General features: G+C 73.1%; 52 protein-coding genes, 1 pseudogene and 1 riboswitch (1 of these 54 cut by a window edge). Of the genes and pseudogenes, 31 read left to right on the plus strand and 22 right to left on the minus strand.

Annotated features, from left to right (window positions below):
- Positions 1-415 precede the first annotated feature (415 nt).
- Together ACZ67Q_RS22140 and ACZ67Q_RS22145 are read left to right on the plus strand one after the other, a co-directional pair.
- Positions 416-1,204: a carbon-nitrogen hydrolase family protein gene (locus ACZ67Q_RS22140; RefSeq protein ID WP_471184680.1), complete on the plus strand. Its 789-nt coding sequence runs from the start codon at positions 416-418 to the stop codon at positions 1,202-1,204.
- A 107-nt stretch (positions 1,205-1,311) separates the two neighbouring features.
- Positions 1,312-3,009 (plus strand): flavin monoamine oxidase family protein, encoded by a 1,698-nt coding sequence (locus ACZ67Q_RS22145; RefSeq protein ID WP_471184682.1) that lies wholly within the window; start codon positions 1,312-1,314, stop codon positions 3,007-3,009.
- 19 nt (positions 3,010-3,028) lie between these two features.
- On the opposite strand, the gene ACZ67Q_RS22150 is transcribed toward ACZ67Q_RS22145, so the two are convergent.
- On the minus strand, positions 3,029-3,958 hold the full coding sequence (locus ACZ67Q_RS22150; protein ID WP_471184685.1) for an LLM class F420-dependent oxidoreductase: 930 nt from the start codon (positions 3,956-3,958) through the stop codon (positions 3,029-3,031).
- Between the two features lie 153 nt (positions 3,959-4,111).
- The gene (locus ACZ67Q_RS22155; RefSeq protein ID WP_471184688.1) at positions 4,112-4,798 is read right to left on the minus strand and encodes a DUF5995 family protein; all 687 of its coding nucleotides are present in this window, start codon (positions 4,796-4,798) and stop codon (positions 4,112-4,114) included.
- Between the two features lie 205 nt (positions 4,799-5,003).
- On the opposite strand from ACZ67Q_RS22155, the gene ACZ67Q_RS22160 reads away from it, so the two are divergent.
- Positions 5,004-6,134 carry a glycoside hydrolase family 6 protein gene (locus ACZ67Q_RS22160; protein WP_471184860.1) on the plus strand — a complete coding sequence of 377 codons (1,131 nt, stop codon included), beginning with the start codon at positions 5,004-5,006 and terminating at the stop codon, positions 6,132-6,134.
- Positions 6,135-6,140: 6 nt separating this feature from the next.
- On the opposite strand, the gene ACZ67Q_RS22165 is transcribed toward ACZ67Q_RS22160, so the two are convergent.
- Positions 6,141-7,544: a uracil-xanthine permease family protein gene (locus ACZ67Q_RS22165; RefSeq protein WP_471184691.1), complete on the minus strand. Its 1,404-nt coding sequence runs from the start codon at positions 7,542-7,544 to the stop codon at positions 6,141-6,143.
- Positions 7,545-7,696: 152 nt separating this feature from the next.
- Here ACZ67Q_RS22165 and ACZ67Q_RS22170 point away from each other — a divergent pair, with 152 nt between their 5' ends.
- On the plus strand, positions 7,697-8,158 hold the full coding sequence (locus ACZ67Q_RS22170) for an acyl-CoA thioesterase (RefSeq protein WP_471184693.1): 462 nt from the start codon (positions 7,697-7,699) through the stop codon (positions 8,156-8,158).
- Here the strand turns inward: ACZ67Q_RS22170 and ACZ67Q_RS22175 are convergent.
- Positions 8,115-9,329, minus strand: coding sequence for an MFS transporter (locus ACZ67Q_RS22175; protein ID WP_471184696.1), 1,215 nt, complete (start codon positions 9,327-9,329; stop codon positions 8,115-8,117). The two genes, ACZ67Q_RS22170 and ACZ67Q_RS22175, sit on opposite strands and share 44 nt — an antisense overlap.
- A gap of 111 nt (positions 9,330-9,440) precedes the next feature.
- Between ACZ67Q_RS22175 and ACZ67Q_RS22180 the strand changes: the two genes are divergently transcribed.
- Positions 9,441-10,643 carry an ROK family transcriptional regulator gene (locus tag ACZ67Q_RS22180; RefSeq protein WP_471184698.1) on the plus strand — a complete coding sequence of 401 codons (1,203 nt, stop codon included), beginning with the start codon at positions 9,441-9,443 and terminating at the stop codon, positions 10,641-10,643.
- Between the two features lie 136 nt (positions 10,644-10,779).
- Here ACZ67Q_RS22180 and ACZ67Q_RS22185 read toward each other — a convergent pair whose 3' ends face one another.
- The gene (locus tag ACZ67Q_RS22185) at positions 10,780-11,532 is read right to left on the minus strand and encodes an SDR family oxidoreductase (RefSeq protein ID WP_471184701.1); all 753 of its coding nucleotides are present in this window, start codon (positions 11,530-11,532) and stop codon (positions 10,780-10,782) included.
- A gap of 91 nt (positions 11,533-11,623) precedes the next feature.
- Complete coding sequence (locus ACZ67Q_RS22190; protein ID WP_471184704.1) at positions 11,624-12,511, minus strand: RNA polymerase sigma-70 factor; 888 nt, start codon at positions 12,509-12,511, stop codon at positions 11,624-11,626.
- A 331-nt stretch (positions 12,512-12,842) separates the two neighbouring features.
- A riboswitch (FMN riboswitch) is annotated at positions 12,843-12,973 on the plus strand.
- A 146-nt stretch (positions 12,974-13,119) separates the two neighbouring features.
- On the opposite strand from ACZ67Q_RS22190, the gene ACZ67Q_RS22195 reads away from it, so the two are divergent.
- The 9 genes from ACZ67Q_RS22195 (at position 13,120) to ACZ67Q_RS22235 (ending at position 20,524) form a co-directional block, all read left to right on the plus strand.
- The gene (locus tag ACZ67Q_RS22195; protein ID WP_471184707.1) at positions 13,120-13,728 is read left to right on the plus strand and encodes a riboflavin synthase; all 609 of its coding nucleotides are present in this window, start codon (positions 13,120-13,122) and stop codon (positions 13,726-13,728) included.
- Positions 13,725-14,366, plus strand: coding sequence for a nicotinamide mononucleotide transporter family protein (locus tag ACZ67Q_RS22200; RefSeq protein WP_471184710.1), 642 nt, complete (start codon positions 13,725-13,727; stop codon positions 14,364-14,366). The genes ACZ67Q_RS22195 and ACZ67Q_RS22200 overlap by 4 nt, the downstream gene beginning before the upstream one ends.
- Positions 14,363-15,652 (plus strand): bifunctional 3,4-dihydroxy-2-butanone-4-phosphate synthase/GTP cyclohydrolase II, encoded by a 1,290-nt coding sequence (locus ACZ67Q_RS22205; protein ID WP_471184713.1) that lies wholly within the window; start codon positions 14,363-14,365, stop codon positions 15,650-15,652. The genes ACZ67Q_RS22200 and ACZ67Q_RS22205 overlap by 4 nt, the downstream gene beginning before the upstream one ends.
- A 20-nt stretch (positions 15,653-15,672) precedes the next feature.
- A complete protein-coding gene (ribH, locus tag ACZ67Q_RS22210) occupies positions 15,673-16,158 on the plus strand; it encodes a 6,7-dimethyl-8-ribityllumazine synthase (RefSeq protein WP_469815978.1) in 486 nt (161 codons plus the stop codon).
- 34 nt (positions 16,159-16,192) lie between these two features.
- Positions 16,193-16,465, plus strand: coding sequence for a phosphoribosyl-ATP diphosphatase (locus ACZ67Q_RS22215; protein ID WP_361634963.1), 273 nt, complete (start codon positions 16,193-16,195; stop codon positions 16,463-16,465).
- A gap of 55 nt (positions 16,466-16,520) precedes the next feature.
- Entirely contained in the window at positions 16,521-17,369 is an 849-nt protein-coding gene (gene hisG, locus ACZ67Q_RS22220; RefSeq protein WP_471184717.1) for an ATP phosphoribosyltransferase, read from the plus strand.
- Positions 17,370-17,407: 38 nt separating this feature from the next.
- Positions 17,408-17,878, plus strand: a complete 471-nt coding sequence (locus ACZ67Q_RS22225; RefSeq protein WP_471184720.1) for a PH domain-containing protein — start codon at positions 17,408-17,410, stop codon at positions 17,876-17,878.
- Between the two features lie 262 nt (positions 17,879-18,140).
- Positions 18,141-19,475 (plus strand): hemolysin family protein, encoded by a 1,335-nt coding sequence (locus ACZ67Q_RS22230; protein WP_471184723.1) that lies wholly within the window; start codon positions 18,141-18,143, stop codon positions 19,473-19,475.
- The gene (locus tag ACZ67Q_RS22235; protein ID WP_471184725.1) at positions 19,472-20,524 is read left to right on the plus strand and encodes a hemolysin family protein; all 1,053 of its coding nucleotides are present in this window, start codon (positions 19,472-19,474) and stop codon (positions 20,522-20,524) included. Before ACZ67Q_RS22230 ends, ACZ67Q_RS22235 begins: the two co-directional genes overlap by 4 nt.
- Before the next feature lie 472 nt (positions 20,525-20,996).
- Here the strand turns inward: ACZ67Q_RS22235 and ACZ67Q_RS22240 are convergent, their stop codons facing one another.
- Both ACZ67Q_RS22240 and ACZ67Q_RS22245 read right to left on the minus strand, forming a co-directional pair.
- Positions 20,997-22,859, minus strand: a complete 1,863-nt coding sequence (locus ACZ67Q_RS22240; RefSeq protein ID WP_471184728.1) for an AAA family ATPase — start codon at positions 22,857-22,859, stop codon at positions 20,997-20,999.
- Between the two features lie 403 nt (positions 22,860-23,262).
- Positions 23,263-23,895: a uridine kinase family protein gene (locus ACZ67Q_RS22245; protein WP_471184731.1), complete on the minus strand. Its 633-nt coding sequence runs from the start codon at positions 23,893-23,895 to the stop codon at positions 23,263-23,265.
- A gap of 205 nt (positions 23,896-24,100) precedes the next feature.
- Here ACZ67Q_RS22245 and ACZ67Q_RS22250 point away from each other — a divergent pair, with 205 nt between their 5' ends.
- From ACZ67Q_RS22250 to ACZ67Q_RS22265, 4 genes are all read left to right on the plus strand, one after another.
- Positions 24,101-25,459, plus strand: coding sequence for a peptidase C39 family protein (locus tag ACZ67Q_RS22250; RefSeq protein ID WP_471184734.1), 1,359 nt, complete (start codon positions 24,101-24,103; stop codon positions 25,457-25,459).
- 150 nt (positions 25,460-25,609) lie between these two features.
- Positions 25,610-25,750, plus strand: a complete 141-nt coding sequence (locus tag ACZ67Q_RS22255) for an SCO1431 family membrane protein (RefSeq protein ID WP_363265095.1) — start codon at positions 25,610-25,612, stop codon at positions 25,748-25,750.
- 109 nt (positions 25,751-25,859) lie between these two features.
- Positions 25,860-26,522: a TetR/AcrR family transcriptional regulator gene (locus ACZ67Q_RS22260; RefSeq protein WP_471184737.1), complete on the plus strand. Its 663-nt coding sequence runs from the start codon at positions 25,860-25,862 to the stop codon at positions 26,520-26,522.
- 246 nt (positions 26,523-26,768) lie between these two features.
- Complete coding sequence (locus ACZ67Q_RS22265; protein ID WP_471184740.1) at positions 26,769-27,941, plus strand: acyl-CoA dehydrogenase family protein; 1,173 nt, start codon at positions 26,769-26,771, stop codon at positions 27,939-27,941.
- A gap of 573 nt (positions 27,942-28,514) precedes the next feature.
- Here ACZ67Q_RS22265 and ACZ67Q_RS22270 read toward each other — a convergent pair.
- Positions 28,515-28,649 carry a hypothetical protein gene (locus ACZ67Q_RS22270; protein ID WP_471184743.1) on the minus strand — a complete coding sequence of 45 codons (135 nt, stop codon included), beginning with the start codon at positions 28,647-28,649 and terminating at the stop codon, positions 28,515-28,517.
- Positions 28,650-29,023: 374 nt separating this feature from the next.
- Complete coding sequence (locus ACZ67Q_RS22275; RefSeq protein ID WP_471184745.1) at positions 29,024-29,461, minus strand: hypothetical protein; 438 nt, start codon at positions 29,459-29,461, stop codon at positions 29,024-29,026.
- 269 nt (positions 29,462-29,730) lie between these two features.
- On the opposite strand from ACZ67Q_RS22275, the gene ACZ67Q_RS22280 reads away from it, so the two are divergent.
- The 4 genes from ACZ67Q_RS22280 to fxsA all read left to right on the plus strand — a co-directional run bounded on the left by ACZ67Q_RS22280 (position 29,731) and on the right by fxsA (position 33,894).
- Positions 29,731-30,171 (plus strand): Lrp/AsnC family transcriptional regulator, encoded by a 441-nt coding sequence (locus ACZ67Q_RS22280; protein WP_006136660.1) that lies wholly within the window; start codon positions 29,731-29,733, stop codon positions 30,169-30,171.
- Positions 30,172-30,219: 48 nt separating this feature from the next.
- Complete coding sequence (locus ACZ67Q_RS22285) at positions 30,220-31,821, plus strand: amidohydrolase (protein ID WP_471184747.1); 1,602 nt, start codon at positions 30,220-30,222, stop codon at positions 31,819-31,821.
- Between the two features lie 533 nt (positions 31,822-32,354).
- Positions 32,355-33,281 carry a polyprenol monophosphomannose synthase gene (locus ACZ67Q_RS22290; RefSeq protein WP_471184750.1) on the plus strand — a complete coding sequence of 309 codons (927 nt, stop codon included), beginning with the start codon at positions 32,355-32,357 and terminating at the stop codon, positions 33,279-33,281.
- Between the two features lie 46 nt (positions 33,282-33,327).
- A complete protein-coding gene (gene fxsA, locus ACZ67Q_RS22295; RefSeq protein ID WP_471184753.1) occupies positions 33,328-33,894 on the plus strand; it encodes an FxsA family membrane protein in 567 nt (188 codons plus the stop codon).
- 128 nt (positions 33,895-34,022) lie between these two features.
- Here fxsA and ACZ67Q_RS22300 read toward each other — a convergent pair whose 3' ends face one another.
- From ACZ67Q_RS22300 to yczE, 4 genes are all read right to left on the minus strand, one after another.
- Entirely contained in the window at positions 34,023-34,397 is a 375-nt protein-coding gene (locus ACZ67Q_RS22300) for an RNA polymerase-binding protein RbpA (RefSeq protein WP_010357981.1), read from the minus strand.
- Positions 34,398-34,675: 278 nt separating this feature from the next.
- Complete coding sequence (locus ACZ67Q_RS22305; RefSeq protein ID WP_471184756.1) at positions 34,676-36,022, minus strand: MFS transporter; 1,347 nt, start codon at positions 36,020-36,022, stop codon at positions 34,676-34,678.
- A 58-nt stretch (positions 36,023-36,080) separates the two neighbouring features.
- The gene (locus ACZ67Q_RS22310) at positions 36,081-36,848 is read right to left on the minus strand and encodes a glycerophosphodiester phosphodiesterase (protein ID WP_471184759.1); all 768 of its coding nucleotides are present in this window, start codon (positions 36,846-36,848) and stop codon (positions 36,081-36,083) included.
- Positions 36,845-37,465, minus strand: coding sequence for a membrane protein YczE (gene yczE, locus ACZ67Q_RS22315; protein ID WP_471184863.1), 621 nt, complete (start codon positions 37,463-37,465; stop codon positions 36,845-36,847). Before yczE ends, ACZ67Q_RS22310 begins: the two co-directional genes overlap by 4 nt.
- A 137-nt stretch (positions 37,466-37,602) precedes the next feature.
- On the opposite strand from yczE, the gene ACZ67Q_RS22320 reads away from it, so the two are divergent.
- Positions 37,603-39,111, plus strand: coding sequence for an SCO1417 family PLP biosynthesis transcription factor (locus ACZ67Q_RS22320; RefSeq protein WP_361637305.1), 1,509 nt, complete (start codon positions 37,603-37,605; stop codon positions 39,109-39,111).
- Between the two features lie 296 nt (positions 39,112-39,407).
- Here the strand turns inward: ACZ67Q_RS22320 and ACZ67Q_RS22325 are convergent, their stop codons facing one another.
- Both ACZ67Q_RS22325 and ACZ67Q_RS22330 read right to left on the minus strand, forming a co-directional pair.
- Complete coding sequence (locus ACZ67Q_RS22325; RefSeq protein WP_471184762.1) at positions 39,408-41,003, minus strand: ATP-binding cassette domain-containing protein; 1,596 nt, start codon at positions 41,001-41,003, stop codon at positions 39,408-39,410.
- A 40-nt stretch (positions 41,004-41,043) separates the two neighbouring features.
- Positions 41,044-41,238, minus strand: coding sequence for a hypothetical protein (locus tag ACZ67Q_RS22330; RefSeq protein ID WP_123759446.1), 195 nt, complete (start codon positions 41,236-41,238; stop codon positions 41,044-41,046).
- Positions 41,239-41,575: 337 nt separating this feature from the next.
- Here ACZ67Q_RS22330 and ACZ67Q_RS22335 point away from each other — a divergent pair, with 337 nt between their 5' ends.
- The 5 genes and pseudogenes from ACZ67Q_RS22335 to ACZ67Q_RS22355 all read left to right on the plus strand — a co-directional run bounded on the left by ACZ67Q_RS22335 (position 41,576) and on the right by ACZ67Q_RS22355 (position 47,343).
- A complete protein-coding gene (locus tag ACZ67Q_RS22335; RefSeq protein WP_471184765.1) occupies positions 41,576-41,968 on the plus strand; it encodes an ankyrin repeat domain-containing protein in 393 nt (130 codons plus the stop codon).
- 324 nt (positions 41,969-42,292) lie between these two features.
- On the plus strand, positions 42,293-43,711 hold the full coding sequence (locus ACZ67Q_RS22340; protein ID WP_471184767.1) for a HEAT repeat domain-containing protein: 1,419 nt from the start codon (positions 42,293-42,295) through the stop codon (positions 43,709-43,711).
- Between the two features lie 335 nt (positions 43,712-44,046).
- Positions 44,047-45,174 (plus strand): glycosyltransferase family 4 protein, encoded by a 1,128-nt coding sequence (locus tag ACZ67Q_RS22345; RefSeq protein ID WP_471184770.1) that lies wholly within the window; start codon positions 44,047-44,049, stop codon positions 45,172-45,174.
- A gap of 125 nt (positions 45,175-45,299) precedes the next feature.
- Positions 45,300-46,499 (plus strand): glycosyltransferase, encoded by a 1,200-nt coding sequence (locus ACZ67Q_RS22350; protein ID WP_471184772.1) that lies wholly within the window; start codon positions 45,300-45,302, stop codon positions 46,497-46,499.
- Positions 46,496-47,343 (plus strand): annotated as a pseudogene (locus ACZ67Q_RS22355) (SGNH/GDSL hydrolase family protein). Before ACZ67Q_RS22350 ends, ACZ67Q_RS22355 begins: the two are co-directional and overlap by 4 nt.
- 23 nt (positions 47,344-47,366) lie before the next feature.
- Here ACZ67Q_RS22355 and ACZ67Q_RS22360 read toward each other — a convergent pair.
- The 6 genes from ACZ67Q_RS22360 to ACZ67Q_RS22385 form a co-directional block, all read right to left on the minus strand.
- The gene (locus ACZ67Q_RS22360; RefSeq protein ID WP_471184774.1) at positions 47,367-47,990 is read right to left on the minus strand and encodes an MBL fold metallo-hydrolase; all 624 of its coding nucleotides are present in this window, start codon (positions 47,988-47,990) and stop codon (positions 47,367-47,369) included.
- 196 nt (positions 47,991-48,186) lie between these two features.
- Positions 48,187-49,068, minus strand: coding sequence for a 5-oxoprolinase subunit C family protein (locus tag ACZ67Q_RS22365; RefSeq protein WP_471184777.1), 882 nt, complete (start codon positions 49,066-49,068; stop codon positions 48,187-48,189).
- Entirely contained in the window at positions 49,065-49,691 is a 627-nt protein-coding gene (locus tag ACZ67Q_RS22370) for a 5-oxoprolinase subunit B family protein (RefSeq protein WP_471184779.1), read from the minus strand. Before ACZ67Q_RS22370 ends, ACZ67Q_RS22365 begins: the two co-directional genes overlap by 4 nt.
- A complete protein-coding gene (locus ACZ67Q_RS22375) occupies positions 49,688-50,446 on the minus strand; it encodes a LamB/YcsF family protein (protein WP_471184782.1) in 759 nt (252 codons plus the stop codon). Before ACZ67Q_RS22375 ends, ACZ67Q_RS22370 begins: the two co-directional genes overlap by 4 nt.
- 17 nt (positions 50,447-50,463) lie before the next feature.
- Positions 50,464-51,312: a putative hydro-lyase gene (locus ACZ67Q_RS22380; protein WP_471184866.1), complete on the minus strand. Its 849-nt coding sequence runs from the start codon at positions 51,310-51,312 to the stop codon at positions 50,464-50,466.
- 119 nt (positions 51,313-51,431) lie between these two features.
- Positions 51,432-52,733, minus strand: a complete 1,302-nt coding sequence (locus tag ACZ67Q_RS22385; RefSeq protein WP_471184785.1) for an MFS transporter — start codon at positions 52,731-52,733, stop codon at positions 51,432-51,434.
- A gap of 126 nt (positions 52,734-52,859) precedes the next feature.
- On the opposite strand from ACZ67Q_RS22385, the gene ACZ67Q_RS22390 reads away from it, so the two are divergent.
- The 3 genes from ACZ67Q_RS22390 to ACZ67Q_RS22400 all read left to right on the plus strand — a co-directional run.
- On the plus strand, positions 52,860-53,567 hold the full coding sequence (locus ACZ67Q_RS22390; protein ID WP_471184788.1) for a GntR family transcriptional regulator: 708 nt from the start codon (positions 52,860-52,862) through the stop codon (positions 53,565-53,567).
- Between the two features lie 148 nt (positions 53,568-53,715).
- Entirely contained in the window at positions 53,716-55,242 is a 1,527-nt protein-coding gene (locus ACZ67Q_RS22395) for a hypothetical protein (RefSeq protein ID WP_471184791.1), read from the plus strand.
- 94 nt (positions 55,243-55,336) lie between these two features.
- Positions 55,337-55,739: the start of a hypothetical protein gene (locus tag ACZ67Q_RS22400; RefSeq protein ID WP_471184794.1), read on the plus strand. Its footprint extends 476 nt past the window's final position; 403 of the gene's 879 nt are visible here — the first part of the coding sequence; its start codon is at positions 55,337-55,339; its stop codon lies beyond the right edge, outside the window.

Raw genomic sequence — 55,739 nt, forward strand, 5'->3', positions numbered from 1 at the left:
CGTGGGGGGGGGGGGGCCCCCCCGCCCCCGCGCCCCCCCCCCCCCCCGCCCGCCGCCCCCCCCCCCCCCCCCCCCCCCCCCCCCCCCCCCCCCCCCCCCCCCCCCCCGACCCACAACGAACCGTTGGCGCGCACCGCAACCGACCACCGGACCGCAACGGGCCGCCGCAGGCACAAAAAGGGGCGCGGGGAACGGCGCGACCAACCACAACGAAACCCGCAGACGACAACGCACCCCGCAGGACGGCACCCGCGCCCCCCGCAGGCATGCCCCGCGCAACGATTCGCCGCCCACCCCCCACCCCACGCAACATTCCGCTCACCGCCGCGCAACAGCGACGCCTTGTCCCGCCCGCGCAGCCGACCGTACCGTCTAGAAGGCCCCCAAACCCCCTCCGTACCGGTGAGGAACACGCATGCGCACAGCCCTGCTCCAGAGCTCCGGTCGCCCCGGATCCGTCGCCGGGAACCTCAAGGTGCTCGACGACGCCGCGGGCCGCGCCGCCGCCGCCGGAGCCGCGCTGCTGACCGCACCGGAGATGTTCCTGACCGGCTACGCGATCGGCGACGACATCGCCCGCCTCGCCGAGCCCGCCGACGGCGACTCCGCGGACGCGATCGCGGAGATCGCGACCCGGCACGGCCTGGCCATCGTCTACGGCTACCCGGAGCGGGACGGCGACACCGTCTACAACTCCGCCCAGCTGATCGACGCCACCGGCACCCGCCGTGCGAACTACCGCAAGACCCACCTCTTCGGCTGCTTCGAGCGGGACCACTTCACCCCCGGCGACGACCAGCTCGTCCAGGCCGAGCTGAACGGCCTCACCGTCGGCCTGCTCATCTGCTACGACGTCGAGTTCCCGGAGAACGTCCGCGCCCACGCCCTCGCCGGCACCGACCTCCTCCTCGTGCCGACGGCGCAGATGCACCCCTTCCAGTTCGTCGCCGAGTCGATGATCCCGGTGCGGGCCTTCGAGAACCAGATGTACGTCGCGTACGTCAACCGGGTCGGCCAGGAGGACGGGTTCGAGTTCGTCGGCCTCTCCACCCTCGCCGGCCCCGACGGAGTCGCCCGCGCCCGCGCGGGCCGCGCCGAGCAACTGGTGTTCGCCGACGCCGACCCGGCGTTCCTGGCCGCGTCCCGGGAGAACAACCCGTACCTGAAGGACCGCCGCCCGGACCTGTACGGGTCCCTCGTCTGACCCCTCCGGACACGTCCGAACCCCTCCGGACCCGTCGGAGCCCTCCGTACGCGTCCGCACCCCCGAACCGCCTCACCAGCAGAACCCCCGCAAGGAGTCCGTACCCCATGACGTCCACGGTGCCCAACGCCGTCGAGCACACCGACGAGCAGCAGCCGCCGATCACCATGTTCGGCCCGGACTTCCCCTACGCCTACGACGACTTCCTGGCCCACCCGGCGGGCCTCGGCCAGGTCCCGGCGACCGAGCACGGCACCGAGGTCGCGATCATCGGCGGCGGCCTGTCCGGCATCGTCGCGGCGTACGAGCTGATGAAGATGGGTCTCAAGCCCGTCGTCTACGAGGCCGACCAGCTCGGCGGCCGCCTGCGCACCGTCGGCTTCGACGGCTGCGACGAGTCGCTGAACTGCGAGCTGGGCGCGATGCGCTTCCCGCCGTCCTCGACCGCCCTGCAGCACTACATCGACCTGGTGGGCCTGGAGACGAAGCCGTTCCCGAACCCGCTGGCGGAGGCCACCCCCTCCACCGTGGTCGACCTCAAGGGCGAGTCGCACTACGCGGAGACCGTCGACGACCTGCCGCAGGTGTACCGGGACGTCGCCGAGGCATGGAACAAGTGCCTCGAAGAGGGCGCCGACTTCTCCGACATGAACCGCGCGATGCGCGAGCGGGACGTCCCGCGCATCCGTGAGATCTGGGCCCAGCTCGTCGAGAAGCTCGACAACCAGACCTTCTACGGTTTCCTCTGCGACTCGGAGGCCTTCAAGTCCTTCCGGCACCGCGAGATCTTCGGCCAGGTCGGCTTCGGCACCGGCGGCTGGGACACCGACTTCCCGAACTCCATCCTGGAGATCCTGCGCGTCGTCTACACCGAGGCCGACGACCACCACCGCGGCATCGTCGGCGGCTCCCAGCAGCTGCCGCTGCGCCTGTGGGAGCGCGAGCCGGAGAAGATCGTCCACTGGCCGTACGGCACCTCGCTGAAGTCGCTGCACGTGGACGGCGAGCCCCGCCCGGCCGTGACCCGGCTGCACCGCACCGCGGGCAACCAGATCACCGTCACCGACGCGAACGGCGACATCCGCACCTACAAGGCGGCCATCTTCACCGCACAGTCCTGGATGCTGCTGTCCAAGATCGCCTGTGACGACTCGCTGTTCCCGATCGACCACTGGACCGCGATCGAGCGCACCCACTACATGGAGTCCAGCAAGCTCTTCGTGCCCGTCGACCGGCCGTTCTGGCTGGACAAGGACGAGGAGACCGGGCGGGACGTCATGTCGATGACGCTGACCGACCGCATGACCCGCGGCACCTACCTCCTCGACAACGGCCCGGACCAGCCCGCCGTGATCTGCCTGTCGTACACCTGGTGCGACGACAGCCTGAAGTGGCTGCCGCTGTCCGCGAACGAGCGGATGGAGGTCATGCTGAAGTCGCTCGGCGAGATCTACCCGAAGGTCGACATCAGGAAGCACATCATCGGCAACCCGGTGACGGTCTCCTGGGAGAACGAGCCCTACTTCATGGGCGCGTTCAAGGCCAACCTGCCCGGCCACTACCGCTACCAGCGGCGCCTGTTCACGCACTTCATGCAGGACCGGCTGCCCGAGGACAAGCGCGGCATCTTCCTCGCCGGCGACGACATCTCCTGGACGGCCGGCTGGGCCGAGGGCGCGATCCAGACCGCGCTGAACGCGGTCTGGGGCGTCATGCACCACTTCGGCGGAACGACGGACGCGTCGAACCCCGGCCCGGGTGACGTCTACGACGAGATCGCGCCCGTCGAACTGCCGGAGGACTGACGGCAGTTCACGGCCGGACTCACAACCCGGCCGCCCGCGCCTTCTCGTAGACCTCCGCGGCGACGTCCTTCAGTTCCTGGGCGTCGCGCGGGGTCGTCTGCAGGTCGAGCAGGACCTCGTCCATGCCGACCTCGGCGAACGCCGCGAGATCCGTCACGATCTGGTCGGCGTTGCCCTGGAAGGGCCGGCGGTCGTCGCCGTCGTACGCCTTGGCGCTGTACGTCGCGTTCACCCGCGGCACCCGCAGGATCGGCTGGCTGCGGCCCCGCTCGGAGGCGATGTCCTGAAGCTGGTTCCAGCCCGTGGCGTAGGCGTCCACGCCCATGGCGACCGGGATCCAGCCGTCGGCGCGGTCCACGACGCGCGTCAGCGCCTTCGTGTTGGCCGCGCCCACCAGGATCGGGATCGGCCGGGCGGGCTTCGGGCCGACCACGGCCCCGTCGAGCTTCGTGACCCGGCCCTCGTAGCTCACCGGGTCCGGGCCCCACACCGCCCGGCACACGTCGATCACCTCGTCCAGCATCCGGCCGCGCTCCCCGTAGGGCCGTACGCCCGCGGCGGCGAACTCGTCGGTCGACCAGCCGGAGCCCAGGCCGGCGATCACCCGGCCGCCGCTCGCCGCGTCCAGCGACGCGAGGGCCTTGGCGAGCTGGAACGGCCCGTGCAGCGGCGCGACCAGGATGCCCGAGCCCAGCCCGACCCGTTCGGTGACCGCCGCGGCCAGCGTCAACGTGACCAGCGGGTGCGCCATGCCGCGGTAGAATTCGGGCCAGGGCAGGCCGGGGATGCCGTACAGGCCCTGGGTGGGGTTCTCCGGGACCAGGGCCCGCTCGTACACCCACAGGCTGTCGTATCCGATCTGCTCGGCGGTACGCGCCACGTCGGTGACGTCCTGGGCGAGGTCGTACTGCCGGTGCTGGGGAAGACCTAGTCCGAGACGGATGGCCATGACTGATTGCTCCTTCGCGATCGGAGTGCCCCATCGGCCAACGTACAGCGGCCCACGGGAGCACACCCGTCGGTCCACGCGCTCGGCGGCGTGGCCTGCCCGGGTGCGCGGGCCGCGCCCGGCCGGGCGGCCCGCGCACCCGCCGGGCCAGGCTCAGGCGGGCAGCGGGGTGAGCATCATGCGGCCGGCGAAGCCCACGGCCGCGTCGAGGCGGTCGGCGAACTCCGCGGCCAGTTCGGGCAGCAGACGCAGCGCCCACAGCGCACGCGCCGCCGACCACGCGGCGTCCCGGGCCCGCTCCAGGCTCCAGGAGCCGAGCAGATGGGTGAGCGGGTCGGCGATCTGCAACAGGTCGGGCCCAGGCATCAGCTCTTCGCGGATGCGCTCCTCCAGCGACACGAGGACATCACCCACCCGGTCGTACTCGTCCTCCAGCTCGGCCGGAGCGCAGCCGAGGCTACGGCAGGCGTCCACCACGGCGAGCGCCAGGTCGTGGCCGATGTGCGCGTTGATGCCCGCGAGGGCGAACTGCAGCGGCCGTACGCCGGGATGGCGGCGGAACTGCAGCAGGGGGCGCCAGCACGCCGGTGCCCGGCGGCCTTCGGAGTCCGCCTCGACCGCCGTCAGATACCGCTCGGCGAACAGCACGTCCAGCGTGATCGCGGCCGGCCGGTCCGGGAAGGCGTCGGTGTCGATGCGCCGGCCGACCTCCTCGGTGACGGCGAGGTAGACACGGTTGAACACCCCCACGCCGTCCCACACGGGCAGGGCCGCGTCCAGCGCGCGCATGCGGGAGACGACCGCGTCGACGGGAGTGGTGAACTGTTCCAACTGCGCCATGGAGGCAGGGTCCCAGTCCTAGGCTGGCCGGAGTGCCGGCGGGCCCGCTGCTTCCCCAGAACGGGGGAACGGGCCCGCCGCGTACGGCGCGCCTGCCGTGGGGGAGCGGCCGCAGCGAGGGGGGAGTAGGACCGTGTCCGGCTTACGTGCGCAGCGGCTCGCCGCGCGACGGGCCCAGCGCCGGCGTGCCGTCCGGCGCCACGCCATGGTGGCGGCGGCCTCCGTCGTGGTCGCCGTCGGCACCGTCACCGGGACGATGTCGGCGCTGGAGGACGGACGGGGCGCCGACGCGGCCCGGCCGCAGACGACCCGGTCGGCCCGGCTGGACGTCCGGCCGCCGCCGCCCCCGCCGTCTCCCACCCCGCCGTCTCCCACCCCGGCGGCGCCCTCGCCGTCGGGGTCCGCCGAGGCGTCCGCGAAGCCGTCCCCCGGTCCGACCGGGAGGAAGACGCGACGGGCCGCACCCGCGCTCCCCACCAGCCTCTACCGCCACCCCGACTCGCAGGTCCTGGACTGGGTCCGCGCCCACCCCGGCGACCCGCGAACCGAGGTCATCGCCTCCCGCATCGCCGACCAGCCGGCCGCGGTGTGGTTCGCCGACCACGACACGGACACGATCGCCTCCCGGGTGCGCTCGGTCACCGCGGGCGCCGCCGCGCAGGGCCGGGTGCCGGTCGTCGTGGCGTACGCGATCCCGGGCCGCGACTGCGGCGGCGCCTCCGGGGGTGGGGCACCCGACCTGCCCGCCTACGACGGCTGGATCGACCGCTTCTCCGCGGGGCTGGGCTCCGGCGAGGTGATCGTCGTCCTGGAGCCGGACGCGATCGCCCAGTCCGACTGCCTGTCCGTCGCCGACCGGGCCGCCCGCTTCGCCTCGCTGGCCCGCGCGGGCCGCGTGCTCAAGGCCGCGAACCCGCGGGCCCGGGTCTACTACGACGCCGGGCACTCCGGCTGGCGCGCCCCGGCCGAGCAGGCGGCGCTGCTGCGGCAGGCGGGCGCCGCCTCCCCCGCGTCCTCCGACGGCGTGTTCAGCAACGTCTCCAACTTCCACCGCACGGCCGACGAGATCGTCTACGACCGGCAGGTGCTGGACGCCCTCGGCGGTCCGGGGGGTCTGGGCGCCGTCATCGACACCAGCCGCAACGGCAACGGCGCCCCGGCGGACGGCGCGTGGTGCGACCCGGCCGGCCGCAAGCTGGGCCGGACGCCCACGCTGCGCACGGGTGAGGCGCGGATCGACGCCTACCTGTGGGTGAAGCTGCCGGGGGAGTCGGACGGGTGCGCGGGCGCGCCGGGCACGTTCACGCCGTCGTACGCCTACGACTTGGCGCGCTGAGAGCCGTCATGACGTGGCCGGCCGGGAGCCGTCGCCGTCCTCGGTGTCGTAGGAGCTGGTGCCCTCGTCGAGCAGTGGTTCCTGCGTCTTGAGGTGGGCGGGGGCGAACGCGCGCAGGGCGTGGTAGCCGGTGATGACGACGAGGGTGCCGAGGGCGATGCCGCTGAGCGAGAAGGTGTCGGTGAACTTCATGGTCACGTTGCCGACGCCGATGATGATGCCGGCGGCGGCCGGCACCAGGTTGAGCGGATTGCGCAGGTCGACCCCGGCGTTGAGCCAGATCTGCGCGCCGAGCAGGCCGATCATGCCGTACAGGATGACGGTGATGCCGCCGAGCACGCCGCCCGGGATGGCGGCGACGATCGCGCCGAACTTCGGGCACAGGCCGAACAGCAGGGCGAAGCCGGCGGCGGCCCAGTAGGCGGCGGTGGAGTAGACGCGGGTGGCGGCCATCACGCCGATGTTCTCGGAGTAGGTGGTGTTGGGCGGGCCGCCGACCGCGGTGGACAGCATCGAGCCGATGCCGTCGGCGGAGATGGCGGTGCCGAGCTTGTCGTCGAGCGGGTCGCCGGTCATCTCGCCGACCGCCTTGACGTGTCCGGCGTTCTCCGCGACCAGCGCGATGACGACCGGCAGCGCGACCAGGATCGCCGACCACTGGAAGGTGGGGCCGTGGAAGGAGGGCAGACCGACCCAGTCGGCCTTGTGCACGCCCGAGAGGTCCAGGCGCCAGTGGTCGGTGAGCTTGCCGCTCGCGTCCACGGAGTGGATCCTGCCGAACACCCGGTCGAAGAGCCAGGAGATGCCGTAGCCGAAGACCAGCCCGAGGAAGATCGCGATGCGGGACCAGAAGCCGCGCAGGCACACCACGGCCAGCCCGGTGAACAGCATCACCAGCAGGGCGGTCCACTGGTCCTGCGGCCAGTACGTCGAGGCGGTGACCGGGGCGAGGTTGAATCCGATCAGCATCACGACCGCACCGGTCACGATCGGCGGCATCGCCGCGTGGATGATCCGCGCGCCGAACTTCTGCACGGCGAGCCCGACCAGGAACAGCACGACGCCGACCACGAAGACCGCGCCGGTGACCGTGGCGCTGGTGCCGCCCTGGGCGCGGATGACGGCGGCGACGCCGACGAAGGACAGCGAGCAGCCCAGGTAGCTGGGCACCCGCCCGCGGGTGGCGAGCAGGAACACCACCGTCGCGATGCCCGACATCATGATCGCCAGGTTCGGGTCGAGCCCCATCAGCACGGGCGCCACGAAGGACGCGCCGAACATCGCCACCACGTGCTGGGCTCCGAGGCCGATCGTGCGCGGCCAGGAGAGCCGTTCGTCGGGCCGGACCACCGCTCCGGGGGCCGGGGTGCGTCCGTCGCCGTGCAGTTTCCAGCGGACGCCGAGATCCATGGTGGGTTTCGCTTTCGTCGTGCGGGTGGGCCGCCGACCATTGTCCCCGCTCAGAAGGGTGCCCGGCCGCCGGGCGCCGTCCCGCCCGGGTTGCGGGCTGAGCGTCCGCTTAGGATGGACTGGTTGAACCGTCCACCACAGGAGACCCACCCGTGACCGCCGAAGCCCCGATCGCCCCCGCCCTGTCGTACGGCCGGCTGATCACCGTCACCGTCCACTTCGACGACCTGGACGCGCTCGGCCTGCTGCACAACGCCCGCTACCCACTGATGGTCGAGCGGGCCTGGGCGCAGCTGTGGCAGGAGCACGGCCTGGTCTTCGAGGGCGACTGGGCGGCGGCCGGTGACGCCTGCAACGCGGTGAAGGAACTGCGGATCACCTACGACGCCCCGGTCACCCGCCCCGGCGTGTACGCCGTCCACCTGTGGCTGGAGCGGCTCGGCACCACCGGCCTGACCTACGGCTTCCGCTTCTGCTCGGCCGACGGGGCGACGACGTACGCGCGCGGCAGCCGGGTGCTGGTCCGGCTCGACGCGGACACGCTGCGCCCGGCGCCGTGGAGCGAGACGTTCAGGGCCGCGGGCCGGGAACTGCTGCGTCCGTCGGACGGCTGACCGTCGGACGGCCCCGGTCACCCGCCCGCAGCACACCCGCGAACGCGGCCAGACCGCAGGCCAGCAGGGTCACCAGACCGAACGACACCACCAGGCTGGTCGCCTGGGCGAGGCCGCCGATGGCGCCCGGCGCGACCAGTCCCGAGGTGTAGGTGATGGTCGCGACGCCCGCGATGGCCTGGCTCGGGTTCGGACCGCTGCGGCCCGCCGCGGCGAAGCACAGCGGCACCACGACCGCGATGCCGAGGCCCATCAGCGCGAACCCGGCCATCGCCGGGGCCGGCTGGCGGGAGGCCACGATGAGCAGCCCGCCGAGCACGGCGAGAACGCCGCCCGCCCGGACCGTGCGCACCGAGCCGTAGCGGTCGACGACCTTGTCGCCGGCGATCCGGGCCACCGCCATGGTCAGGGTGAAGCCCGTGGTGCAGGCCGCCGCGAGCCCCGCCGAGGTACCCAGGCGGTCCCGCAGGTAGACCGCCGACCAGTCCAGGCTCGCGCCCTCGGCGAACACCGCGCAGAACCCGATCGCGCCGATGAGCAGCGCGGACTTCGGCGGCAGCGCGAACCGCGGCGGCGGCTCCTCGTCCTCGGCCGGCTGCAGGTCCAGCACCCAGGTGCAGGCAGCGATCCCGAGCACGGTCAGCACGGCGGCCGCCAGCGTGTGGTGCAGCCGGGCGTCGGCGCCCAGGTGTGCGGCCAGCGTCCCCGCGGCCGAGCCGATCAGGGCGCCCGCGCTCCACATGCCGTGCAGGCCGGACATGATCGAGCGCCCGAGCCGGTTCTCCACCTCGACGCCGAGCGCGTTCATCGCCACGTCTGCCATGCCCGCGGTCGCGCCGTAGACGAACAGCGCCAGGCACAGGGTGAGCAGGTTCGGGGCGAGGGACGGCAGGGTGAGCGACAGCGTCCACAGGGCGATCAGCCCGCGCAGGGCGTTGCGGGCGCCGAAGGTGTGGCTGATCCGGCCCGCGAGCGGCATCGCCAGGGACGCGCCGAGCGCCGGGAAGGCGAGGGCGAGGCCCAGCTGGCCCGCGCTCACCGCGGCGTGCTCCTGGATCCACGGCACCCGCGTCGCGAACGAGCCGGTCACCGCGCCGTGCACGGCGAACACGGCGGCCACGGCGTACCGGGCCCGCCGCACCGCGCGCTGGTCGTAGGACACAGCCTTCATATTCCGCCCCTCCCGGACATGCGTCGGCCCGCTGCGTGACGGCGGTGCCGCCACGGTGCCGCAGCAAACTATCAGGAACCCTGCCTGATAGATAGCGGATACGATGCGACCATGCCCGCATCACCGCGCACCGCCCGGGCCATCAACGACCGGCTCGCCCTGCGGCTGCTCCAGCAGGAGGGCCCGCTGACGGCCGCCCGGCTCAAGGAGCTGACCGGCCTGTCCCGGCCCACGGTCGCCGACCTCGTCGAGCGGCTCACGGTGTCCGGCCTGATCACCGTCGTCGGCGAGGCCGGGGAACAGCGCCGCGGCCCCAACGCCAAGCTGTACGGCATCGTCGCCGGCCGCGCCCACCTCGCCGCGCTCGACGTGCGCACGGAGGGCGTCACCGTGCTCGTCTCCGACCTGGTCGGCCGCGTCCTGGCCGAGGCGTCCGCGCCCATCGCCGGTGAGAGCGGCACGGGGCCGGCGGTGGAGCAGGCGGTCGCCCTCGTCGAGCGCACGGTCAAGGAGGCGGGCGCCGAGCGGCTGCACACCGTCGGCATCGGCGCGCCCGGCCTCATCGACCCCGCCACCGGCGAACTCCGTGACTCCAGCGGCCTGCCCGCCTGGCACCGCCGCCTGGTGGCGGCCCTCCAGGAGCGCCTGCCCGACGCACGCGTCAGCGTCGAGAACGAGACCAACCTCGCCGCGCTGGCCGAGCAGCGCGACGGCGCCGCCCGTGACCGCGACACCTTCGTCCTGCTCTGGCTCGGCCACGGCACCGGCGCCGCCGTCGTCCTCGACGGGGCGTTGCGCCGGGGCGCCTCCGGCGGTACCGGGGAGATCGGGTTCCTGCCGGTGCCCGGCACGGCGGGACTGCCGTCGGCGACGGGCTGCGAGGGGGGCTTCCACTCGCTGGCGGGTGCGGCGGCGGTCGCCGGGCTGGCCGCGGAGCACGGGCTGAGCGGCACCGCGCGGGAGGGCGAACCGGTGGGCGCGGCGATCGTGCGGGCCGCGGTGGCGGCCTCCCGCCAGGCCGCGGCCCCCGGCGCCGCCGACCGTTTCCTCGACGCGCTCGCCGCACGGATCGCCGTCGGCGCCGCCTCGGTCGTGGCCGTCCTCGACCCCGGCTGCCTGGTCCTCGGCGGCGAGCTGGGGCAGGCCGGTGCGGACGCCCTCGCGCGACGCGTGCAGGAACGCCTCGACGCGATGTCGCCGCTGCCCACCCAGGTCCGGGCGAGCACGCTCGGCGGCGGCGCCGTACTGCGCGGCGCGCTGCTGACGGCCCGGGAACGCGCGCAGGACGAGCTGTTCGCCGGGCCGCGCGGGTAGAGGTCCACGGGGCCCTGGAGGAGTACCTGTTCCGGGCCGCAGGGGAGCAGCCGTCCGCCGGGCCAGGCGTGGTGGCCCTTCGCCGGGCCGCGGGCGCGGCGGACGCTCGCCCGGGCTCGGACCGGAAGGGACCGCCTCAGCGGGCCGCCGCGTCGCCGAAGCGCTTCGCCAGGTACTGCTCGAACGTGCCCACACCCACGGCGTGGTGCGGCGCGAGGTGCCCACCGGCCCTGAAGGCGCGGTACGCCGCACCCCACAGCCGTACCGGCACGACGGGGCGCCGCCGCCCCGTCGCCCTCAGCCACGCGCGGGCCAGCGACTCCAGCGTGCGCACCTCGGGGCCGCCCATGTCCGCCACCCGGCCCGCGGGCGCGCCGAGGGCCAGCTCGGTCAGCCGGCCGGCGACCTCCGCCACCTCGATCGGCTGGTCGCTCAGCGCGGCCGGAACCGGCATCACGGGGGACTTCGCCAGCGTTCCGAGCACCTGCACCACCAGATCGTGGAACTGCGTCGTACGCAGGATCGTCCAGCCGAGACCGGACTCCTCCACCAGCTTTTCCACCGCGAACTTGGAGCGGTAGTAGCCGAAGGGCACCCGGTCCACGCCCACGATCGAGATGTACACCAGATGTCCCACCCCGGCCCGCCGTGCCGCCGCGATCAGGTTCCCGGCCGCGCGCTCGTCGCCGCGCGGACTGCTCGCGCAGTGGACGATCGTGTCCACACCCGCCACGGCCGCGTCCAGTCCGGGACCGCCCTCGCGCAGATCGGCGGCGTACGGCTGTGTGTGCCGGCTGAGCACGCGCACCTCGTGGCCGCCCGCGCGCAGCCGCTCGGTGACGAGCCGGCCGAGGGTGCCGGTGCCGCCGGTCACCAGGATCGTGGTCATGCTGTTCAGCTCCTTCACGGCGCCGGGCGCTCCCGGACGGAGCGCCCTTCACCAGCTGGGACCGGACAGCCCGCGAGAATGTGACAGGCTCCTACGACCGGTCGAGCTGACGGCGTACGAACTCCAGTTTGTCCGGGTTCATCACCGTCCACGCTTCGGTGATCAGACCGTCGCGGTACTCGAAGGCGACCACCCCGTACAGCGTGTCGCCGCCCCGCAGGAGCACCGCGTCCGCGCCGTTCACCTCCGCCACCGCGAAGTCCATGTCCGCGCCGTACTTCCGGGAGATGCCCAGCAGGAAGCGCAGCACCTTCTCCCGGCCCCGGACGGGCCGCAGCGCCGCGCTGACCTTGCCGCCTCCGTCGCTCCACCAGGTCACGTCGTCGGCGAGCAGCTTCTCCAGCCCGGCGAGGTCGCCGTCCCGGGCGGCGGAGAGGAAGGAGGCGACCAGCTCGCGCTGACGGTCGGGCGTCGGCCTGAACCGGTTCTCGGCCGACTCCATCCGCTTGAGCGCCCGCCGGTGCAGCTGGCGGCAGTTGGCCTCGCTCAGGTCCAGTACGTCCGCGATCTCGCGGTGGCCGTAGCCGAACGCCTCGCGCAGTACGTACACCGCCCGCTCGGTCGGAGTGAGCCGCTCCAGCAGGACCAGCAGTGCCACGGACACCGCCTCGCGCTGCTCGGCGGACTCCTGGGGGCCGAGTGTGCCGTCCAGGGTGACCACGGGCTCCGGCAGCCAGGCGCCGACGTAGCTCTCGCGCCGGGCCCGGGCGGACGTCAGACGGTTGAGGCACAGGTTGGTGACGACCTTGGCGAGCCAGGCCCCGGGGTGGGTGATCTCGGTGCGGTCGGAGCCGCTGAACCGCAGGTAGGCGTCCTGGACGAGGTCCTCGGCCTCCTGGGCGGAACCCAGCATGCGGTAGGCCAGACCGAACAGACGGGGACGGTGGGCCTCGAACTCCTCGGCGAGCGCGGTCGTCATGTCCTCACCCTGCCAGACGGTCCGCCGCCCCGACATGGCAGGACCGGTGCCCGGGCATGGGAGGACCCGGCGGCGGGCAAGGGCCGTCGTCACCGCCGCCGGGCCCGTCTGCGCGGGCGGCCCGGCAGGCCCCGCGGTCCGGGGACGGCCCGCTCCCGCCGACGGCAACAGCGCCTGTCCGCTGGGAAGTTGCGCCGACCATAGGGAGGACTAGACCAATATGTCAACAGGTATGGACCAATGAGTCGTCGGGGTCGCCCTGTGAGCCACTCCACACACATCACCCGCATGGACGAGTATCGGCCGTGGCACACTGGCCCTGTACCTAAAGCAGCGCACTCCGGGGTCGGTGAAAGTCCGAACCGGCGGTTACAGTCCGCGACCCGGTCACCTCCAGTGACCGGTTGACCAGGTGAAATTCCTGGACCGACGGTTAAAGTCCGGATGGGAGGCAGTGCGCGGCGGGCGGGCATCCATGCGCGCCGCCGTATTCGCTCGTCCTGGTGGACGGGTCTGTCCGGCGTCGCCCCCGGTGTTCCTGCCCGTGGTCTCTGTCGTCATCGACAGCCCCGGAGTCCGTGCCCCCATGAGGCAGGAGGACCCGGGAAGTGTTCACCGGAATCGTCGAAGAGCTGGGCGAGATCACCGCCGTCGAGACCCTCGACGACGCCTGTCGCTTCCGGCTGCGCGGGCCCGTCGTCACCGAGGGCGCGAAGCACGGAGACTCCATCGCCGTCAACGGCGTCTGCCTCACCGTCGTCGAGCACGAGGGTGACGAGTTCACCGCCGACGTCATGGCGGAGACCCTCGACCGCTCCAGCCTCGGGGCCCTCACCGTCGGCTCCCGGGTCAACCTCGAACGCCCCATGGCCGTCGGCGACCGCCTCGGCGGTCACATCGTGCAGGGCCACGTGGACGGCACCGGTGAGATCCTCGACCGCAAGCCCTCGGAGCACTGGGAGATCGTGAAGATCTCCCTCCCCGCCGACCTCTCCCGCTACGTGGTCGAGAAGGGCTCCATCACCGTCGACGGCATCAGCCTCACCGTGGTGGACGCCGGGCCCGACTACTTCACCGTGAGCCTCATCCCGACCACCCTCGCCCTGACCACGCTCGGCCTCAAGCAGCCCGGCGACCCGGTCAACCTCGAGGTGGACGTCGTCGCCAAGTACGTCGAGCGGATGCTCGGCGACCGCCTGCCGGGGGCCGGCCGATGAACTGGATGAACTCCGAGGCGTTCACCCTCTTCGGCCAGCACATCATCTGGTCCGACATGGTCGGCAACATCCTCGGCCTGATCACCCTCGCCCTCGGCTGGCGGCGCTACGTGTGGACCTGGCCGGTGCAGTTCCTGTCCGGACTGGTCCTCTTCGGCGCCTTCTACGGCCACCTCACCGGCAGCGCCGGCAAGCAGGTCGTCGTCATGGTCGTCGCCCTGTACGGCTGGTGGCAGTGGCAGCGCGGCCGGGGCAAGGCCGAGGACGGCCGGATCACCGTCCGGTTCGCGACCTGGCCCGAGCGCGGCGCGATGCTCGCCGCGGCCGCCGTCGGCACCGTCGCCGTCGCCCTGCTCTTCACCGCCTACCCGAAGCTGTCCTGGGACCCCTGGCCCGACGCCTACATCTTCGTCGGCACCATCGTCGCCATGTACGCCCAGGCCAAGGGCATGGTCGAGTTCTGGTTCGCCTGGCTGCTCGTCGACCTCGTCGGCGTCCCCCTGAACTTCGCCAACGGCTACGCCTTCTCCGGATTCGTCTACGTCATCTACGGCGCGCTCGTCCTGTGGGGCATGCGCGACTGGTGGCTGCGCTCCCGCCGGAGTGCGCAGCCCGCCCTGGAAGGAGCGCCGGCATGAGCACCGCACCGATCCTGTACTCCACCGACGGCGTCGAGGACTTCTCCCTCGACCCCATCGAGCAGGCCATCGCCGACATCGCCGCCGGCCGCCCGGTCGTGGTCGTGGACGACGAGGACCGCGAGAACGAGGGCGACCTCGTCATCGCGGCCGAGAAGGCGACCGAGGAGATCGTCGCCTTCATGATGAGCGAGTGCCGCGGCCTGATCTGCGCCCCCATGGAGGGCGACGAACTGGACCGGCTGGAACTGCCGCAGATGGTCCAGGACAACACCGAGTCCATGAAGACGGCCTTCACGGTCTCCGTCGACGCCTCCGGCGCCCACGGCGTGACCACCGGCATCTCGGCGTCCGACCGCGCCACCACGCTCCGGCTGCTGGCGAGCGGCACCGCCGAGCCCACCGACCTGGTACGTCCCGGCCATGTCTTCCCGCTGCGCGCCCGCTCCGGCGGTGTGCTGGTCCGCAACGGCCACACCGAGGCCGCCGTCGACCTCGCCCGCCTCGCGGGCCTGCGCCCGGCCGGCGCCATCGTCGAGATCGCCGGCGAGGACGGCCGCATGCTGCGCCTGCCCGAGCTGATCCCCTTCGCCCGCAAGCACGGCCTGACGATCATCTCCATCGAGGACCTGATCGCCTACCGCCGCAGCAGCGAGCCCACCGTCCGCCGCGAGGCCGAGGTCCACCTGCCGACCGCGCACGGCACCTTCACCGCCTACGGCTACCGCTCCACCGTCGACGGCGTCGAGCACGTCGCCCTCGTCCACGGCGAGATCGGCGACGGCACGGACGTCCTGGTCCGCGTCCACTCCGAATGCCTCACCGGCGACGTCTTCGGCTCACAGCGCTGCGACTGCGGTCCCCAGCTCGACGCCTCCCTGGAGCGCATCCACGACGAGGGCCGCGGTGTCGTCGTCTACCTGCGCGGACACGAGGGCCGCGGCATCGGCCTGATGTCCAAGCTGCGCGCCTACGAACTCCAGGAACGCGGCCGCGACACGCTGGACGCCAACCTGGAGCTCGGGCTGCCCGCCGACGCCCGCGACTACGCGGCCGGCGCGCAGATCCTGACCGACCTGGGCGTGCGCAGCGTCCGCCTGATGACCAACAACCCCGACAAGACCGACGCGCTGCAGCGGCACGGCATCGAGGTCACCGGCCGGGAGCCGATGGCCGTGACGGCCGGCGAGCACAATCTGCGGTATCTGCGAACCAAGCGGGACCGGATGGGGCACGACCTGCCCTGGCTGGACACGGCACCCGTCACCACCTGCGGCAACCAGTAACAACGGCACTGAGGAGAGACGTGAGCGGCAAGGGCGCACCGGAGCTGTCCGTACGCAATGTGGGTGACCTGCGGGTCGCCGTCATCGCGGCGCAGTGGCACGAGAAGGTGATGGACGGCCTGGTGGACGGCGCCCTGCGCGCCCTGCACGAGATGGGCATCGACGAGCCGACCCTGCTCAGGGTCCCCGGCAGCTGGGAGCTGCCGGTGGCGGCCAAGGTCATGGCCGAGCGCGGCTACGACGCGGTCGTCGCCCTCGGCGTCGTCATCCGCGGCGGCACCCCGCACTTCGACTACGTCTGCCAGGGCGTCACCCAGGGCCTGACCCAGGTGTCGGTCACCACCGGCGTGCCCGTCGGCTTCGGCGTGCTCACCTGCGACAACGACGAACAGGCCCTCGACCGGGCCGGCCTGGAGGGCTCCAGCGAGGACAAGGGCCACGAGGCGGTGACGGCGGCGGTCGCGACCGCGGCCACGCTGCGCTCAGTATCTGAACCGTGGCACTAGGCCGTGCGGCACACCGCGTAGAGTGGGCGGCACCATGTCCAAGAAGACGTTCGAGGAGCTCTTCACCGAGCTCCAGCACAAGGCCGCCCAGGGCGATCCCGCCACCTCCCGCACCGCCGAGCTGGTGAGCAAGGGTGTCCATGCCATCGGCAAGAAGGTCGTCGAAGAGGCCGCCGAGGTCTGGATGGCCGCCGAGTACGAGGGCAAGGAGGCGGCGGCCGAGGAGATCTCCCAGCTGCTGTACCACCTCCAGGTGATGATGGTCGCCCGCGGGATCTCCCTCGACGACGTCTACGCGCACCTGTAAGCCGCACGCCCACACCCGCCGTACCCCACCCCTTCACACAAAGGAAGCCGACCTCATGCTGCGCATCGCCGTCCCCAACAAGGGTTCACTGTCCGGCCCTGCGGCGGAGATGCTGCATGAGGCCGGCTACCAGCAGCGCCGCGAGTCGAAAGAGCTGCGCATCGTCGACCCGGAGAACGACGTCGAGTTCTTCTACCTCCGGCCCCGCGACATCGCCATCTACGTCTCCTCCGGCATGCTCGACATCGGCATCACCGGCCGTGACCTGCTGATCGACTCCAGCGCCGACGCCGAGGAGATCCTGCCGCTGGGCTTCGCCCGCTCCACGTTCCGCTTCGCGGCCAAGCCGCGCGCGGTCGCGAGCCTCGCGGACCTCAAGGGCAAGACCGTCGCCACCTCCTACGAGGGCATCGTCTCCCAGCACCTGGCCGACCAGGGCGTCGACGCCGCCGTGGTGCACCTCGACGGCGCCGTCGAGACCGCCATCGAGCTGGGCGTGGCCGAGGCCATCGCCGACGTCGTCGAGACCGGCACCTCGCTGCGCAACGCCGGCCTCGAGGTGTTCGGCGAGCCGATCATGAAGTCCGAGGCGGTCGTCATCCGCCGTACCGGCGCCGACGCCGACGAGCCCAAGGTCCAGCAGTTCCTGCGCCGCCTCCAGGGCGTCCTGGTGGCCCGCACCTACGTGATGATGGACTACGACATCCGCGCCGAGCACCTCGAAGAGGCCGTCGCCGTCACGCCCGGCCTGGAGGGCCCGACCGTCTCCCCGCTGCACAACGAGGGCTGGGTCGCGGTCCGCGCCATGGTGCCGACCAAGGAGGCCCAGCGGATCATGGACGACCTGTACGCCATCGGCGCGCGGGCCATCCTGACCACGGCCATCCACGCCTGCCGGCTCTGAGCGGCGGCCACCCGTCGCCTGTGTGGGATCTTCCTGACATGTCCGATCTGCCTTCCCTTCCCGTCACCTTCCGGCCGGCCCGCACCCGGGTCGTCCTGCTCACCGCCGGTGTCGTGATCTTCGTCGTGATCTCCACGGTCGCCCTGCTGCTTGAGCAGCTCAGCCCGGGGGAGAAGCTCAGCTTCGTCGTCACCGGGGCGCTGCTCTTCGGCGTCCTGCTCTGGCTGTCGCGGCCCAAGGTCGTCGCCGACGAGTCCGGCGTCACCGTGGTCAACTTCGCCAGCACCCGCCGGCTGGAGTGGGCGGAGATCCTCAAGGTGAACCTGCGCACCGGCGACCCCTGGGTCTTCCTCAACCTCAGCGACGGCACCAGCCTGCCCGCCCTCGGCATCCAGCCCGGCATCAACAAGCAGCGCGCCCTCGCCGACGCGAACACCCTGCGGGCGCTGGTCGAGGCCCGGTCCATCACCGACCCCGACACCTCCGGCGACCCCGACGGGCGGTCCTGAGCCCGCGCGCGGAACCGTTCGGGCGAAGATCAGGGGCCAACTCGGGGTCGTCCACCCTGCCGTAGTGCCCCACCTCTTGATTAATCTGGGGGCGGAGGCGTTTTCGCTGCGCCCCGCCCCTGCGCGCCGCCCGGCGTCCGGGGCCCCTGCTATCCGAGGAGTGACCCTCTCCGGCGATGGACGGATCGTCCTGTAGTACCTGCGCCGCCCCCTGCCGACATACCGCGGCCCCCCGCCACGGACACCCGCAGGCGGCGGCATCATGACCATCCCCCTGCTGCTCCTGGCAGCCGCGTTCCTGCTGATCCTCGCCAACGGATTCTTCGTGGCCGCCGAGTTCGGCCTGGTCACCGTGGAGCGTCCGGAGGCCGAGAAGGCCGCCGCCGACGGCGACAAGCGCGCCCGTACGGTCGTCGACTCCCTGAAGGAACTGTCCTTCCAGCTCTCCGGCACCCAGCTCGGCATCACCATCACCTCCCTCGTCGTCGGCATGCTCGCCGAACCGGCGCTGGCCCGGCTGCTGCACGGCCCCTTCACCGCGATCGGCATCCCCGAGGGCGCCGTCTCCGGGGTCGCGGTGGTCGTCGGCATGCTGCTCGCCTCCGCCGTGCAGATGGTGATCGGCGAGCTGGTGCCGAAGAACTGGGCCGTCTCGCGCCCGCTGCAGGTCGCCCGGTTCGTGGCCGGACCGCAGCACGTGTTCTCGCGCCTGTTCCGGCCGGTGATCGCCGCCCTGAACACCGTCGCCAACCGGCTCGTACGGGCCCTGGGCGTCGAGCCGGCCGAGGAACTGGCCTCCGCCCGCACGCCGGGTGAGCTGGTCTCCCTGGCCCGGCACTCCGCACAGGCCGGAGCGCTGGAGCAGGACACGGCCGACCTGTTCGTACGGACCCTGTCCCTCGGCGAGCTCACCGCGCAGCACGTGATGACGCCGCGCGTGAGGGTGAGCGCGCTGCAGGTGTCGGCCACCGCGGAGGACGTGGTGAACCTGACCAGGGCGACCGGGCTGTCACGGTTCCCCGTCTACCGGGAGAAGATCGACGAAATCGTCGGCATGGCCCATCTGAAGGACGCGCTGGCCGTGCCCGTGCACGACCGGCTGCGCACGCCGGTCAGCCGGATCGCGCGGCCCGCGCTGCTGGTGCCGGAGACCCTGCCGGTGCAGCCGCTGCTGACCCGGCTGCGCAGCGAACAGCCGATCGCCGTCGTCGTCGACGAGTACGGCGGTACGGCCGGGGTGGTCACCCTGGAGGACATCGTGGAGGAGCTCGTCGGCGAGGTGCGTGACGAGCACGACGTGCACGATCTGCCGGAGCTGGCGCCCGCGCCGCCGGAGGACGGGCGGCCCGCCTGGGACGTCGACGGCAGCTGCCGGGTCGACGTGCTGCAGCGGGTCGGTTTCGACGCCCCCGAGGGGCCGTACGAGACCGTCGCCGGGCTGGTCGCCGACCTGCTCGGGCGGATTCCCGCGCCGGGGGACAAGGCGGAGCTGCCGGGCTGGCGGCTGTCCGTGCGGCAGGTCGGGCACTACCGGGCCGAACGGGTGCGCCTGGTGCGGACGACGCCGGCCGTGAACGTGATGGAGGCCGTGCGATGAGCGTTCTCCAACTCGTGTTCGCCGCGCTGCTCGTGCTGACCAACGGGTTCTTCGTCGGAGCCGAGTTCGCGCTGGTCTCCGTGCGGCGCTCTCAGATCGAACCGCTCGGGACCGCCCGGGCGCGGCAGGTGCTCTACGGACTCGAGCACCTGCCGCAGATGATGGCCGCGGCGCAGTTCGGGATCACGGTGTGCTCGCTGACGCTGGGTGCGGTGGCCGAGCCGACGGTCGCGCATCTGTTGGAGCCGGTGTTCGCGTGGGTGCGGATGCCGGAGGGCGTCATCCATCCGCTCGGGTATGTGATCGCGCTGGCTGCGGTGGTCTTCTTCCACCTGGTGATCGGGGAGATGGTCCCGAAGAACCTCGCGATGGCCGCGCCGGAGAAGGCCGCGCTGTGGCTGAGCCCCGGGCTGGTGGCGTTCGCGCGGTTGTGCAAGCCGATCACCGTGGCGCTGGGGGCCTGCGCGAAGGGCATCCTGCGGTTGTTCCGGGTGGAGCCCAAGGACGAGGTCGAGGCCGTGTTCACCAGTGAGCAGCTCAACCGGCTGGTCGAGGACTCCGGGCAGGCCGGACTGCTCGATCCGGAGGAGCAGGAGCGGCTGGAGGACGCGCTGGAGCTGGGGTCCCGGCCGGTGACCGATGTGCTGCTGAGGCGCGAGTCACTGGTGACGGTGCCGCCGTCGGTGACGCCGGGGCAGATCGTGGAGCTGACGGCTCGCACCGGGTACTCGCGGTTCCCGGTGGCGGCGGAGCGGGGGTCGGCGTTCATGGGGTACGTGCACGTCAAGGACGTGCTCGATCTCGAGGACTCCGATCGTGCGGTGCCGCAGCAGGTGTGGCGGCCGATGACGACGCTGCGGGCGGAGCTGCCGCTGGACGACGCACTGACCGTGATGCGGCGGGCGGCCACGCATCTGGCACAGGTCGCGGACGGGTCGGGGCGCGTGCTGGGCGTGGTGGCGCTGGAGGATGTGCTGGAGCTGCTGGTGGGGGAGGTGCGGGACCCGGCGCATCGGGCTGCTGCGGCGGAGCAGGTGTTGGCTTCGTAGGGTGCGTTGTCCCTGCGGGGGCGTGGTGCCTTGCGGGGGCGTGTCACGTGCGGTGCGTTGTCCCGTGCGGTGCGTGGTCCTGCGGGGTGCGTTGTCGTCTGCGGGTTTCGTTGTGGCTGGTCGCGCCGTTCCCCGCGCCCCTTTTTTGCCTGCGGCGGCCCGTTGCGGTGCGTGGTGGGCTGGTGTCGCGCCTGCGGTGTGTTGTGGGTCGGGGCCGGGGTGGGGGGTGTCCGTCCCTCGGTCCGGCCGGCCGTTTCCGAGGACGGCGCCCTTGCCCGGTGCCGGACGCTGCGGGCGGACACCCCCCACCCCGGCCCCTTCCCGCCGTCGGCGCCTGCACCAACGTCGTGGCGGGTGCAGCGGCGGCCGGCCAGTGTCGGTGAGCGTCCCCGCCCGCGGCCGGCCGCAGTGTCGCGTGCCGGTCGACGCCGGGCACGCAGGCCGCCGTCCGTGCCCGTGACGCCGGCCGCGGCTAGTGGGCCGACGGGTCCTGGGGGCCCCGGCCCGAGAGGACCTCGCCGTAGGCCTGCATGAGGTCCGCCAGGCGCAGCGTGGCCAGGTCGTCGCGGGAGAGGGGGCCCGCGTAGGCCGACAGCCGTAGATCCCGGTACGCGCAGCTCTTTTCGTAGAGGGTGCGCAGAAAGCGGCCGTTGCCCAGTTCGTCGATCCAGCCCTGGTCGACCACGTGCCCGGCGATCGAGCGCAGCTCGTCGAGGGCCTCCTCGTCCCACAGGTCACCGTTCTCCGCGGCGAGGACCTTGCCGATCTCGGTGAGTTCGAGGGGACGGTAGGAGGGGAAGTCCACACGCGTGGTGAAGCGGGAGGACAGGCCGGGGTTCGCCGAGAGCAGGCGGTCCATGCCCTCCGGGTAGCCCGCGAGGATGACGACGAGGTGGTCGCGGTTGTCCTCCGCACGCTTCAGCAGGACCTGGAGCGCCTCGTCGCCGTACGCGTCGCCCTTGCCGTAGCCGGAGTTGGAGAGGGAATAGGCCTCGTCGACGAAGAGGACTCCACCCAGGGCCGAGTCGATGAGTTCGTTGGCTTTCACGGCGGTTTGGCCCAGGTATTCGCCGACCAGGTCGGCCCGTTGCGCCTCGACCAGGTGGTCGCCGCCGAGCAGGCCCAGGGCGTAGAACACGCGGCCGAGAATGCGGGCGACGGTGGTCTTGCCGGTGCCCGAGGGGCCGGAGAAGACGAAGTGCCGCTTGGGCGGCTGGACCGGCAGGCCCTGGCCGGCGCGCAGCCGGGCCATGTTCAACTGTGCCGACAACGCCTTGACTTGGCGTTTCACGGGCTCCAGGCCCACCATGCGCTCCAGCTCGGCGAGCGCCTCCTCGAGTAACGCCGGGTCGGTCGGGCCGGCCGGCAGATGCGGGGGCGCGGTCGTCTTCTCGCGCACCACCGGGGTCGGCACCGACGGCACGGGGGGCAGGTCCAGGTCGGTCAGTCGCAGGTCACGGCCCTCGGTGCCGAAGAGGGGGTCCAGGCCGTCGGGGCCGTCCGCGCCGTCCTGGCCGGTGCCGGTGAGGGTCACCGCCGCGAGATCGGCCGGGTCGGTGGTGACGTCGTAGCCGTCGCCCTCGGCGATCGCCGCGAGCCGCGCGGAGGTGTCCATGAAGGCGGGGTCGACTCGGTGGACGGCTCGGTAGAGGGGGAGGGCCGCCGCGGAGCGGCCGGTTCCCTCGTGGGCGCGGGCCAGCCAGTAGCGCAGCTCCTTGCGCTGCGGCTGTTCGCTGCGGCAGCGCATCAGGGCGGTGGACAGCAGCGGTTCGGCTTGGCCGTACATCTCGAGGCGGACCCTCGCCATGCCGCCGAACAGGCCCGCCTCGATGCCGAGGAGGGGGTCGTCCAGGAGGGGGTCGGTGTGACGGACCAGTTCTTCCCAGTCCTTGACCAGATAGGCGCGGCAGGCGTGCAGGAAGCGGACCTGCGGGTCGGTGTCCACGGGGGGCAGGCCGGCGAGGGCACGGTCCAGTTCCGGGACGTGGCGGCCGTCCAGCCAGTGCGAGGCGTGCGCGAGGAGGAGGTCGCGCGGGGTCTCCAGGACGGGCTGCACCCACCAGCCCAGCCAGTACCAGGAGTTGAGGGTGCGGCGGTGCCGGGCGCGCTGCTCGCCGAAGCGGTCCCGGTGGCGGTACATGCGCAGCAGGGCCGTGGTGGTGTCCACGCGCAGCGCGTGCAGGCCCAGCCAGCCGTCGGCCATGCCGGGATCGATCCGCACCGCGGTGCGGAACTCCTCCTCCGCCTGCGGGTAGCCGCCCATGGTGTAGGCGTCCACGCCTCGTAGCCAGGCGAGGTCGGCCGGGGCCTCGGGGCCCCGCGTGCCGAAGTCCATCACGTCCCCCACAAACCGTGCCCCCGCCGATGCCTTGGTTCGAACCGCTGTGCCGCGGACCGGAGTTGCAGGTGCGCGAAGCAGCGTCCGTAGGTCGCACCGAGGGCATCGTACCCATGGGTCGGTGGTCGGCCGAAGGGTGTGGCACCGGCCGTTTGGCGAGGTGGGGGCGGACGGGGCGCACGCGGGGTGGTCACCGAGTGTGAGCGTCCGGCGCCTCACAGCGGCCGTGCGGGGCTGTGAGGGCAGAACGAAGCCCCCGGTCACGGGGGAACAACCAGGGGCTTCGCGTCGAAGGGGCGGCTTCGTTTGCCGCACATTGAGAACGTAAGTCCTGTACGGGCCCAGGGTCAAGCGGAGTTGAGACACTCGGCCAAGTTCCCGCGCAAGGGTCTTCACGGGTTCACCACATCGCGGATGGTCCGTCACCCTGAGTGATGTCGTGGTCTTCGGCGGCAGTCATTCCAGGCCCCGGCAGCACCTCGTATCCCGTGCCCAACTGGCGTACCAGAAGGTGCGCGTGGGGGCGCGAGGGGTCCGCGGCGAAGTGTCGGTCCTCTGCCTCGACCCATCCGGCCCAGAAGTCCCTCTGCTCCGCTCCGTCCCGTCGCCTGCCGCGCTCCCACGCCTCCTCGCGCGGCAGGTCCAGCCACAGCAGGCGCGCGAGGTGCGGGCGCAGGGCGCGGCGGCCCGCGCCGACTCCCTCGATCAGCACGACCGGGGCGCTCGGAAGTGGCCGCGGCGCGCCGAAGCGGCGGGCGCGCCAGTCGTAGGGCGCGTAGCGGGCCGTCTCGCCGCGGCTGAACGGTTCGATCACCTGGATGCGCAGCCGGTCCGTCCAGGCGAACAGTTCCTCGTGGCTGGCGATGTCGTCCAGGTGCAGTACCGGGGCATCGCCCAGGGCCCGCGCCAGCCGGCCGGCGAACGTCGACTTGCCGGAGCCGGCGTGTCCGTCCACGCCGACCAGGCGCACCGGGCCGCAGGACGCGGGGAGCCGGCGCAGATGGGCGGCGAGCTGGTGCAGGGTGTCGGGCATCGTCCGGTGGTGGTTCGGGGGCTGGAGCGGTGGCGGGGAGAGTGTACGGCCGCTGCCGCCCAGGTCATGCCAGGGGTATGGACCAATATTGGTGCCGCGGCATGCCCGTCGGGTGCTGGCCAGTGCCGCCCGCTGGGGTCATAGTGGGGCCCACTGCCGCACGGAACTGCCCGCCCCGACTCGCATCCCTGGGGGTCTTCTGCCCATGAGCAGAGCCGAACAGCCCTCCCGCAGAACCCTGCTGGCCGCCGCGGTCACCGCCGCGGTGGCCGGTGGCGCCGGCCCGGTCCTGGCCGCGGGCGGCGCGTCCGCCGCCGGCCGCGCCGGCCCGGCCCGTCCCATCGACTACCGCTCCTGGACCACGTACTCCGACTGGCGCGGTGGCACCGCCCAGGGCACCCGGGCCGTCGCGGGTGCCCGTCCCGGCCTGGTCATCGGCGAGGCGGCCGGCACCACCGACTACACCGACCCGCACACCGGCACCACCGCCCGCTGGGAGTACGCCACCTGGACCTCCCCGGTCCACCGGCCGGCCGTCCCGGCCACCGAGGCCATCGCCTCCTGGAACGCCCGCACCCCCGCCGGCACCTGGATCCAGACGGAGCTGCAGGGCACCTACTCCGACGGGACCGCGACGCCCTGGTACGTGATGGGCCGGTGGGCGGCCGGTGACCAGGACATCCGGCGCACCTCCGTCGACGGCCAGACGGACGGCAGGAGCAGCGTCTGGACCGACACCTTCTCGATCGACGACCCCGCCTCCGGTCTGCGGCTGGCCTCCTACCGGCTCCGGCTCACCCTGTACCGCCGCCCGGGGCTGACGGCCACGCCGACGGTGTGGCGGCTCGGCGTCATGGGCTCCGACATCCCCGACCGCTTCACGGTCCCCGCCTCCACCCCGGTCCTCGCCCGCGAACTGGCCGTACCCCGCTACTCGCAGGAGATCCACAAGGGCCAGTACCCGGAGTACGACAACGGCGGCGAGGCCTGGTGCAGCCCCACCTCCTCGCAGATGATCATCGAGTACTGGGGCGGTCGGCTCACCACCCAGCAGCTGGCCTGGGTCGATCCGTCGTACGCCGACCCGCAGGTCTGCCACGCGGCGCGGTACACCTACGACTACCAGTACGGCGGATGCGGCAACTGGCCCTTCAACGCCGCCTACGCGGCCACCTTCGCCGACCTGCAGGGCGTGGTCACCCGGCTCGCCTCGCTGACCGAGCTGGAGACGCTGATCGCGGCCGGCATCCCGGCCATGACGTCCCAGTCCTTCCTGAAGACCGAGCTGACCGGGGCCGGTTACGGCACCTCGGGGCACCTGATGACGGTGATCGGCTTCACGCCCGACGGCGATGTCATCGCCAACGACCCCGCCTCGCCGAACGACGCGGCGGTACGGCGCGTCTACCTGCGCCGGGAGTTCGAGAACATCTGGCTGAGAACCAAGCGGTACAACGCCTCCGGCAAGGTCGCCTCCGGTACCGGAGGCGTCTGTTACCTGTACTTCCCGGCCCGCCCGACCCCGCGGCAGCGGGCCGCGCTCGCGGCGGTGGGCGTGCGCTGAGCGGCCCTCGACGGCCACCGGGAGCCGCCTGGTGGCCGTCTCCCGGCGGGTGCTGTGACCAACCTCTCCGCCACAACCCGGGCCGGGGGTGGCATGGTGGACGATCGGCGGGGGACTGCCCCGCACGGACGACCACAGTGAGACGACGCCATGACCGCACACACGGCCACCGCTCCCCGGGCCCGCACCGGCGGCCCCCGCGACGACGGCCCGACGATCCTGGAGCACGCAATGGGCTGGGTGCTCGTCGTCGTGCTCGCGATGCTCGTCACCCAGCTCGGACTGCTCTGAACCGCCCTTCGCCCGAAGGGTTCTCGCGGCTCGGACAGCTGTGATCCGAGGCATACCCGACCTGCCATACTGCGGCATGTCCGCCGCCCGCAGGAACCCGGGGTCGACCTTGAACCTCAGCCACCAGCCCGCTGCCGTCGCCGTTCCGGGACCCCGCGGCACGGAGCGCTCGCTGGCGCGTCGCGCCGAACTGATCGCCATCGGGCGCCGGCTGTTCGCCGACACCTCCTACGACGCCCTGTCGATGGACGACATCGCCCGCCAGGCCCATGTCGCCAAGGGACTGATCTACTACTACTTCCGGTCCAAGCGCGGCTACTACCTGGCCATCGTCCAGGACGCGGTCGCCGACCTGGTCGCCTTCGCCGCGAGCGGCGCGGACCTGCCCGCCGTGGACCGCGTGCACCGCACCATCGACGGCTATCTGCGCTACGCCGAGCAGAACCAGGCCGCCTACCGCACCATCGTCAGCGGCGGTGTCGGCTTCGACACCGAGGTGCACGCCATACGTGACTCGGTGCGCGAGGCGATCATCCTCACCATCGCCGAGGGCGCCTACGGCCGCAGCGACCTGACCCCGCCGGCCCGCATGGGCCTGCTGACCTGGGTGTGCGGGGTCGAGGGCGCCACACTCGACTGGGTCGACCGCCCCGAGCTGTCCCGGGACACGATGCGCGAGCTGCTGGTGAAGACGCTGGGCGGCGTCCTGCGCGCCATCGAGGAGATCGAGCCGGCTTGCCCGGCCCCCGGACCCGCCCGCCGCGAGGGCTGACGCCGGCGCGGATGCGCCCCGATTTCCGGCCCCGCGGGTGGGTCCCGGATTTTTCTTGAAGTAAGCGGTCGTTAACTGGTGACGCGACCCCTCGGATCGGGCATACTCACAGCGCACAGCCGCTGGTCAGCAGTGTTCCGAGACCCGGAAACGCCCGCCCCGACCGGCACCAGGAAGACCCGGCGGAGCCGCCCCCACCCCGGGCGCACGTCCGCCGACGTGCCCGACAGGGAGGAGAGCGTCGCCATGCCCGACCGCGCCCCGCAGCCGGTGGACCGTCTGCTGCCCACGGAGGAGTCCCGGGATCTGATCTCGCTCGTCCGTGACATAGCGCAGCGCGAGATCGCCCCGAAGGCTGCCGAGGAGGAGGACGCCGGACGCTTCCCCCGCGAGGTCTTCTCCCTCCTCTCCGAGTCCGGACTGCTCGGCCTGCCCTACGACTCCGAGTACGGCGGCGGCGACCAGCCGTACGAGGTCTACCTCCAGGTGCTGGAGGAGCTGGCCGCGGCCCGCCTCACCGTCGGCCTCGGCGTCAGCGTGCACACCCTCGCCTGCCATGCCCTCGCGACCTTCGGCAGCAAGCAGCAGCAGGTCGAGCACCTGCCCGCGATGCTCGGCGGCGGGCTGCTCGGCGCCTACTGCCTGTCCGAGCCGGCCTCCGGCTCCGACGCGGCCTCCCTGCGCACCAAGGCCGTCCGCGACGGTGACGGCTGGGTGATCACCGGCACCAAGGCCTGGATCACGCACGGCGGGGTCGCCGACTTCTACACCGTCATGGCCCGCACCGGCGAGGAGGGGCCGCGTGGGATCACGGCCTTCCTGGTGCCGGGGGACGCCGAGGGGCTGAGCGCCGCCGCGCCCGAGAAGAAGATGGGCATGAAGGGCTCGCCGACCGCGCAGGTCCACCTCGACGGCGTCCGCGTCGGCGACGACCGGCGCATCGGCGAGGAGGGCCAGGGCTTCACCATCGCCCTGGCTGCCCTGGACTCCGGGCGGCTCGGCATCGCGGCCTGCGCCATCGGCGTGGCCCAGGCGGCGCTCGACGAGGCGGTGACGTACGCGACCGAGCGGCGGCAGTTCGGCAAGCCGATCGCCGACTTCCAGGGCCTGCGCTTCATGCTCGCCGACATGGCGACCCAGATCGAGGCGGGCCGGGCGCTGTACCTGACCGCGGCCCGGCTGAAGGACGCCGGCCGGCCGTTCGCCAAGCAGGCGGCCATGGCGAAGCTGCACTGCACCGACGCGGCGATGAAGGTCACCACCGACGCCGTCCAGATCCTCGGCGGTTACGGCTACACCGCCGACTTCCCGGCCGAGCGGTTCATGCGCGAGGCCAAGGTGCTGCAGATCGTCGAGGGCACGAACCAGATCCAGCGCATGGTCATCGCCCGCCACCTCGCGGGCCCCGAGACCCGCTGAGCGGCGATTCGCCGGGGCCGCGTGGCGCGCCGCCCGGAGCCGGGTGCGGGCCCGCGTGACGTGCCGGGGCCCGAAGAAGTGCGGGCCGCCTGGCGTGCCAGGTCCGGGTTCGGTGCGGGGCGCGTGGCGCGCTGGGCGGGGTTCGGTGCGGGCCGCGGGGCCTGTCAGGCCCGGGTTCGGGTTCGGGTTCGGTGCAGGCTGCGTGGCGCGCTGGGCCGGGTTCGGTGCGGGCCGCGGGGTCTGCCGGGCCCCGGTTCGGTTGCGCGGGCCGCGATGCCTGCGGGTCCGGGCCGCGGGGCCCGGGCCGGCGGGCCTGCGGGTTCGGCGCGGGCTGCGGGTCCGGTTTCGGGTTCGGTGCGGGCCGGGGCGCCTGCCGGACCCGGGTTCGGAGACGGCCGCGTGGCCTGCCGGGTCCGGCTCCAGCGGGGCCGGCCGGCCCGTCGGGCGCAGGTTCGGTGATTCCTGCGGCTCGCTGGGGGCCCTGGCTCGACGAGGCCGCGTGGCCTCCGCGTCCCGGTCGGGCGAAGTGTCGAGCCTCGCTGAATCCCGGCTCGGCCAGCGCCCGTTGCTCGCTCAGCCCGGGTCGCCCAGGCCGCCGCGGAAGCCGCCGAACTGGCCCGGTCGGACCAGTGGGGCCGCCAGCCGGGCCCACTCCGGGTCGTGGCGGCCCGGCAGGGTGCGGCCGCCCTCCGCCCAAACTCGCAGCACCGCACGGTAGATGGGCGGGTCCGGATGCTGCGGCGGCGCAAGAGGAACCGATTCTGCGGGTGGCGGCACGAAGAGGCGCCGCTCATGTCCGGTCGTCGCATACGTGCGGGTCATACCCGGGCAACGCGGCGGCGGTCCGCGAGGTCACCGGCCCGCGGAATCGGGCGTGCGTTCGCGCGGGGACACGGTCCCCTTCGTGGCCGCACGGGATTACCTGACATACCGTCAATAAGCAGCCTCCACAGGTGCGTTGGCTGAAGCGACCGCCTTTGATGAACGTTGCCGGACGAGCACCCGAAACCGCTCACGGCACCGCACACCGACCTGCGCCACGGCACCCTGACGGCCGTGGCGCAGGTCGGTCACGCGTGGAGTCAGGCGGCGCGCCGCATCGTCGCCGCCCGCATCGGGCGCGAGCCAGGGCCGCCGACGTGTGAGAAGGGCTGCGTCCGCCAGTCGAGGCCCTGGGGGAGCGTCAACAGCAGGGCCGTGTCCTGCTCCTGGGGCGTGAACGACTCGTCCGCGGGCCGGGCGTCGGACGCGCTGCGGCCCGTACCGGCACACACCGTGAGGCCGAACGGGTTCCAGGGCGAGGCGCACAGCGCGTGCTCCGGCAGTACCTCCTCGTCCGCCAGCAGGGCGATCGGCTGCGCGCAGTCCGGGCAGATCACCCGGTACATCTCGAAGGTGTCGTAGGCGTCGAACTCCTCGCCGTCGTCGAAGGCGTCGGGTTCGACGCCCTCCGGCTCGGGATCGACGACGGGCTGCTGCCGCTTGGGCGCGGAGCGACCAGGGCGCTTAAGACTCTGCATGGGATTCTCCCCCTCGGGCTGGGCCGTGAAGGCGCTGCGGCCTCGACCACAGCAAGCACTTCCCGTCCGCTCCGGGGGGTAATCACGAGACCATCACGGAGACGGCTCCCAGCGTGTGGCATTCGTCACATGCGGTGCGCAGGTGACCGGGAGCGGGCCGTGCGCCGCCCGGATGGCGCAGGGAGGGCCGGCCGCCAGGTCACGAACCGGGTATGACCTGGGCTTGGGAGGTATCCGAGGAGATCACCCGCCCTGTAGGTTTCTGCGTCATGGAGGAGCTGGACCGTCAGATCGTGCAGCTGCTCGTCAAGGACGGGCGGATGAGCTACACGGACCTGGGCAAGGCCACGGGCCTGTCCACGTCAGCCGTGCACCAGCGGGTGCGCCGGCTCGAGCAGCGTGGCGTCATCCGCGGATACGCGGCCGTCGTCGACCCGGAGGCCGTCGGGCTGCCGATGACCGCGTTCATCTCGGTCAAACCGTTCGACCCCAGCGCGCCCGACGACATCGCCGACCGGCTTGCCGGCGTCCCCGAGATCGAGGCCTGTCACAGCGTCGCCGGCGACGAGAACTACATCCTCAAGGTGCGCGTGGCCACCCCGCACGAGCTGGAGGAGCTGCTCGCCCGGGTCCGCTCGCTGGCCGGGGTGTCCACCCGCACCACGGTGGTGCTGTCCACGCCGTACGAGGCACGGCCGCCGCGCATCTGACCCCACCTGGGTGCGGAACGGTCCGGGCCAGGCGGGAGACTGTTCCCCATGAGTGAGCGCACCCCCGAGCCGCAGACCGTCCTGCTCCGCCGTGGCGAGGTCCACAGCCCCGCCGACCCCTTCGCCACCGCCATGGTCGTCGAACGCGGCCAGGTCGCCTGGGTGGGCTCCGAGGGCGCGGCCGACGCCTTCGCGGAGGGTGTCGACGAGGTGATCGACCTCGACGGCGCCCTGGTCACCCCCGCGTTCACCGACGCGCACGTGCACACCACCGCCACCGGCCTGGCGCTCACCGGCCTCGATCTGTCCGGCGCGCCCTCGCTGGGGGCCGTCCTCGCCGCCGTACGGGAGTTCGCCGCCGCCCGGCCGCACGACCGGGTGCTCCTCGGGCACGGCTGGGACGCCGCCCGCTGGGCCGACGGCCGCCCGCCCACGCGCGCGGAGCTGGACGAGGCGACCGGCGGGCGCCCGCTGTACCTGTCGCGCATCGACGTCCACTCCGCGGTCGTCACCACCGCCCTGCTGGAGCTGACCCCCGGCCTCGGCGTCCTGGACGGCCCGCTGGCCGCCGACGCCCACCACGCCGTGCGCGCCACCGCCTTCGGCGCGATCACGCCCGGACAGCGCGCCGAGGCCCAGCGCGCGGCCCTCACGCATGCCGCGTCCCTCGGCATCGGTTCCGTCCACGAGTGCGGCGGTCCTGAGATCTCCTCCGAGGACGACTTCACCGGTCTGCTCCGGCTGGCCGCCGAGGAGCCGGGCCCACGGGTCGTCGGCTACTGGGCGGAGGCGGACGTCGCCAAGGCGCGGGAGCTGGGCGCGCTCGGTGCCGCCGGGGACCTCTTCGTCGACGGCGCCCTCGGCTCGCACACCGCCTGCCTCCACGAGGCGTACGCCGACGCCGCCCACACGGGCACCGCCTACCTCGACGCCGACGCGGTCGCCGCCCATGTCGTCGCCTGCACCGAGGCGGGCCTCCAGGCGGGCTTCCACGCCATCGGCGATGCCGCGGTGACCGCCGTGGTCGAAGGCGTGCGCGCCGCCGCGGAGAAGGTCGGCCTGGCCCGTGTGCGGGCCGCGCGCCACCGCGTCGAACACGCCGAGATGCTCACCCCGGAGAGCATCGCCGCCTTCGCCGAGCTGGGCCTGACGGCCTCCGTGCAGCCGGCCTTCGACGCGCTGTGGGGCGGCGAGGACGGTATGTACGCCCAGCGTCTGGGCGCCGAGCGGGCCCGCACGCTGAACCCCTTCGCAGCGCTGCTGCGCGCCGGCGTACCGCTGGCCTTCGGCTCCGACAGTCCGGTCACCCCGCTCGACCCCTGGGGCACGGTCCGGGCCGCCGCCTTCCACCGCACCGCCGAGCACCGTGTCTCCGTCCGCGCCGCCTTCACCGCCCATACGCGCGGCGGCTGGCGGGCGATCGGACGCGACGACGCGGGCGTCCTGGTGCCGGGCGCCCCCGCCGACTACGCCGTGTGGCGCACCGGCGCCCTCGTCGTCCAGGCCCCCGACGACCGCGTCGCCCGCTGGTCCACCGACCCGCGCTCGGGCACTCCCGGCCTGCCCGATCTCACCCCTGGCCGTGAGCTGCCCGTCTGCCTGCGCACGGTGGTCGGTGGCCGCACGGTGTACGTACGGCCGGGCGAGTGATCTACGGCGGCCGGGCGGCGGACCGGTGCCGTCCGCCCCGCCGCCGCCGTCGCCGGGCTGACCTGCGCGTTGACGGCGTCACCGCAGGTCGAACGGCTGTTGACAGGCTGCGGCCCGGGGCCGATAGGTTCGGCGGAGTCCACCACCGGACGCCCGGTGCGGGAAACGTTCACACGCCGCAGCGCCGCTGGGTCAGGGACGGTGCGCCCGGATCGGGGGCACCGCCGCTGGGAGCCAGGCTCAGCGCAGCGCAGGCGAGGGAACGTTTTGGCCGCGCCGGGGAGGTGTGACCCGGGTGGGGCCCGGGCGCTCAGTAGACAACGGCTTTCGGTCGATCCGCAGCCAGCGGGTCCCAGGTCGGCCCGAAGGGCGCCGGGCCCCCATCCGCCGCACACGCGCGTGCGAAGGGCCCCAAAACCGTCTCTCCTACCCCGAGTTTCCCCTTTGGACACCACCATACGAACGTCCTGTCACGTCATCGCAGGCCGCGGCCACTATGGTGGTCCTCTGCGTACGGACATGAAGGGGCAGCAGTGAACGACGGCGACGGGACTTTCGAGGCGAAGGCCCAGGGGAGGAAGTTCGGTCCGCTCGGCACGGCCTTGGTGATCATTCCGACCTACAACGAGGCGGAGAACATCAAGAGCATCGTCGGCCGGGTGCGGCGGGCGGTTCCCGAGGCGCACGTTCTCGTGGCCGACGACAACAGCCCGGACGGCACCGGCAAGCTGGCGGACGAGCTGACCGTCGAGGACGACCACGTGCACGTGCTGCACCGCAAGGGCAAGGAGGGCCTCGGCGCCGCCTACCTGGCGGGCTTCCGCTGGGGGCTGGAGCACGGCTACGGCGTGCTGGTCGAGATGGACGCCGACGGTTCCCACCAGCCCGAGGAGCTGCCCCGCCTGCTCACCGCGCTCAAGAGCGCCGACCTGGTCCTCGGCTCGCGCTGGGTGCCCGGCGGCCGCGTGGTCAACTGGCCGAAGTCCCGTGAGTTCATCTCCCGCGGTGGCAGCCTCTACTCGCGGCTGGCGCTCGACCTTCCGCTGCGGGACATCACCGGCGGGTACCGGGCCTTCCGTCGGGAGACCCTGGAGGGCCTGGGCCTGGACGAGGTCGCCTCCCAGGGCTACTGCTTCCAGGTCGACCTGGCGCGCCGCGCGATCAAGGCCGGCTTCCACGTCGTCGAGGTCCCCATCACCTTCGTCGAACGGGAGCTGGGCGACTCCAAGATGAGCCGCGACATCCTCGTCGAGGCGCTGTGGCGGGTCACGGCGTGGGGCGTGGGGGAGCGCGTCGGGAAACTCACGGGGAAGGCCAGACCGGCCAGGGCGTCGGCGAGCGAGCCGGCCAGGCCGTCGGCGGCTGCTCCGGGGGAGCGAACGACAGGTGAGCCGACGACCGGTGAGCCCACGACGGGTGAGCCGACGACGGGGGAGCCGCCTGCGGGCGGGAACGCCTGATCAGGCTCTTATCCGGAGCTGAGCCGGGGCCAGGCACACTGGAGACATGACGACTGGCGCTCCGACCTCTTCCTCCTCCCGCCCCTCCGGGCGGGCCCGCCGCTCGCGGCTGCGTACCGCCCTGCCGCTGGGGATCGCCGCATGGCTGGTGCTGGAGATCTGGCTGCTGACCGTCGTCGCCGGCGCGTCGAACGGGTTCGTGGTCTTGCTGCTGCTGCTCGCCGGCGTCGTGGCCGGTGCCGCGGTGGTCAAGCGGGCGGGACGGCGGGCCTTCCAGAACCTCAACGAGGCGCTGCAGCGGGGCGGCTCCCCGGCGCAGCGCGGCGGCAACGGCTTTCTCATGCTGGCCGGCCTGCTGCTGATGATCCCGGGGCTGCTCTCGGACGCGGTGGGCCTGCTCCTGCTCCTCCCGCCGGTCCAGAAGGCTGTCGGCCGCTACGCCGAGCGCACCGTGGACCGCACACTGCGCGCGGCGGGCACGGGCGGCCTTGGTGACGTCTTCCAGCAGGCCCGCATCCACCGCCCGGACGGCAAGGTCGTCCAGGGTGAGGTCATCCAGCACGACGAGCCGGGCGACACCCCGCAGGAGCGCCGCCCGCCGCTGACCCGCTGAGCGCGCAGGGGGCCCCTGAGCTCCGCGGACCCACGCCACGCACAACAGACCGCGGGCGCCGTACGTCGAAACGTACGGCGCCCGCGGTCAGTAACGCGCGCTGTGGACCGGTCCGAGCCCCGCAGGGACTACGCGGACTTGCGGCTGTCCCGGGGATGAACCGCGAGGTTCATCGCACCGGAGCGCAGAACGGCGAGCCGCTCCTCGAGGACCTCTTCGAGTTCCTCTCGGGTCCGCCGCTCCATCAGCATGTCCCAATGCGTACGCGCGGGCTTGGCCTTCTTCTCCTCAGGGCCGTCGCCATCCACGAGGAGTGCCTGGGCTCCACAGACCTTGCACTCCCACTCCGGCGGGATCTCCGCCTCGACCGAGAAGGGCATCTCGAATCGATGCCCCTTCTCGCATGCGTACTCCACGGCCTGGCGCGGGGCCAGGTCGATGCCGCGGTCCGTCTCGTAGCTGGTCACCACGAGGCGCGTGCCGCGAAGAGCTCGCTCACTCATGAATCGTGCCTCCCGGGCTTGTCGCCCACAGGACAGGTGTCGCTGTCGTCGTCATCCGGTCAACGTCCGGTCGGCGGTAAAGATTCCCGTCCCGATGTCCCGTTCCGGGTCATGCGTCGCCGTCGTGCCGCAGCCTTGTCAACCAGTGCAGTACCCACCGACGCCCGGTTTGTCACGTCTGATCGGAGATGTCACCTAGCGCCTCGTCGCCTTTGACGCGCAGTAACGGTACGCCTGGCAGGCCAAACGCGTACACTACCGCCCTTTCACCCCGAGTGCTAAATCTTCTCGGGAACGGGATTGCCCGCGTCGCCGATCGCCCGCCGCACCGGCACGCGGGCGAGGAGCACGAAACCGATCGCGAAGAACGCCACCAGCGAGATGATCGCGGACCGGTAGCTGCCGGTCAGCTGGTAGGTGACGCCGAACAGCAGCGGGCCCAGCCAGCTCATCCCGCGGTCGCTCAGCTCGTACGCCGAGAAGTACTCCGCCTCCTTGCCCGGCGGCACCAGGTGGGAGAAAAGGGAGCGGGACAGCGCCTGGCTGCCGCCGAGGACCAGACCGATCCCGGCCGCCAGCACGAAGAAGAACACCGGCGCCTTCGCGGGCAGGAAGTACCCCGCGCCGAGGGTGACGGTCCAGGCGATCAGCGAACCGAGGATGGTCCGCTTCGCCCCGTGGATGCGGGCGAGCCGCCCCATGGCCAGCGCGCCCGCCACCGCGAGCACCTGCACCAGGAGCACAGCCGTGATCAGTGTGGACTGGCCGAGGCCCAGTTCCTCCGAGCCGTACACGGACGCCTGGGAGATCACCGTCTGGATGCCGTCGTTGTAGACGAGGTAGGCGAGCAGGAAGGCCACGGTCAGCGGGTGGCGGCGCATGTCGCGGACCGTCGCCGCGAGCTGCCGCATCCCCGGCAGGGCTGCCTCGCGCTGGGCCGAACGGCGGTCGCGCAGCCGCGCGAGCGGGACCAGCGTGAACGCGCCCCACCACAGCCCGGCCGAGGCCAGACAGATCCGCACGGCCATGGTCTGCGAGACGCCGAAGCTGTCGTGGGCGGAGTAGAGGACCAGGTTGGCGATCAGCACCAGGGAGCCGGCCGCGTACCCGAAGGCCCAGCCCCGGGAGGAGACCGCGTCGCGTTCCTCGGGTCCGGCGATCTGCGGCAGGTAGGAGTTGTACAGCATCATCCCGACGGACTGGGCCGCGTTCGCCACCACCAGCAGCACACCGCCGAGCAGATAGCGGTCGCCGGAGAGGAAGAACATTCCCGTCGTCGCCGCCGCTCCCACGTAGGCGGCCGCCGCCAGCAGCGGCTTCTTGCGGCCGGTGCGGTCGGCGGCGGCCCCCACCAGCGGCATCACCAGCACCGCCACGATCACCGAGAGGGAGACCGAGTAGGCGAAGAAGGAGCCGGCCCGCACCGGGACGCCCAGCGGATGCACGTACCCGTCCGCGTCGGCGGCCGACTTCGCGACCGACGTCAGATACGGGCCCAGGAACACGGTGAGCACGCTCGTCGAGTAGACGGAGCACGCCCAGTCGTAGAAGTACCAGCCGCGCTGTTCGCGCCTGCGGTCCGCGGCGTCGTCCGCCCCCGCCCTGCGCACGGTGTCGATGTCCACCCGTGCCCTCGCTTCCCCGCCGAAGGTAGAGCGCGCCGCCCGGGCGGGCGCCGGTCGGTCAGACCCAGACGCCGCGTTCCTCCATGACCTTGCGCAGTGTGTCGATGTGATCGGTCATGATGCCATCGACCCCCAGGTCCAGGAGCCGGTGCATGCGCTCGGGTTCGTTGACCGTCCACACGTGCACCTGCAAGCCGTGCGCGTGGGCGAAGCGGATGAAGCGCCGGTCCACCACCTGGATGCCCGACTGCACCTCCGGCACCTGGGCTGCCACCGCCGAGCGGCGCAGCGCGGCGGGCACGCCCCAGGAGCGCAGCCGCAGGTTGAGCACGCCCCGGGTGCCGTAGGAGGTGGCGAGCTTCGGGCCCGCCAGGTGCTGGGCACGTACCACGCGGGCCTCGGAGAACGATCCCAGGCAGATCCGGTCCCAGGCGTTCGTCCGGGCGATCAGGTCGAGGAAGGGGTGCAGTGCCGCCTCGGCCTTCACGTCCACGTTCCAGCGCACCTCGGGGAAGGCTTCGAGCAGCTCGTCGAAGAGGGGCACCGGCTCCGTACCCTGCACGCGCGCGTGCCGCACCTGCGTCCACGGCAGGTCGGCGATCCGGCCGGCGCCGTCCGTCACCCGGTCCAGCGTGGCGTCGTGGAAGGCGACGAGCCGGCCGTCCTTGGTGGCGTGCACGTCGGTCTCGATGTACCGGTAGCCGGCCTCCACCGCCCGCCGGAACTGCGCCAGGGTGTTCTCCAGGCCGTCGGCCGCGCCGCCGCGATGCGCGAAGGCCAGCGGGCCCGGATGGTCGAGGTACGGGTGGCGTATGGACGTCGTCACGGACGCAGTATCGCCCGAGTGGGTGACCCCGTGGCAACGACCGTGCTGCCCTGCGGTGCCTGCGGAACGGCGAACACCCGCAGGAAGAACTGGGCGAGCGGGCCGATGGACACCGCGTACAGCAGTGTGCCGGCGCCCAGGGTGCCGCCCAGCGCGAACCCGGTGACCACGACCGCCACCTCCACCACCGTGCGCATCAGCCGGATCGAGCGGCCCGTGCGCTTGTGCAGCCCGGTCATCAGCCCGTCGCGCGGGCCCGGTCCGAAGCGGGCGGCGATGTACAGGCCGGTCGCGACACCGTTCAGCGCGATCGCGGCGGCCAGCAGCGGGACACGGACCGCCAGGGCGTGTGCCGTCGGCACGGCCGCGAGGGTGCCGTCCATGGCGAGACCGATGACGAAGACGTTGGACACCGTGCCCAGGCCCGGGCGCTGACGCAGCGGGATCCACAGCAGCAGCACCGCCGCGCCCACGACGATCGACACCACGCCCATGCTCAGCCCGGTCAGCTCGGCCAGGCCCTGGTGGAGCACGCCCCACGGTTCCAGGCCGAGGCCGGCCCGCACGAGGAGCGCCGAGCTGGCGCCGTAGAGGACCAGCCCGACGTAGAGCTGCATCAGCCGCCGGGGCAGGTGGCGTGGTGATGTGGACACGAGGGTCCCCCTGGGTGGTGGTAGTGGCCTGACACATGACACCCTGTGGCGTGGAAGCACACGCTCTCCATGGCCAATTCGGGGAAGGTGGACTGATCGGGATGGCCCAGTGGACCTCTGCGGTGGGCGCGGCGCAGCTCGCCCGGCTGCTCAAGTCGCAGCAGGACCGCCCGGCGGGCCCCGGCACCCGCCGGCCCCCCGCCTACCGCGCACTGGCCGACGGCATCCGCCTGCTGGTCCTGGAGGGCCGGGTCCCGGTGGCCGCCCGCCTGCCCGCCGAACGAGAGCTGGCCCTCGCCCTGTCCGTCAGCCGTACGACGGTGGCGGCGGCCTACGAGGCGCTGCGCACCGAGGGCTTCCTCGAGTCCCGCCGCGGCGCCGGCAGCTGGACCGCCGTCCCGGCCGGCAACCCGCTGCCCGCCCGCGGCCTGGAACCGCTGCCGCCCGAGGCGCTCGGCTCGATGATCGACCTCGGCTGCGCCGCGCTGCCCGCGCCCGAACCGTGGCTGACGCGTGCCGTCCAAGGTGCCCTCGAGGAGCTCGCGCCGTACGCCCACACGCACGGCGACTACCCCGCCGGGCTGCCCGCGCTGCGGGCGATGATCGCCGAGCGGTACACCGCGCGCGGCATCCCGACGATGCCCGAGCAGATCATGGTGACGACCGGTGCGATGGGCGCCATCGACGCCATCTGCCACCTCTTCGGCGGGCGCGGCGAGCGCATCGCCGTGGAGTCCCCGTCGTACGCCAACATCCTGCAGCTGATGCGGGAAGCGGGCGCGCGGCTGGTGCCGGTCGCGATGGCCGAGGGGCTGTCCGGCTGGGACCTGGACCGCTGGCGGCAGGTGCTGCGCGATGCCGCGCCCCGCATCGCCTACGTGGTGGCCGACTTCCACAACCCCACCGGCGCGCTCGCCGACGAGGAGCAGCGGCGGCGGCTGGTGGAGGCGGCCCGCTCGGCGGGGACCGTGCTGGTGGCCGACGAGACGATGACCGAGCTGTGGCTCGACGACGACCTCGAGGGCGCCATGCCGCGGCCCGTGTGCGGCTTCGATCCCGCCGGCTCGACCGTCATCACCGTCGGCTCGGCCAGCAAGGCCTTCTGGGCGGGGATGCGCATCGGCTGGGTGCGCGCCGCACCGGACGTGATCCGCTCCCTGGTCGCCGCCCGCGCGTACGCCGACCTGGGCACCCCCGTGCTGGAGCAGCTGGCGGTGAACTGGCTGTTCAGCACCGGCGGCTGGCAGGAGGCCGTGCGGCTGCGGCGCGCCCAGGCCCGGGAGAACCGGGACGCCCTGGTCGCCGCGGTACGCCGGGAGCTGCCGGACTGGGAGTTCGAGGTGCCCCGCGGCGGGCTCACGCTGTGGGTGCGCGCCGGGGGACTGTCCGGGTCGCGGCTCGCCGAGGCGGGCGAGCGGGTCGGCGTACGGGTCCCCTCGGGGCCGCGCTTCGGCGTCGACGGGGCCTTCGAGGGGTTCGTCCGCCTTCCGTTCACCGTCGGCGGCGCGGTCGCCGAGGAGGCGGCGGCACGGCTCGCGGCGGCGGCACGACTGGTGGCGAGCGGTGGGGCGGGGGGCGGCGCCGAGGCGCCGCGCACGTTCGTGGCGTGAGCGGGCGCGGGCGCGGGCGCGGGCGGCGGTCCGGCTCGGCGGTTCGGCCGGCGACCGTGCCCGGGCCTCCTCTGCGCCGATCCCTCCGTGCCGTCGGTCAGTCGGCAGCGATCTCCCGGCGCCCGCCGTACGTCAGGGCCGCAGCGGGCACCCCGCCGTCCTCGCCTGCCGCGACGCCCTGCGCCCTGCGGTGACGGCCCGCTCCGACCGCAGGCAGGGCATCGCGCCCGGTGCACGCAGCGCAAAGGCGCCGCACGCGTGCGCGCGGCGCCTCCGGCAGGCGTACGGCCCCGGTGTTACGCCTGTTCCACCACCGCGGCCTCGGTGGTGAGCGGTTCCTCCGGGACGTCCTTGTCCATGGGAACCTTCTCACCGTCCGCGGGGGTCGTACGCGGCGGCAGCAGATCCATCACGGCCTGCCGGTGCGCGTCACTGGTGGCGTCGTCGTACGGGTCGGGGGTCGCCGGCACCTGCAGCCGGTGCACCGGGCCGCTGCCCAGACGGGCGTAGCCGCGGCCGGGCGGGACATGGGCCAGGGGAGTGGTGCACGGCGGCGCGCCCAGGACGGCCTCCAGCTGGGCGGGCGTCGCCGGGCCCAGGGCGACACGCGCGCGTGTGTGCTGCCGTACCGGATCGCTCAGCGTTTCGAGGCTGTCGAACTGTTCGGCGATCACCACGGTGACGTTCGCCGCGCGGCCGTGCCGCAGCGGTACCTGGAGCAGGGCCTCCGGGTCCTTGCGGCCGTCGGCGGCGGCCAGCGGCGCGAACGCGGTCGGCCGGTCTAGCAGGATCCACAGCGGACGGCGGGTGTCGTCCGGCGGGGGGTGGCCCTCCTGGCGGGCCCGGTTGGCGGCGATCAGCCGCCGCTCGGTCTCGGTGGCAGCCCACTCCAGGCTGGCCAGCGCTCCGCTGAGCCCGCACTCGACGGCCAGCACGCCGTCCCGGCCGGTCAGGCAGGCGTACTCGCCGGTGCCGCCGCCGTCGACGATCAGGACGTCGCCGTAGGGGAGGGCCTGGAGCGCGATCGAGCGCAGCAGGGTCGAGGTGCCGCTGCCGGGCTGGCCCATGACCAGCAGGTGCGGCTCGGTGGAGCGGATGCCGGTGCGCCAGACGACGGGCGGCATGTCGCGCTGCTCGTCGCCGAAGGAGAGCGGGAGGGTGCGCTGGACCTGGAGGGAGTCCGTGAAACCGAGGACCGTCTCGCCCGGCGTGGTGACGAAGCGCTGCGCGGCGATGTCCGCGGGCAGCGGCGCCAGCACGGTCACCGTCAGCTCGTTGCCCTCCTCGTCCCAGGCGAAGTGGTACTCGCGGCCGCGGCCCGACTTCGCGGTGAGCAGCTGCTCGACACGCGCGCGTGCCTCGGCCCGGCCGTCGGGGAAGTACGCCGGGTAGCGGATCTGGAGGTGGGTGATCCGGCCCGAGCCGTCGAACTCGTGCGCCGGGAAGGCCTTCTCCCACTCGCCGCCGTGCGCGTACAGCGGCGCCGGGTCCTCGGCGGTGGAGAAGTAGGGCACCAGGGCCTCGTACAGGGCCTTGAGCCGTTGCGTCTGCGACTCGTCCGGGCCCTCGGGCGCCGGGGGCGTGCGGTCACGGCCCTGCCAGGCTGCCGCCGCCATCAGGGTGATGACGGCGAGCAGCAGGCCGTACGGCACCAGGGCCACGGCCAGGATCACCGCGGCCACCATGAACAGCAGCTGGCCGCGCTTGTCCTTCGGGGTCTCGGCCCACCTGCGCCGTCCGGCCGAGGCCAGCCGGCGCAGACCGCGGACGATCGTGATCAGCGGATGGAGGACGTCGGTGGCGCTGTCCGCCGCCGTCCGGGCCAGCTCCCGGCTCCGGGCGATCTGCGCGCTGCCTGTGCTCAGGATGCGGGGGAGGGGGCGCCGGGCCACTGCTGCCTCCTTGTGGTGCGTACGGGCGGGGAGGACGACGTCAGAACCTGATGCCGCCGAGGAGACTGGCCAGGCTCTCGCCGCCGGCCTTGATGCTGGGCGCGATCGCCGTACTGGCCAGGTAGAAGCCGAACAGCGCCGAGATCAGCGCGTGCGACGCCTTGAGGCCGTCCTTGCGGAAGAAGATGAACACGACGATGCCGAGCAGGACGACGCCTGAGATGGACAGGATCATTTGGGCTCTCCTGGTGTTCGGTGGGGACAGTCACCATGAGTACTTCCAGGCTCACAGGATGTATCTATACGATTAAAGGTGCAAACGGGGGAAATTCCCACGATTTCCCCCGCTCGGCGGAGCGTCGGCTGCGCTGTCCGAGCAGGACAATTGGCGTCGAACGGGTCTGTCGGTGATCTTTGCCGCCTGCGGCGCCCGACATGGGACCGACGAGCCAGTACCCTGGCGATTCACTCGTACGGCCGCACCGCTCGCGGTCGTACGCCGCTCCCGCAGCCGCGGAGGCGGCGCCCGGCAGCAGCAGTCCCCAAGAACGCAGTGAGAGGCGGTCCGGCCGATGACTGAAGCCCCCGACCCCGAGGTCGTGGAGCTGGCGACCAAGATCTTCGATCTGGCCCGGCAGGGGCAGACGGAGCCGCTCGTGGCCTATGTCGACGCGGGCGTACCGGCCAACCTCACCAACGACCGCGGCGACACCCTGGTGATGCTCGCCGCCTACCACGGCCACGCCGACACCGTCCGCGCGCTGCTCACCCGTGGCGCCGAGGCCGACCGCGCCAACGACCGCGGTCAGACCCCGCTCGCCGGCGCCGTCTTCAAGGGCGAGGAAGCCGTCATCAGGGCCCTCCTGGAGGGTGGCGCCGACCCGGCCTCGGGCACCCCCTCGGCCGTCGACACGGCGCGCATGTTCGGCAAGACCGAACTGCTCGAACTGTTCGGCGCGGCCTGAACACACCCGCTGCGACCAGCGGAAACAAGGATTTTGACCAGATAGGACACCGACCACGGGGGAGGCGGTAACAGGCCGCCGGAAATTTCGGTCGCGGTGGGCGGAACCGCCGGGTCATCATGACGTCGTGATTCACGGACGTGATGGCCGGCCAGGTGATGCCGCACCGCGCGGGCCGTGATGCGGCCCGCATGGGCCACCGACGAGAGGCAGAGAGAAATGGTCTACAGCAAGCAGGAAACGGCGGGCGCCCCGACGTGTTGTCACGCGGCCAGGTAATGCAGGTCCCCGGTTGCGTCGACGCTTGATGTGAGGCTGTTTCCCATGTTCGATCCGGTCATAGCGCCCAGCGGTACGCTGCTCGGCCTGCTCCAGCGGGGCCGCGGCGACGGCACACTCCACGCGCTCACCGCCCCCCGCGCCGAGGCGCTCGCGGCACTGAACCACTGCGTGCTGCGCGACCCCCGCCACGACTGGCAGGTGGAGAACCGCTCCCTGTACTACGCCCGCCTCTTCCTCGACCTCGCTGGTGAGCTGGACGAGATCGAGGCCCACCTCTTCGACGTCGAGGACGTTCTCGACACCGACGAGTCCCGCACCGGACTCGCCCTGGCCGTGCTCGGCCACCTCGCCTCCTACGGTCGGCGTGACGCCCTCGACCTGCTGCGCCGCTACGCCGCCACCGGCTCCAACTGGGCCTGGGCGCTCGACGAACTCGCCCTGCGCGACGACGACGCCGGGCTGCGCGCCCTCGCCGTACCCGTCCTGGCCCGCTTCACCACCGACGCCGAGGGCGAGGCCGCGCTGGCCGCCGTCGTGCGCGACGCCTTCGAACCCCGGCCCTGGCGGCTGTGGGCCGAGGACGCGCGCACCGACATCGCGGCACGCGTGCGTGCCGCCCACGAGGCCGGCTCGTTCGACCGCTGGCAGCGGCAGATGCAGCCGACCGGGCCCCGGCCCGGGTGGAGCGTCGCCGCGGTCCTCGAATGGGCCCAGCAGGGCGTCGAACGCGGCGCCGCCCTCCATGTCCCCGCCGCCCGCTGTCTCGCCGCCGTCGCGGGCCCCGAGGACCGGCCGGAGATCGTCCGGGCCGCGCTGGACGGCACCGAGGGAGCCCGGTGCACCGCCCTGCGCTACCTCGCCGACAGCAACGATCCCGACGCCCTCGACCTGATCGAGACCGCCGTCGCGAACGGCACCGCGCCCGTCGTCGAGGCGGCTGTCGACGCCTTCGAACGCATGCGCAGCGTCGCCGCCGTCGACCGGGCCCGCGGCTGGGCCCGCCGGCCCGACGCGCTCGGCGCCGCCGCCGGACGCGTCCTCGCCTGCCGGGGCGGCGCCCAGGACAGCGAGCTCGTCCTCGGCGCCCTGCGGGAGTCGGTACGCGGCGAGGGCTGCGACGCGCCCACCCTGTGGACCCTCGTCGACGGCGCCGGACGCCTCGGCATCGCCTGTGCCGCGCCCGTCCTGCGGCACGTCTACCGCGAGACCGCCTCCTCCCATCTGCGCGGCCGCTGCGCCCGCGCGCTGGCGGCCACCGACCCCTCCTTCGGCACCGGCTTCGCCGTCGAGTGCCTGTGGGACTGCGAGGAGACCACCCGCGAGATCGCCGCGCGGCACGCCGAGACCGGCGACACGCGCGTGGTGGAGCGACTGCGGCGACTGGCCGCGGACCCGGCGGAGGAGGACGAGGTCCAGACGGCGGTACGGAGCCGGATCGGGCCCGACGCGTCGGCGGTGTGACACCGGGCCACGGGGGAGGGCCGGGACGGGCCCGGCGTTCGTCCGGGGCCGTGTGGCCGGGGCGTTCGTCCGGGGCCGTGTGCCCCCCGGGGGGACTGTTGGGCGTGGTGCGGCCCGTGTCGGGTCGCCGGCCGTCCGCCGGGTGACCCCGCCGGACGGGGCGCGAGGCGCCGGGCCGGCGCAGCCCGTCGTGTGAACGCCGGGTGACCCGTACGTCAGGAGGGCATGGCCGGTTTCCGACCTGCTCGGGTGCACAGCGCAACGCTCACAGGACGTTCCTCGGCCGGAAAGATCCACGTTGACGCGGCCACGTCCGGCGCGGCGACAACACCACTATGCGTGTCGTCATCGTGACCGAATCCTTTCCCCCCGACGTGAACGGCGTGGCCCACTGCGCGCTCCAGACCGCCCGGCACCTCGTCGACCGCGGTCACGCCCCGCTCGTCGTCGCGCCGGCCCCCGCGCCGGGGAACAAGCCCGACGCGTCCGTCCCCTGCCCGGTCGTTCACGTCCCCTCCCTCCCGCTCCCCGGCTACCCCCAGGTCCGTGTCGCCCTCCCCAGCCGGCGCCTGGCCGCGACGCTCATCGAGCACCGCGCCGACCTCGTCCACCTGGCCAGCCCCTTCGTCCTCGGGGTGCGCGGCATGGCCGCCGCCGCCCGGCTCGGCATCCCCGCCGTCGCCGTCTACCAGACCGACCTGGCCGGTTACGCCCGCACCTACATGGGCGCCGGTGAGACCGCCGCCTGGCGGCGCATCCGCTCCGTGCACGCCGCAGCCGACCTCACCCTCGCCCCGTCCACCGCCGCCCTGCGTGACCTGGACGAGCACGGCGTGCCCCGCCTCAAGCTGTGGCCGCGCGGCGTCGACACCGCGCGCTTTCGCCCCGACCGCCGCGACGAGGCACTGCGCCGCGAACTCGCCCCCGACGGAGAGGTGATCGTCGGCTACGTCGGGCGGCTCGCCCCCGAGAAACAGGTGGAGCTGCTCGCCGGCGTGTGCGGCCTGGACGGTGTGCGGGTGGTCGTCGTCGGCGACGGACCCAGCCGTCCCGGGCTGGAGGAGGCGCTGCCCGGCGCCGTCTTCCTGGGCCGCCGCACGGGCGACGACCTCGCCCGGATCTTCGCCTCCCTCGACGTCTTCGCCCACACCGGCCCCTTCGAGACGTTCTGCCAGACCGTGCAGGAGGCCATGGCGAGCGGCGTGCCGGTGCTCGCGCCCGCCGCCGGCGGCCCGTTGGACCTGGTCGCCCACGGCCACACCGGGCTGCTCTTCCCGGCCGGTGACGCCACCGCCGTACAGGAGGGCGTGCGCGCCCTGGCCGCCGACCCGTCCCTGCGCACGGCCTTCGGATCCGCCGGACGGGCCATGGTCGAGGGCCGCACCTGGGCGGCCGTGGGAGACCAGCTGATCGGCCACTACGCGGACGTACTGGCCGCGCGCAGGCCGGTGATGGCGGCATGAACCGACTCGACGCTGCCGGTGGTGGCGGCGTGACGCGGATCGATGGTTCCGGTGGTGGTGGCATGACGTGGATCGATGGTTCCGGTGGTGGTGGCATGACGTGGATCGATGGTGCAGGTGGTGGCATGACACGGATCGACGGCGGTGACGCGGTGCCCGGGGGTGGCCCGACCGGCCTGCGGATCGTCCGGCTCGCGAACTTCGTGACCCCCGCCTCCGGCGGGCTGCGCACGGCCCTGCGCGAGCTGGGCAAGGGCTATCGGGCCGCCGGGCACGACCCCGTCCTGGTCGTCCCCGGCGAGAGCGAGAGCGACGAGGAGACCGAGCAGGGACGCGTCATCACCCTGCCGGGGCCCGTGCTGCCCGGCACCGGCGGCTACCGCGTCCTCACCGACAAGCGGCGCGTGGCAAGGCTCCTCGGGGAACTGGCCCCCGACCGCCTGGAGGTGTCCGACCGTACGACGCTGAGGTGGACCGGCAGGTGGGCGCGGCGCGCGCGGGTGCCGGCCGTGATGGTCTCCCACGAGTCCGCCGACGGAGTACTGCGCACCTGGCGCCTGCCCGAGGGCGCCGCCCGGCGTGCCGCCGACGCGCTCAACATCCGCACCGCGCACACGTACGCGCGCGTGGTGTGCACGACGGAGTTCGCCGAGCGCGAGTTCGTGAGGATCGGCGCCCGCAACGTCGTACGCGCCCCACTCGGCGTCGACCTGGCCGAGCGGCACCCCGCGCTGCGAGACGCGGGCGTGCGCGCGGTGCACGCGCGTGGAGACGAGACGCTGCTGCTGATGTGCTCGCGGCTGTCCGTGGAGAAACGCCCCGGCACCGCCCTGGACGCGCTGGAGACGCTGCTCGGGCGCGGCCGCCGGGCGGTGCTCGTGGTGGCCGGGGACGGTCCGCTGCGTGCCCGGCTCGAACAGCGGGTGCGGGCGCGGAAGTTGCCGGTCACCTTCCTCGGACACGTCGCCGACCGCCGGGACCTGGGCGTCGTGCAGGCGTCCGCCGATGTGTGCCTGGCGCCCGGCCCCGCCGAGACGTTCGGGCTGGCCGCCTTGGAGGCACTGGCCTGCGGCACGCCCGTCGCCGTCAGCGCGTCCTCCGCGCTCCCCGAGGTCGTCGGATCGGCCGGCGCCACCGCGGCCGACCACGGCGGTGCGTTCGCGGACGCCGTGGAGCTGCTGCTGGCGCGGCCCGCGCGGGAGCGCCGGGCGGCCGCACGCGCGCGTGCCGAGTGCTTCGGCTGGCAGCAGTCCGTGGACGCGTTCCTCGCGGCCCATGACGTGCCCCTGGCGCCGCGGCCCACCGTGCCGGAGGGCGTGGCATGAGACCCGTGCGGTTCGTGGCCCTCGGCGACTCGCTGACCGAGGGCGTGGGCGACCCGGTCGACGGCGGATGGCGCGGCTGGGCCGCCCTGCTCGCCCCGTCCCTGTCCGTGTCGCCCGTGGACTTCACCAACCTCGCGGTCAGCGGGGCGCAGACGCGGGACGTGCTGGAGAGGCAGTTGCCGGCCGCGCTCGCCCTCCGCCCGACCTGGTGTCGGTCGTGATCGGCGTCAACGACACCTTGCGCTGCACCTTCGACATCCATGAGGTGGCCGCCCGCCTCGACACCGTGTACGGCGCTCTCACCCGGCACGGCGCGACGGTGCTCACCGCCTGTCTGCCCGACCCGGGCGCCATGCTGGGTCTCCCCGGCGCCCTCGCCCGGCCGCTGGCCCGGCGTCAGCGGGCGGTGAACGCCGTCGTGCACGCCCTGTCCGAGCGGTACGGCACGCTGCACCTGCACGCCGACACCGAGGAGTGGATCAGGGACCGCGCGATGTGGAGCGCGGACCGTCTGCACCCCGGCGAACGCGGTCACCGGCAGCTCGCCGTCCGCTGTCACGCCCTGTTGGCCGGGGCGGGCCTGGCGAGCGGGCCCGCTCCCTCGGCCGAGCCGGAATTCCCCGCGCCGACCCGCACGGCGAGTCTGCGGTGGCTGGCCACCGCCGGGACCGGCTGGGTGGCCCGCCGCTGCACCGACCTGCTGCCCCAGCTGCTCACCCTCGCCGCCGACGAACTGCGCCACCGGGCCCGCGGCACCAGCGCCCGCCTCGACCTGCGCACCTCGGCGGCCGTCTCGGCGGCCCTGGCGGCGGTCAGGGTGAGGGAGGTGGAGGAGGCGGCGTAGGCCCTCGCCGGGCCGGCGCATCGCTAGCGGAGGTCGACGCTCTCCCCGGGCCGGAGCCGCCGGTACTCGCGGCCCGCCCGCTCGGCCTCCATGGCGAGCACGTCGTCCAGGACCTTCAGGCCCCACTCGTTGAGCAGCCCGTCGTGCACCGCGTAGGCACGGCGGGGCGCCGTGCGGCGCAGGTGGCGGATCATGTCGGGCACGGTCAGCCATGGCGCCTGTCCGGGCAGCAGGAGCGTCGGCGCCTCGACCACGGTCAGCGCGTCGCCCGGATGGAAGACCTCGCCGTCCACCAGGAACCCGACGTTGTCGACCGGGGGGACGTCCGGATGGCTGGGGTGGTGGCGGTCGCCCACCACGGACACCTCGAAACCGGCGACGCGGAACCGGTCGCCCGCCCGCACCACGTGGACCCGTTCTCCGAGACCTTCGAGGCGGCGCGCGACACCGGCACAGGTGTAGATGTCCGAGCCGAGCCCGCGCAGGCGGTCCGCGTCGAAGTGGTCGAAGTGCTCGTGGGTGACCAGCACGGCTTCGGCCTCCTCGCACGCCTCGGGTTCCTCGGTCAGGACGCCCGGGTCGACGACGACCGCCCGGCCGTCCTTCTCCAGCCGCACGCACGCGTGACCGAACTTGGTGAGTCTCATGGGATCACCCTGCTGAACGCCGCGAGGGGCCGTACCGGAGTTCGCAGTCGGCCGAACAGACGCCACCTCGGCGGAGGTCGGGCATGGATGCCCCGCTCCGCCGAGGGGAGTCGGCGGATGCGGCCCCCTGTCGGCGGGAGTTCGGCGGATGCGACGCCTGGCGGCGGGAGTTCGGAGCCGACCGTAGTGTCGGCGCCTATCGGCGACGTACCGCCACGAACCGTACCGGCGTCCCGGGCACGGCCTGCGCCGCGGCCGGGAGGTCGGCGGCGCGGACGACGCCGATCACCGGGTAGCCGCCGGTGGTCGGGTGGTCGGCGAGGAAGACCACCGGGCGTCCGTCGGGCGGCACCTGCACGGCCCCCAGGACCATGCCCTCACTGGGCAGTTCGCCCGGCCGCGCGCGCTCCAGGGACGGCCCCTCGGTGCGCAGACCGATGCGGTTGCTCGCGGCGGAGACCCGGTACGCGCGTGTGGTGAAGACGCGCACCGCCTCCGGTGTGAACCAGTCGTCGCGTGGCCCCAGCATGACCCGCAGCACCAGTTCGGACGGCGGACAGGGCTGCGGAGCCACGTCCACGCGCGCGTACGACACCGTCGCCCCGCCCGTTTCAGGTCCGAGGGGGAGCACCGCACCGTCGGCGAGCGGCGCCGGTCCGAGCCCGGAGAGCAGGTCGGTGGAGCGGCTGCCGAGGACCGGTTCGACGGCGACGCCGCCGGAGACGGCCACATAACTGCGCACGCCGCGCACGGCCGGGCCGACGTCCACCAGCGCCCCGGCGGGCACCCGTACCGGGGCTCCCCAGGCGGCCGGCCGGCCGTCCACGGTGACCCGGCAGGGAGCGCCGCCGACAGCTACGGTGACCGCGCAGCGCGGGCGCAGGGCGCAGCCGGTCAGCGTCGTCTCCAGAACGGCGGACTCCGGCGGATTGCCGACCAGCCGGTTCACCGACCCGGCGGCGGCCGCGTCGAGCGCCCCGGAGCGGGGCACGCCGAGATGGGCGTGTCCGGGCCGCCCCCGGTCCTGCACGGTCGTGAGCGCCCCGGCCCGTTCGACGGCGAGCGCACGGTCCGTCATGCGGCACCCACCCCGCCCACGGGCACGAACCGCACGCGCGTGCCCGGCGCGAGCAGCGCGGCCGGTACGCGCGCGTGGTCCCACAGCACGGCGTCCGTCGTGCCGATCAGCTGCCAGCCGCCGGGGGAGGAGCGCGGGTAGATCCCGGTGTACGGGCCGGCCAGCGCCACCGAACCGGCCGGGACGGCGGTGCGCGGAGTGCCCCGGCGCGGCACGTCGTAGCGGGACGGCAGGCCCGTGAGGTAACCGAAGCCGGGGGCGAACCCGCAGAACGCCACCCGGAACTCGGTCGCCGCGTGGATCCGCGCCGCCTCGGCCGCGCCGACCCCCCAGTGCGCCGCGACCTCCGCCAGGTCCGGACCGTCGTAGCGGACCGGTATCTCGACCACCTCACGCGCGAGTGCGGGCGCGGGCGGCATCTCGGCGCCGGCCAGCTCGCCGGCCACGCGGTCCGGGTCCGACACTCCGTCGAGCAGGACCGTGCGCGCCGCCGGGACGATCTCCCGCACGGTGAGCAGTCCCTTGGCACGACGGCGCACCAGTTCGGCGTGCAGGGCCTCGGCCTCCTCACCGGAGGTCACCTCGATCAGCAGGGCGTCGTCGCCCACGGGCAGCGTCCTCACGCGAACGCCTCCACCCGCACACCGGCCTCCTCCAGCCGCCGGCGCACCCGGCGGGCCAGCTCCACCGCGCCCGGCGTGTCACCGTGCAGGCACAGGGAACGCGCGCGTACCTCGATCCGCGCCCCGGAGTGCGCGGTGACCGTGCCGGAGCGGGCGAGGCTCACCGACCGCTCCACCACCGCCCCCGGATCGGTGATCACGGCGCCGTCCCGGCCGCGCGGCACCAGGGTGGCCTCGTCGGTGTAGGCGCGATCCGCGAACGCCTCGGTGACGACGGGCAGCCCGGCCTTCTCCGCCCGCTCCAGCAGCCGCGAGCCGGGCAGCCCCAGCACCGGCAGCGTGGGGTCGGCGAGGAGCACCCCGTCGACGACCGCCTGCGCCTGCTCGTCGTCGCGGACCACCCGGTTGTACAGCGCGCCGTGCGGCTTGACGTAGGCCACGCGCGCCCCGGCCGCTCGAGCGAACACCTCCAGGGCGCCGATCTGGTACGCCACCTCGGCGGCCAGTTCGGCGGGCGGCACGTCCATGGCGCGCCGCCCGAACCCGGCCAGGTCCCGGTAGGAGACCTGTGCGCCGATCCGCACCCCGCGCTCGGCCGCCAGCCCGCACACCCGTCGCATGGTGACCGCGTCCCCGGCGTGGAAGCCACAGGCCACGTTCGCGCTGGTGACGACCGACAGCAGCCGTTCGTCGTCGGTCAGCTCCCAGCGGCCGAAGCCCTCGCCGAGGTCGGCGTTCAGATCGATGGAGGTCATGGATTCTTCCCGGATGCTCAGGCCACGCGGTACTGCTCGTCGCGGGCGTCGGTGAGGAACATCTGTCCCGGTGCGTGGGTGAGGGCGAACGGCGGCCGGGAGGCCGTCACCGCGGCCTGCGGGGTTACCCCGCAGGCCCAGAACACCGGGATGTCGTCCGGTTCCAGGCGAACCGGATCGCCGAAGTCGGGACGGCCGAGGTCGTCGATGCCGAGCGCCGACGGATCGCCGCAGTGCACGGGGCCGCCGTGCACGGCCGGCAGCAGCCCGCTCTCCCGGATCGCCGCCGGCAGGTGCTCCGGCGGCACCGGGCGCATCGACACCACCAGCGGGCCGTGCAGCCGACCCGCCGGACGGCACTGCCAACTCGTCGTGTACATCGGGACGTTGACGCCTTGCTCGATGTGGCGCAGCGGCACACCGGCCGAGGTCAGCGCCCACTCGAAGGTGAAGCTGCATCCGATGAGGAACGACACGAGGTCGTCGCGCCAGTACGCCCGCACATCGGTCGGCTCGTCCACCAGCCGGCCGTGTTCCCACACCCGGTAGCGCGGCAGGTCGGTGCGCAGGTCGGCCCCGTCGGCGAGCGTGGTCGTCCACGAACCGGCGTCGGTGACGTCGAGGACCGGGCAGGGCTTGGGGTTGCGGGTGCAGAACAGCAGTGTCTCGTACGCCCAGTCGGCCGGGACCGAGATGAGGTTCACCTGCGTGTGGCCGGCGGCGACGCCGGCGGTCGGGCCGGACAGCCCCGCCCGGAAGCGGGTGCGTGCGGCTGCCGGGCTCCACGCGTGCGCGTGCGGGTGGACGAGGGTGACGGGACGGTCGCCGGTGCTCACGGCGAGGGCCGCGCTGTCGTCGGTGCCCAGGCGAGGGGCCGCGCTGTCGTGGGTGCCGTGGCGAAGGGCCGTACTCTCGTCGGGGGCGAGGCGAGGAGCCGTGCTGTCGTCGGGGTCGTCGCGGAGGGCCGTGCTGTCGTCCGTGCGGTTCACACCAGCTCCTTTCCGCGCGTCTCCGGAAGTCCCAGCAGGGCGACGGCGGCCAGCCCGTAGCCGATCGCGCCGAAGACCAGCGCGCCGCCCACGCCCCAGCTGTCCGCCAGGAACCCGACCGTGGTCGGGAACACCGCACCCACGGCGCGGCCGGTGTTGTACGTGAAGCCCTGGCCGGTGCCGCGCACGGCGGTCGGGTACAGCTCGCTCAAGTACGACCCGAAGCCGCTGAAGATGGCCGACATGCAGAACCCGAGGGGGAACCCGAGCACCAGCAGCAGGGTGTCGGCACCACTCGGGATGTTCGCGTAGACCGCGATGCACAGCGCCGAAAGCAGGGCGAACAGCCAGATGTTGCGCCGGCGGCCCAGCCGGTCCGTCAGGTAGCCGCCGGTGAGGTAGCCGATGAACGCGCCGGAGATCAGGAAGGCGAGGTACCCACCGGTGCCGACGACGGACAGACCGCGCTCGGACTTCAGATAGGTCGGCACCCAGGTGGCCAGCGTGTAGTACCCGCCCTGGACGCCGGTCGACAGCAGGCCGGCGAAGACGGTGGTGCGCAGCAGGCCCGGCTTGAAGATGGCGACGAAGGACCCCTTGTGCCCGCTGCGTTCGCGTGCGGCGGTGGCCTCCGGAGCGTCGTGCACCCGGCGCCGTACCCAGACCACCAGCAGGGCGGGCAGCGCGCCGGTCCAGAACATCACTCGCCAGGCGAGCGCGTCGTCGACGAACGAGAACACCAGCGTGTACACAACCACGGCCAGCGCCCAGCCGGCCGCCCAGGCGCTCTGCACGGCGCCCAGGGTGCGTCCGCGGTGCCGGGCGCTCGCGTACTCGGCGACCAGGATCGCGCCGACCGCCCACTCGCCGCCGAAGCCGAGGCCCTGCAGGGCGCGGAAGACGAGCAGGGTCTCGAAGTCGGGTGCGAAGCCGCAGGCGACCGTGAAGACCGCGTAGGTGATCACGGTGAGCAGCAGCGCCCGCACCCGGCCCACCCGGTCCGCGAGCATGCCGGCGAGGGCGCCGCCCACCGCGGAGACGACGAGGGTGACCGTCGTGAACAAGCCGGTCTGGCCGCTGTCCAGGCCGAAGTACGCGGACAGCGCGACCATGCTCAGCGGGAGCGTGAAGTAGTCGTAGGAATCGAGCGCATAGCCGCCGAACGCGCCCGCGAAGGCGCGTCGGCCGCGCGGGCCGAGGGCGCGCAACCAGCCCAACGCGCTGTCTGCGACACCGGGTTCCGCCGCGGCGGAGTGCGCGTCGGCGGTGGCCGCCCGGGGTGGAGGGGTCGTGCTCATGGACACCTCGCTAAGGGGTGACGGAGGAGCATCGGGAAGAGCCGTGCGCAGCACCGTAGAGGATCGTTCAACGATCCTTCAATACCCCCGTTGTCTCGTTCCTGGAGGTGCGATTGAATTCCGGGCATGGCAGAGCAGCTGGCGTCACTGGCCGACGACCGCGCCCTCCTGGGCCGTACCAGTACGGCCGAGCGGGTCTCGGACATCCTCCGGAGCCGGATCGCCGACGGCTTCTTCCCGCCGGGCACCCGGCTGTCGGAGGACAGCATCGGCGGCGCGCTCGGTGTGTCCCGCAACACACTGCGCGAGGCGTTCCGGCTGCTCACCCACGAGCGCCTGCTCGTCCACGAACTCAACCGGGGCGTTTTCGTCAGGGTCCTGACCGTCGAGGACGTTCAGGACATCTACCGCACGCGCGCGTTGGTGGAGTGCGCGGTCGTACGGGGCCTCGGTGACCCGCCGTACGCCCTCGACGGCCTCGCCGCGGCGGTCGCCGAGGGAGAACGGGCCGGCGCCGAGAACGACTGGAAATCGCTGGGCACCGCGAACATCCACTTCCACCGGGAGCTCGTCGCCCTGGCCGGCAGCGAACGCACCGACGAGTTCATGCGCAGCGTCTTCGCCGAACTCCGCCTGGCGTTCCACGTGGTCGACGACCCGCGGCAGCTCCACGAACCGTATCTGGTACGCAACCGGCAAATCCTGCAAACGCTACGGAACGGGGACAAGGAGGGCGCGGAACAGCTGCTCGCCGTGTACTTGCGCGACTCCCTGAACCGGGTGGTCGAGGTGTACCGGCGACGGGTGGGAGCCGACGGTCCCCTTACGGACTGACGGCCGGCCGCACACCCTGGGGGTGCGGGGAACTGCGCGACCAGCCACATCCGGGCCCGCACCCGAAAGACAACCGCACATACCCGGCGCTCCCCGGCGGAGCCGCTCGTTTGGGCTGTTGTCAGACCAAGGACCTAGTCTGTGCACCGTGACTTCGCCTGCATCGACGGACAGCGCTCCGCCCCAGCTCAGCGCGGGGCCGCGCCCCGCACCGGGCCCGGCCGCCGACGAGGGCCTGGCGCGTCGGCTGCGCGCGCTCGCCTGCACCGCGCCGATCCACGACCTCGACGCGCGCAAGGCCAACCTCGCCGGTGAGTACTCGGTGTACGGCATGGCGGAGATCGCCCTCGCGGCCATCGACCTCGTCACACTCAACATGGACTTCGACACGGGCGCCGACCACGAGCAGATCGTCGCCCGGCTGATTCCGCGCATCGGCGCCCAGGCACCGCAGCGTCCGCCCGCCGAGCACGAGCGGGTGGCCCGCTGGGTCCTGGAGAACCTGATCAACGTCGGCAGCGTCGACCGCGGCTTCCGCGCGGTGTACGGCACTTTCGCATCCGACGGCTCCTACGTCCGCCGCGACTACGACTTCAAGCTGATCGAGGAGGTCCCGGGGCCCGGGGGCACGGTCTATCTGCGCACCACCGACGAAGCCGTCAACGTCCTCGTCGGAGCCCTCGACACCGACGTCACGAGCGCCCAGATCGCCGCCGAGGTCAAGCTCGAGGTCCTGATCAGCCGCGGCCGGCTGGCCGACGCCCAGCTCGCCGCCGAGCAGGCCCGCTACCGGACGGTGCAGTACTCCGAGACCCTGCGCCGCGCCCTGGACGCGACCCGGCGCAACGTCCGCGCGGTGGACTGGCTCAACGCCGTACCCGACATGATCGCCGAGGCCCTCGACCACGTCGCCGAGCGGTACCGCCACGAGAACGCGATCCTCACCAACATCCGCAAGGCCCGCGACGAGTCCGAGGACCCCGAGCACAAGCGGCGCGCCGCGGAGCTCGTCGACATCGTCAAGGACTGCATCCGCCGCCACACCCAACTGCAGTCCCGCCTGCTGGAGGCCGGCCCGCTCTTCCGCGCCGAACAGGACCGGCAGGCCTTCGCCACGCCGCTGACGACCTCGGGTCTCGATCTGTACGGCCACCTCCTCGCGCCGACCCTGCCGCTGCCGGTGGAGCAGGCCACGCGCGTGACGGACGCGTTCTTCCACCGGGGCACCGGCCTGCGCACCCCGGTGGCCGTCCGGGTCGGCGACCTGGTCGACATACTGCTGACCCCGCCTGTCGAACGGGAGCACCTCGGCGTCGAGATGCCCGAGCCCGATCTGGTCGCCACACCCGACGACAGCCGCTTCAGCGAGGAGCAGATGGCCGCCGCGCAGGAGCTCCTCGACCTGCCGCACGACGCGCCCCGCCGGCTGTCCGGCCTGCTCGCCGAGGCCCGCACCAAGGACCCCGACCTGCCGTACCTGGTCGCCCTGCTGGCCGTGCACGCGGCCAGCCCACCCTTCGGTACCGCCTACCGGCAGGGCGAGGAGAAGCTGCTGTTCGCCGTCGACGACGGCACCGAACTGGACGACCCGGAGTTCGGCGGCGCCGACCTCATCGTGGGCACGGCCCTGCTGGACGCGGCCGGAATGGCCGCGGACCGGACGGAAGCGGCATGAGCCAGTACGCGCACGACCCGCCGCAGTTGAACGACCGGCACGACCCGCACCACTTGTACGACCCGCACCACCCGCACGACAAGGAGCGACAGCCGTGACCGAGCACGTCGAGTGGAGTGAGCCGGAAGCCGGACCCGCCCCGGCGACCGCCGCCGTCACCCCCGCCGACGCCGCCGACGCGGCCCGGCTCGTCGCCTTCGGCCTGCAACCCAAGCTCCAGCCGGCCCGCGACCAGGAGTACGCCGACCTGCTGCGCCGTTACCGCGAGGACCCGCCGTTCGCCCGGCTCGCCGACGCCGTCGCAGCCGGCCTCGGCCTGGTGGTGCTGGAGGTGTCCCCTCGCGCCGGCATGGCCGTGACCGCCGCCGAGGACTCGGTCTTCGCCGTCCGCATGGGCGACTACGCGCGCCGGGCCTCCGCCGACTCCGGGGACCGCTTCCTGCACGGCCTCGCCCATCTCGCCGTGGCAGCCCTCGCCTTCCCGCGCCCCGAGGACC

Source organism: Streptomyces sp. NPDC036813 (assembly GCF_055609245.1).

Bases quoted from the DNA above. Each gene is read 5' to 3' on its own strand.
- ACZ67Q_RS22140 (WP_471184680.1), top strand. From the start codon at position 416: ATGCGCACAGCCCTGCTCCAGAGCTCCGGTCGCCCCGGATCCGTCGCC.
- ACZ67Q_RS22145 (WP_471184682.1), top strand. From the start codon at position 1,312: ATGACGTCCACGGTGCCCAACGCCGTCGAGCACACCGACGAGCAGCAG.
- ACZ67Q_RS22150 (WP_471184685.1), bottom strand. From the start codon at position 3,958: ATGGCCATCCGTCTCGGACTAGGTCTTCCCCAGCACCGGCAGTACGAC.
- ACZ67Q_RS22155 (WP_471184688.1), bottom strand. From the start codon at position 4,798: ATGGCGCAGTTGGAACAGTTCACCACTCCCGTCGACGCGGTCGTCTCC.
- ACZ67Q_RS22160 (WP_471184860.1), top strand. From the start codon at position 5,004: ATGGTGGCGGCGGCCTCCGTCGTGGTCGCCGTCGGCACCGTCACCGGG.
- ACZ67Q_RS22165 (WP_471184691.1), bottom strand. From the start codon at position 7,544: ATGGATCTCGGCGTCCGCTGGAAACTGCACGGCGACGGACGCACCCCG.
- ACZ67Q_RS22175 (WP_471184696.1), bottom strand. From the start codon at position 9,329: ATGAAGGCTGTGTCCTACGACCAGCGCGCGGTGCGGCGGGCCCGGTAC.
- ACZ67Q_RS22180 (WP_471184698.1), top strand. From the start codon at position 9,441: ATGCCCGCATCACCGCGCACCGCCCGGGCCATCAACGACCGGCTCGCC.
- ACZ67Q_RS22185 (WP_471184701.1), bottom strand. From the start codon at position 11,532: ATGACCACGATCCTGGTGACCGGCGGCACCGGCACCCTCGGCCGGCTC.
- ACZ67Q_RS22190 (WP_471184704.1), bottom strand. From the start codon at position 12,511: ATGACGACCGCGCTCGCCGAGGAGTTCGAGGCCCACCGTCCCCGTCTG.
- ACZ67Q_RS22200 (WP_471184710.1), top strand. From the start codon at position 13,725: ATGAACTGGATGAACTCCGAGGCGTTCACCCTCTTCGGCCAGCACATC.
- ACZ67Q_RS22205 (WP_471184713.1), top strand. From the start codon at position 14,363: ATGAGCACCGCACCGATCCTGTACTCCACCGACGGCGTCGAGGACTTC.
- ACZ67Q_RS22215 (WP_361634963.1), top strand. From the start codon at position 16,193: ATGTCCAAGAAGACGTTCGAGGAGCTCTTCACCGAGCTCCAGCACAAG.
- hisG (WP_471184717.1), top strand. From the start codon at position 16,521: ATGCTGCGCATCGCCGTCCCCAACAAGGGTTCACTGTCCGGCCCTGCG.
- ACZ67Q_RS22225 (WP_471184720.1), top strand. From the start codon at position 17,408: ATGTCCGATCTGCCTTCCCTTCCCGTCACCTTCCGGCCGGCCCGCACC.
- ACZ67Q_RS22230 (WP_471184723.1), top strand. From the start codon at position 18,141: ATGACCATCCCCCTGCTGCTCCTGGCAGCCGCGTTCCTGCTGATCCTC.
- ACZ67Q_RS22235 (WP_471184725.1), top strand. From the start codon at position 19,472: ATGAGCGTTCTCCAACTCGTGTTCGCCGCGCTGCTCGTGCTGACCAAC.
- ACZ67Q_RS22240 (WP_471184728.1), bottom strand. From the start codon at position 22,859: ATGGACTTCGGCACGCGGGGCCCCGAGGCCCCGGCCGACCTCGCCTGG.
- ACZ67Q_RS22245 (WP_471184731.1), bottom strand. From the start codon at position 23,895: ATGCCCGACACCCTGCACCAGCTCGCCGCCCATCTGCGCCGGCTCCCC.
- ACZ67Q_RS22250 (WP_471184734.1), top strand. From the start codon at position 24,101: ATGAGCAGAGCCGAACAGCCCTCCCGCAGAACCCTGCTGGCCGCCGCG.
- ACZ67Q_RS22255 (WP_363265095.1), top strand. From the start codon at position 25,610: ATGACCGCACACACGGCCACCGCTCCCCGGGCCCGCACCGGCGGCCCC.
- ACZ67Q_RS22265 (WP_471184740.1), top strand. From the start codon at position 26,769: ATGCCCGACCGCGCCCCGCAGCCGGTGGACCGTCTGCTGCCCACGGAG.
- ACZ67Q_RS22275 (WP_471184745.1), bottom strand. From the start codon at position 29,461: ATGCAGAGTCTTAAGCGCCCTGGTCGCTCCGCGCCCAAGCGGCAGCAG.
- ACZ67Q_RS22280 (WP_006136660.1), top strand. From the start codon at position 29,731: ATGGAGGAGCTGGACCGTCAGATCGTGCAGCTGCTCGTCAAGGACGGG.
- ACZ67Q_RS22285 (WP_471184747.1), top strand. From the start codon at position 30,220: ATGAGTGAGCGCACCCCCGAGCCGCAGACCGTCCTGCTCCGCCGTGGC.
- fxsA (WP_471184753.1), top strand. From the start codon at position 33,328: ATGACGACTGGCGCTCCGACCTCTTCCTCCTCCCGCCCCTCCGGGCGG.
- ACZ67Q_RS22300 (WP_010357981.1), bottom strand. From the start codon at position 34,397: ATGAGTGAGCGAGCTCTTCGCGGCACGCGCCTCGTGGTGACCAGCTAC.
- yczE (WP_471184863.1), bottom strand. From the start codon at position 37,465: ATGCAGCTCTACGTCGGGCTGGTCCTCTACGGCGCCAGCTCGGCGCTC.
- ACZ67Q_RS22320 (WP_361637305.1), top strand. From the start codon at position 37,603: ATGGCCCAGTGGACCTCTGCGGTGGGCGCGGCGCAGCTCGCCCGGCTG.
- ACZ67Q_RS22330 (WP_123759446.1), bottom strand. From the start codon at position 41,238: ATGATCCTGTCCATCTCAGGCGTCGTCCTGCTCGGCATCGTCGTGTTC.
- ACZ67Q_RS22335 (WP_471184765.1), top strand. From the start codon at position 41,576: ATGACTGAAGCCCCCGACCCCGAGGTCGTGGAGCTGGCGACCAAGATC.
- ACZ67Q_RS22340 (WP_471184767.1), top strand. From the start codon at position 42,293: ATGTTCGATCCGGTCATAGCGCCCAGCGGTACGCTGCTCGGCCTGCTC.
- ACZ67Q_RS22345 (WP_471184770.1), top strand. From the start codon at position 44,047: ATGCGTGTCGTCATCGTGACCGAATCCTTTCCCCCCGACGTGAACGGC.
- ACZ67Q_RS22350 (WP_471184772.1), top strand. From the start codon at position 45,300: ATGACACGGATCGACGGCGGTGACGCGGTGCCCGGGGGTGGCCCGACC.
- ACZ67Q_RS22360 (WP_471184774.1), bottom strand. From the start codon at position 47,990: ATGAGACTCACCAAGTTCGGTCACGCGTGCGTGCGGCTGGAGAAGGAC.
- ACZ67Q_RS22365 (WP_471184777.1), bottom strand. From the start codon at position 49,068: ATGACGGACCGTGCGCTCGCCGTCGAACGGGCCGGGGCGCTCACGACC.
- ACZ67Q_RS22375 (WP_471184782.1), bottom strand. From the start codon at position 50,446: ATGACCTCCATCGATCTGAACGCCGACCTCGGCGAGGGCTTCGGCCGC.
- ACZ67Q_RS22385 (WP_471184785.1), bottom strand. From the start codon at position 52,733: ATGAGCACGACCCCTCCACCCCGGGCGGCCACCGCCGACGCGCACTCC.
- ACZ67Q_RS22390 (WP_471184788.1), top strand. From the start codon at position 52,860: ATGGCAGAGCAGCTGGCGTCACTGGCCGACGACCGCGCCCTCCTGGGC.